The organism is Salimicrobium salexigens, assembly GCF_900156705.1.
Classification (GTDB): Bacteria; Bacillota; Bacilli; order Bacillales; family Halobacillaceae; genus Salimicrobium; species Salimicrobium album.
This window is the reverse complement of the sequence record NZ_FTOK01000010.1, coordinates 1-57,671: the sequence shown is the minus strand read 5'-3', so window position 1 is coordinate 57,671 and position 57,671 is coordinate 1. Positions and strand designations below refer to the sequence as shown.

The 57,671-nt window shown below is 49.3% G+C and carries 57 protein-coding genes, 2 tRNA genes and 1 other annotated feature (1 of these 60 running past the window's edge); of the genes, 29 read left to right on the top strand and 30 right to left on the bottom strand.

Translation table 11 applies throughout. From position 1 onward, the window contains the following. The 7 genes from BW931_RS11430 to BW931_RS11400 form a co-directional block, all read right to left on the bottom strand. Positions 1-58 (bottom strand) — tRNA-Phe (locus tag BW931_RS11430) (it extends 15 nt beyond the left edge of the window). Positions 59-134: 76 nt separating this feature from the next. Next, positions 135-677, bottom strand: coding sequence for an LOG family protein (locus BW931_RS11425; protein WP_076572445.1), 543 nt, complete (start codon positions 675-677; stop codon positions 135-137). Between the two features lie 78 nt (positions 678-755). Continuing rightward, positions 756-2,048, bottom strand: a complete 1,293-nt coding sequence (locus tag BW931_RS11420) for an adenylosuccinate synthase (protein ID WP_076572443.1) — start codon at positions 2,046-2,048, stop codon at positions 756-758. A 138-nt stretch (positions 2,049-2,186) separates the two neighbouring features. Further along, positions 2,187-3,548: a replicative DNA helicase gene (gene dnaB / locus BW931_RS11415; RefSeq protein ID WP_008590355.1), complete on the bottom strand. Its 1,362-nt coding sequence runs from the start codon at positions 3,546-3,548 to the stop codon at positions 2,187-2,189. 28 nt (positions 3,549-3,576) lie between these two features. Beyond that, positions 3,577-4,023, bottom strand: coding sequence for a 50S ribosomal protein L9 (rplI, locus tag BW931_RS11410; protein ID WP_008590353.1), 447 nt, complete (start codon positions 4,021-4,023; stop codon positions 3,577-3,579). Further along, positions 4,020-5,993, bottom strand: a complete 1,974-nt coding sequence (locus BW931_RS11405) for a DHH family phosphoesterase (protein WP_076572441.1) — start codon at positions 5,991-5,993, stop codon at positions 4,020-4,022. Before BW931_RS11405 ends, rplI begins: the two co-directional genes overlap by 4 nt. Before the next feature lie 30 nt (positions 5,994-6,023). Next, the gene (locus BW931_RS11400) at positions 6,024-6,971 is read right to left on the bottom strand and encodes a YybS family protein (protein ID WP_076572438.1); all 948 of its coding nucleotides are present in this window, start codon (positions 6,969-6,971) and stop codon (positions 6,024-6,026) included. A 153-nt stretch (positions 6,972-7,124) separates the two neighbouring features. Here BW931_RS11400 and BW931_RS11395 point away from each other — a divergent pair, with 153 nt between their 5' ends. Next, positions 7,125-7,940 (top strand): histidinol-phosphatase, encoded by an 816-nt coding sequence (locus tag BW931_RS11395; RefSeq protein WP_008590348.1) that lies wholly within the window; start codon positions 7,125-7,127, stop codon positions 7,938-7,940. Positions 7,941-8,188: 248 nt separating this feature from the next. Here BW931_RS11395 and serA read toward each other — a convergent pair whose 3' ends face one another. Further along, on the bottom strand, positions 8,189-9,772 hold the full coding sequence (gene serA / locus BW931_RS11390; protein ID WP_076572435.1) for a phosphoglycerate dehydrogenase: 1,584 nt from the start codon (positions 9,770-9,772) through the stop codon (positions 8,189-8,191). A 213-nt stretch (positions 9,773-9,985) separates the two neighbouring features. Here serA and BW931_RS11385 point away from each other — a divergent pair, with 213 nt between their 5' ends. Together BW931_RS11385 and BW931_RS11380 are read left to right on the top strand one after the other, a co-directional pair. Further along, positions 9,986-11,662, top strand: coding sequence for a peptide ABC transporter substrate-binding protein (locus tag BW931_RS11385; RefSeq protein ID WP_076572433.1), 1,677 nt, complete (start codon positions 9,986-9,988; stop codon positions 11,660-11,662). Between the two features lie 136 nt (positions 11,663-11,798). After that, on the top strand, positions 11,799-12,434 hold the full coding sequence (locus BW931_RS11380) for a YczE/YyaS/YitT family protein (protein WP_076572431.1): 636 nt from the start codon (positions 11,799-11,801) through the stop codon (positions 12,432-12,434). A 54-nt stretch (positions 12,435-12,488) separates the two neighbouring features. Here the strand turns inward: BW931_RS11380 and BW931_RS11375 are convergent, their stop codons facing one another. The 12 genes from BW931_RS11375 to noc form a co-directional block, all read right to left on the bottom strand. After that, positions 12,489-13,016: a YceI family protein gene (locus BW931_RS11375; RefSeq protein ID WP_076572428.1), complete on the bottom strand. Its 528-nt coding sequence runs from the start codon at positions 13,014-13,016 to the stop codon at positions 12,489-12,491. A gap of 112 nt (positions 13,017-13,128) precedes the next feature. Continuing rightward, positions 13,129-13,428 (bottom strand): TIGR04104 family putative zinc finger protein, encoded by a 300-nt coding sequence (locus tag BW931_RS11370; protein ID WP_076572426.1) that lies wholly within the window; start codon positions 13,426-13,428, stop codon positions 13,129-13,131. Between the two features lie 101 nt (positions 13,429-13,529). Continuing rightward, complete coding sequence (gene rpsR / locus BW931_RS11365; protein ID WP_008590340.1) at positions 13,530-13,754, bottom strand: 30S ribosomal protein S18; 225 nt, start codon at positions 13,752-13,754, stop codon at positions 13,530-13,532. Positions 13,755-13,801: 47 nt separating this feature from the next. Further along, on the bottom strand, positions 13,802-14,284 hold the full coding sequence (gene ssb / locus BW931_RS11360; RefSeq protein WP_008590337.1) for a single-stranded DNA-binding protein: 483 nt from the start codon (positions 14,282-14,284) through the stop codon (positions 13,802-13,804). A 12-nt stretch (positions 14,285-14,296) separates the two neighbouring features. After that, positions 14,297-14,587 carry a 30S ribosomal protein S6 gene (gene rpsF / locus BW931_RS11355; RefSeq protein ID WP_008590335.1) on the bottom strand — a complete coding sequence of 97 codons (291 nt, stop codon included), beginning with the start codon at positions 14,585-14,587 and terminating at the stop codon, positions 14,297-14,299. Between the two features lie 120 nt (positions 14,588-14,707). Then, entirely contained in the window at positions 14,708-15,805 is a 1,098-nt protein-coding gene (ychF, locus tag BW931_RS11350) for a redox-regulated ATPase YchF (protein WP_076572424.1), read from the bottom strand. 160 nt (positions 15,806-15,965) lie between these two features. Next, a complete protein-coding gene (locus BW931_RS11345) occupies positions 15,966-16,160 on the bottom strand; it encodes a DUF951 domain-containing protein (protein WP_008590330.1) in 195 nt (64 codons plus the stop codon). Continuing rightward, positions 16,144-17,052 (bottom strand): mechanosensitive ion channel family protein, encoded by a 909-nt coding sequence (locus BW931_RS11340; protein ID WP_076572422.1) that lies wholly within the window; start codon positions 17,050-17,052, stop codon positions 16,144-16,146. The genes BW931_RS11345 and BW931_RS11340 overlap by 17 nt, the downstream gene beginning before the upstream one ends. Positions 17,053-17,150: 98 nt before the next feature. After that, entirely contained in the window at positions 17,151-17,855 is a 705-nt protein-coding gene (locus BW931_RS11335) for a DUF554 domain-containing protein (protein WP_008590327.1), read from the bottom strand. Positions 17,856-17,944: 89 nt separating this feature from the next. Continuing rightward, positions 17,945-18,781: a ParB/RepB/Spo0J family partition protein gene (locus BW931_RS11330; protein WP_076572419.1), complete on the bottom strand. Its 837-nt coding sequence runs from the start codon at positions 18,779-18,781 to the stop codon at positions 17,945-17,947. After that, on the bottom strand, positions 18,762-19,535 hold the full coding sequence (locus tag BW931_RS11325; protein WP_008590323.1) for a ParA family protein: 774 nt from the start codon (positions 19,533-19,535) through the stop codon (positions 18,762-18,764). The genes BW931_RS11330 and BW931_RS11325 overlap by 20 nt, the downstream gene beginning before the upstream one ends. Before the next feature lie 87 nt (positions 19,536-19,622). Continuing rightward, positions 19,623-20,504: a nucleoid occlusion protein gene (gene noc, locus BW931_RS11320; protein WP_076572417.1), complete on the bottom strand. Its 882-nt coding sequence runs from the start codon at positions 20,502-20,504 to the stop codon at positions 19,623-19,625. 190 nt (positions 20,505-20,694) lie between these two features. Here noc and BW931_RS11315 point away from each other — a divergent pair, with 190 nt between their 5' ends. Beyond that, positions 20,695-21,744 (top strand): dipeptidase, encoded by a 1,050-nt coding sequence (locus BW931_RS11315; RefSeq protein ID WP_076572415.1) that lies wholly within the window; start codon positions 20,695-20,697, stop codon positions 21,742-21,744. Between the two features lie 47 nt (positions 21,745-21,791). Here the strand turns inward: BW931_RS11315 and ddlA are convergent, their stop codons facing one another. Continuing rightward, positions 21,792-22,892, bottom strand: a complete 1,101-nt coding sequence (gene ddlA, locus BW931_RS11310) for a D-alanine--D-alanine ligase (RefSeq protein WP_076572413.1) — start codon at positions 22,890-22,892, stop codon at positions 21,792-21,794. A 189-nt stretch (positions 22,893-23,081) separates the two neighbouring features. On the opposite strand from ddlA, the gene aroD reads away from it, so the two are divergent. Then, positions 23,082-23,816 (top strand): type I 3-dehydroquinate dehydratase, encoded by a 735-nt coding sequence (gene aroD, locus BW931_RS11305; RefSeq protein WP_076572412.1) that lies wholly within the window; start codon positions 23,082-23,084, stop codon positions 23,814-23,816. Between the two features lie 17 nt (positions 23,817-23,833). Then, positions 23,834-24,343 carry a shikimate kinase gene (locus BW931_RS11300; protein ID WP_076572410.1) on the top strand — a complete coding sequence of 170 codons (510 nt, stop codon included), beginning with the start codon at positions 23,834-23,836 and terminating at the stop codon, positions 24,341-24,343. A 41-nt stretch (positions 24,344-24,384) separates the two neighbouring features. Here the strand turns inward: BW931_RS11300 and BW931_RS11295 are convergent, their stop codons facing one another. Beyond that, positions 24,385-24,918, bottom strand: coding sequence for a GNAT family N-acetyltransferase (locus BW931_RS11295; RefSeq protein WP_076572408.1), 534 nt, complete (start codon positions 24,916-24,918; stop codon positions 24,385-24,387). A 163-nt stretch (positions 24,919-25,081) separates the two neighbouring features. On the opposite strand from BW931_RS11295, the gene BW931_RS11290 reads away from it, so the two are divergent. From BW931_RS11290 to BW931_RS11280, 3 genes are all read left to right on the top strand, one after another. After that, entirely contained in the window at positions 25,082-25,951 is an 870-nt protein-coding gene (locus tag BW931_RS11290; RefSeq protein ID WP_076572406.1) for an SDR family oxidoreductase, read from the top strand. A gap of 229 nt (positions 25,952-26,180) precedes the next feature. Beyond that, positions 26,181-27,002 (top strand): endonuclease VIII, encoded by an 822-nt coding sequence (gene nei, locus BW931_RS11285; protein WP_076572404.1) that lies wholly within the window; start codon positions 26,181-26,183, stop codon positions 27,000-27,002. 87 nt (positions 27,003-27,089) lie between these two features. After that, on the top strand, positions 27,090-28,223 hold the full coding sequence (locus BW931_RS11280) for a zinc-dependent alcohol dehydrogenase (RefSeq protein ID WP_076572402.1): 1,134 nt from the start codon (positions 27,090-27,092) through the stop codon (positions 28,221-28,223). Between the two features lie 47 nt (positions 28,224-28,270). On the opposite strand, the gene rsmG is transcribed toward BW931_RS11280, so the two are convergent. The 7 genes from rsmG to rpmH form a co-directional block, all read right to left on the bottom strand. Further along, positions 28,271-28,987 (bottom strand): 16S rRNA (guanine(527)-N(7))-methyltransferase RsmG, encoded by a 717-nt coding sequence (gene rsmG / locus BW931_RS11275; protein ID WP_008590304.1) that lies wholly within the window; start codon positions 28,985-28,987, stop codon positions 28,271-28,273. Between the two features lie 15 nt (positions 28,988-29,002). Next, positions 29,003-30,889: a tRNA uridine-5-carboxymethylaminomethyl(34) synthesis enzyme MnmG gene (mnmG, locus tag BW931_RS11270; RefSeq protein WP_076572400.1), complete on the bottom strand. Its 1,887-nt coding sequence runs from the start codon at positions 30,887-30,889 to the stop codon at positions 29,003-29,005. 22 nt (positions 30,890-30,911) lie between these two features. Continuing rightward, positions 30,912-32,288 (bottom strand): tRNA uridine-5-carboxymethylaminomethyl(34) synthesis GTPase MnmE, encoded by a 1,377-nt coding sequence (mnmE, locus tag BW931_RS11265; RefSeq protein ID WP_008590300.1) that lies wholly within the window; start codon positions 32,286-32,288, stop codon positions 30,912-30,914. 379 nt (positions 32,289-32,667) lie between these two features. Further along, a complete protein-coding gene (gene jag / locus BW931_RS11260) occupies positions 32,668-33,285 on the bottom strand; it encodes an RNA-binding cell elongation regulator Jag/EloR (RefSeq protein WP_076572398.1) in 618 nt (205 codons plus the stop codon). Beyond that, positions 33,282-34,049 carry a membrane protein insertase YidC gene (gene yidC, locus BW931_RS11255; RefSeq protein ID WP_076572396.1) on the bottom strand — a complete coding sequence of 256 codons (768 nt, stop codon included), beginning with the start codon at positions 34,047-34,049 and terminating at the stop codon, positions 33,282-33,284. Before yidC ends, jag begins: the two co-directional genes overlap by 4 nt. 77 nt (positions 34,050-34,126) lie before the next feature. Continuing rightward, on the bottom strand, positions 34,127-34,474 hold the full coding sequence (rnpA, locus tag BW931_RS11250) for a ribonuclease P protein component (protein ID WP_076572394.1): 348 nt from the start codon (positions 34,472-34,474) through the stop codon (positions 34,127-34,129). A 128-nt stretch (positions 34,475-34,602) separates the two neighbouring features. After that, entirely contained in the window at positions 34,603-34,737 is a 135-nt protein-coding gene (gene rpmH / locus BW931_RS11245) for a 50S ribosomal protein L34 (RefSeq protein WP_008590292.1), read from the bottom strand. 612 nt (positions 34,738-35,349) lie between these two features. Here rpmH and dnaA point away from each other — a divergent pair. The 14 genes from dnaA (at position 35,350) to BW931_RS11175 (ending at position 52,083) form a co-directional block, all read left to right on the top strand. After that, a complete protein-coding gene (gene dnaA, locus BW931_RS11240; protein WP_076572392.1) occupies positions 35,350-36,693 on the top strand; it encodes a chromosomal replication initiator protein DnaA in 1,344 nt (447 codons plus the stop codon). A gap of 175 nt (positions 36,694-36,868) precedes the next feature. Continuing rightward, positions 36,869-38,008, top strand: coding sequence for a DNA polymerase III subunit beta (gene dnaN, locus BW931_RS11235; protein WP_076572390.1), 1,140 nt, complete (start codon positions 36,869-36,871; stop codon positions 38,006-38,008). A 213-nt stretch (positions 38,009-38,221) separates the two neighbouring features. Beyond that, positions 38,222-38,443, top strand: coding sequence for a S4 domain-containing protein YaaA (yaaA, locus tag BW931_RS11230; protein ID WP_008590286.1), 222 nt, complete (start codon positions 38,222-38,224; stop codon positions 38,441-38,443). Positions 38,444-38,459: 16 nt separating this feature from the next. Continuing rightward, positions 38,460-39,572 (top strand): DNA replication/repair protein RecF, encoded by a 1,113-nt coding sequence (gene recF / locus BW931_RS11225; RefSeq protein ID WP_008590283.1) that lies wholly within the window; start codon positions 38,460-38,462, stop codon positions 39,570-39,572. A 9-nt stretch (positions 39,573-39,581) separates the two neighbouring features. Beyond that, positions 39,582-39,878, top strand: a complete 297-nt coding sequence (gene remB / locus BW931_RS11220) for an extracellular matrix regulator RemB (RefSeq protein WP_076572388.1) — start codon at positions 39,582-39,584, stop codon at positions 39,876-39,878. A 30-nt stretch (positions 39,879-39,908) separates the two neighbouring features. Further along, positions 39,909-41,840 carry a DNA topoisomerase (ATP-hydrolyzing) subunit B gene (gene gyrB, locus BW931_RS11215; RefSeq protein WP_076572475.1) on the top strand — a complete coding sequence of 644 codons (1,932 nt, stop codon included), beginning with the start codon at positions 39,909-39,911 and terminating at the stop codon, positions 41,838-41,840. 44 nt (positions 41,841-41,884) lie between these two features. Continuing rightward, entirely contained in the window at positions 41,885-44,380 is a 2,496-nt protein-coding gene (gene gyrA / locus BW931_RS11210; RefSeq protein ID WP_076572386.1) for a DNA gyrase subunit A, read from the top strand. A 135-nt stretch (positions 44,381-44,515) separates the two neighbouring features. Further along, on the top strand, positions 44,516-45,589 hold the full coding sequence (locus tag BW931_RS11205) for an HD-GYP domain-containing protein (RefSeq protein ID WP_076572384.1): 1,074 nt from the start codon (positions 44,516-44,518) through the stop codon (positions 45,587-45,589). 101 nt (positions 45,590-45,690) lie between these two features. After that, positions 45,691-47,160 (top strand): IMP dehydrogenase, encoded by a 1,470-nt coding sequence (gene guaB, locus BW931_RS11200; RefSeq protein ID WP_076572382.1) that lies wholly within the window; start codon positions 45,691-45,693, stop codon positions 47,158-47,160. A 188-nt stretch (positions 47,161-47,348) separates the two neighbouring features. After that, positions 47,349-48,650, top strand: coding sequence for a serine hydrolase (locus BW931_RS11195; RefSeq protein ID WP_076572380.1), 1,302 nt, complete (start codon positions 47,349-47,351; stop codon positions 48,648-48,650). Positions 48,651-48,766: 116 nt separating this feature from the next. Continuing rightward, entirely contained in the window at positions 48,767-49,645 is an 879-nt protein-coding gene (gene pdxS / locus BW931_RS11190; protein WP_076572378.1) for a pyridoxal 5'-phosphate synthase lyase subunit PdxS, read from the top strand. Between the two features lie 18 nt (positions 49,646-49,663). After that, positions 49,664-50,254 (top strand): pyridoxal 5'-phosphate synthase glutaminase subunit PdxT, encoded by a 591-nt coding sequence (gene pdxT / locus BW931_RS11185; protein WP_076572376.1) that lies wholly within the window; start codon positions 49,664-49,666, stop codon positions 50,252-50,254. A gap of 36 nt (positions 50,255-50,290) precedes the next feature. Then, positions 50,291-50,499: a binding site (T-box leader), on the top strand. Between the two features lie 65 nt (positions 50,500-50,564). Next, positions 50,565-51,839, top strand: coding sequence for a serine--tRNA ligase (gene serS, locus BW931_RS11180; RefSeq protein ID WP_008590263.1), 1,275 nt, complete (start codon positions 50,565-50,567; stop codon positions 51,837-51,839). Between the two features lie 151 nt (positions 51,840-51,990). Next, positions 51,991-52,083 (top strand) — tRNA-Ser (locus tag BW931_RS11175). Between the two features lie 171 nt (positions 52,084-52,254). Here BW931_RS11175 and BW931_RS11170 read toward each other — a convergent pair. Beyond that, a complete protein-coding gene (locus BW931_RS11170) occupies positions 52,255-53,067 on the bottom strand; it encodes an alpha/beta fold hydrolase (protein WP_008590258.1) in 813 nt (270 codons plus the stop codon). Between the two features lie 92 nt (positions 53,068-53,159). Between BW931_RS11170 and BW931_RS11165 the strand changes: the two genes are divergently transcribed. From BW931_RS11165 to BW931_RS11140, 6 genes are all read left to right on the top strand, one after another. Next, positions 53,160-53,603 carry a MarR family winged helix-turn-helix transcriptional regulator gene (locus BW931_RS11165; protein ID WP_008590256.1) on the top strand — a complete coding sequence of 148 codons (444 nt, stop codon included), beginning with the start codon at positions 53,160-53,162 and terminating at the stop codon, positions 53,601-53,603. 141 nt (positions 53,604-53,744) lie between these two features. Then, positions 53,745-54,698 (top strand): ABC transporter permease, encoded by a 954-nt coding sequence (locus tag BW931_RS11160; RefSeq protein ID WP_076572375.1) that lies wholly within the window; start codon positions 53,745-53,747, stop codon positions 54,696-54,698. Then, positions 54,688-55,638: an iron chelate uptake ABC transporter family permease subunit gene (locus tag BW931_RS11155; protein WP_076572373.1), complete on the top strand. Its 951-nt coding sequence runs from the start codon at positions 54,688-54,690 to the stop codon at positions 55,636-55,638. The genes BW931_RS11160 and BW931_RS11155 overlap by 11 nt, the downstream gene beginning before the upstream one ends. Next, positions 55,632-56,390: an iron ABC transporter ATP-binding protein gene (locus tag BW931_RS11150; RefSeq protein ID WP_008590249.1), complete on the top strand. Its 759-nt coding sequence runs from the start codon at positions 55,632-55,634 to the stop codon at positions 56,388-56,390. Before BW931_RS11155 ends, BW931_RS11150 begins: the two co-directional genes overlap by 7 nt. Positions 56,391-56,419: 29 nt before the next feature. Continuing rightward, a complete protein-coding gene (locus BW931_RS11145; protein ID WP_076572371.1) occupies positions 56,420-57,367 on the top strand; it encodes a siderophore ABC transporter substrate-binding protein in 948 nt (315 codons plus the stop codon). An 80-nt stretch (positions 57,368-57,447) separates the two neighbouring features. Continuing rightward, positions 57,448-57,671 (top strand): helix-turn-helix domain-containing protein (locus BW931_RS11140; RefSeq protein WP_143541882.1); only part of this gene is annotated, 224 nt, incomplete at its 3' end.

The window sequence follows — 57,671 nt, the reverse complement described above, 5'->3', positions numbered from 1 at the left end:
TCGAACCGCCGACACACGGATTTTCAGTCCGTTGCTCTACCGACTGAGCTACCGAGCCGCGGGAATGACAGGCGCCAATGCCTGACAACGAAACCTATCTTACCATAGCTTGTCGCTGTCGGCAATAGCGGGTATCATTTCTTTACTTCCCCTAAAGCATTGATAAGGTCGGCGGGGTCTTCTTCCAGCTTCAGACGGTTCGCGTGTTCAACGTCCACAAACCCGGATTCTACGGCGTGTTCCACCATCGTCATGAAAGGGGTGTAGTAGCCTGCCGCGTTCAGCAGTCCGACCGGTTTGTGGTGGATACCTATCTGCGCCCACGTAATCGTTTCCGTCAGTTCCTCAAGCGTACCGAAACCTCCGGGAAGGGCGATATAGCCGTCTGCGAGTTCGGCCATTTTCGCTTTCCGCTCGTGCATCGTGTCCACCTGTATGAGCTGCGTCAGTTTCGTGTGGGACACTTCGATACCGTCGAGCTGGCGGGGCATAACGCCGATCACTTCGCCGCCCTCCGACAGCGCGCCGTTGGCGAGAGCTCCCATCAGTCCCGCACTCGACCCTCCGTAGACGACCGTGATTCCCTGTCTGGCGAGCAGCCTGCCGAGTTCACCGGCCTTTTTTTCATACTCGGGGTTCTTTCCTTTACGGGACCCCGCAAAAATACATATTTTCATCTTTATTCCTCCCGAACCGAATTTATTCTGAATAAAGGAAAGACCCTTTGACTATGCAAAAGGTCTTTGGCAAAACGTTTACGATTCCCGGTAGACACTGCGTACCACGTTCGTCTGCGTGCGGTCCGGGCCGACGGAGAAAATGGACAGCGGGATGCCGGTAAGCTGAGCAATACGCTCCAGATAGTGACGCGCATTCGCCGGCAGGTCATCCAGACTTTCCGCTTTCGTAATGTCTTCCTCCCAGCCCGGAAGCTCTTCGTATACAGGCTCACATTCCGCCAGTTTCTTAAGGCTCGCCGGGAATTCTTCGATAATCTCGCCTTTATACTTATAGGACGTACAGATTTTCAGCGTGTCGATACCTGTAAGTACGTCCAGGGAATTCAGCGACAGATCGGTGATACCGCTCACGCGGCGGGCGTGACGGACGACGACACTGTCGAACCAGCCGACGCGGCGAGGACGTCCGGTCGTCGTTCCGTACTCATTTCCGGTTTCACGGATCTGATTTCCGATTTCGTCTGTCAGTTCCGTCGGGAAAGGTCCGTCTCCGACTCTCGTCGTGTAGGCTTTGGAGACGCCGACGACGTTCTTGATCTTCGAAGGACCGACACCGGCACCGATTGTTACTCCGCCTGCAATCGGGTTGGAGGATGTAACGAATGGATACGTACCCTGATCGATATCAAGCATGACCCCCTGCGCTCCTTCAAACAAAACGCGGCGTCCTTCGTCGAGGTTATCGTCCAGAACGACGGAGGTGTCGCATACATACTTTTCGACCTCCTGGCCGTACTGATAGTATTCTTCAAGGATATCGTCGATCTCAAACGGGCGGTCTCCGTATACCTTCTCGAACAGACGGTTTTTCTCGGTCAGGTTCTGTTCCAGTTTCTCCCGGAAGCTTTCCTTATCCAGAAGATCCGCGATCCGTATACCCATACGGGCTGCCTTATCCATATAGGCAGGACCGATTCCTTTTTTCGTAGTACCGATCTTGTTATCACCTTTATCCGCTTCCTGAAGCTCGTCGAGTTTCAGGTGATAGGGAAGGATGACGTGCGCCCGGTTACTGATACGCAAGTTGTCCGTTGAAATACCGCGCTCATGTAAATAGGCCAGTTCTTCCTTCAGTGCTTTCGGATCGATGACCATACCGTTTCCGAGCACGCAAAGTTTATCTTCAAAGAAAATCCCTGAAGGAATCAGGTGCAATTTATATGTAGCATTATCAAATTTGATTGTGTGACCTGCGTTATTCCCACCCTGATAACGGGCTACGACTTCCGCATGCTGGGATAGATAATCCGTAATTTTGCCTTTTCCTTCGTCCCCCCACTGGGTTCCGACTACTACTACTGATGACATGAAGGCACCTCCTACGTTAATTCTTTTTCAGTTTACCAATAATACAGGGCACCGTCAACAAAAACCGAACATTAAACAGTTAATAACTATTAATATTCGTTAAATATTGTTTTATGACCGAAAAAATCCCCCTCTGCGCTAGGCAGGGGGAATATCTGAATCGCTGTAGCGGTGGTCGAGGTCGACGAACTTGTTGTATTCTTTCACGAAGGCAAGTTCGACGTTGCCGACCGGGCCATTCCGCTGTTTCGCTATAATGATTTCGATAATGTTCTGGTTCTCCGATTCCTGATCGTAATAATCATCCCGGTACAGGAAACCGACGATATCGGCATCCTGCTCAATCGACCCGGATTCCCTCAGGTCGGACATCATCGGACGTTTGTCCTGACGTGATTCCACTCCACGGGAGAGCTGGGAAAGGGCGATGAGCGGAACGTTCAGTTCACGCGCCAGCCCTTTCAGGGAACGGGAGATTTCCGATACTTCCTGCTGACGGTTCTCCCGGGAGTTTCCGCTCCCCTGAATGAGCTGCAGGTAATCGATGAGAATCATCCCGATGCCGTGCTCCTGTTTAAGGCGACGGCACTTCGATCGGATTTCGTTGACGCGCACGCCCGGCGTGTCGTCTATATAAATCCCTGCGTTCGAAAGACTTCCCATCGCCATCGTCAGTTTGTTCCAGTCATCGGATTCCATTTTTCCGGTACGCAGACGCTGGGCGTCTATGTTGCCTTCCGCACAGAGCATACGGGAGACGAGCTGATCGGCGCCCATTTCCAGACTGAAGATCGCAACGTTCTCTCCTGTCTGACCGGCTACGTTCTGCGCGATATTCAGGGCGAATGCCGTCTTACCCATCGACGGACGGGCCGCGATGATGATCAGGTCGTTCCGCTGGAAGCCGGAGGTGATCGTATCGAGATCCCTGTAGCCGGTCGGGATTCCGGTGATGTTGCCGTCACTCTGGTGAAGCTGTTCAATATTATCATACACGTCGATCAGGACGTCTTTGATGTTTTTGAAAGCCTGGGAGTTCTTCCGCTGGGACACATCGAGAATTTCTTTTTCCGCCTGGTTCAGTACGTCCTCGATGTCATCTTCTTCCGCATAGCCGTTCGTCACAATTTCCGTCGCTGTCCGGATCAACTGCCGGAGCGTCGATTTCTCGCTGACGATATCCGTGTAGTAGCTGATGTTTGCAGCGGTCGGCACCGAATTGGCGATGTCGCTCAAATAGGAAACCCCGCCGATCTCTTCGAGTGTCCGGTTGTTCGACAGGGCTGTCGTCACCGTCACGAGGTCGATCGGTTCTCCACGATCGGAAAGCCCGAGCATCACTTCAAAAATCCGCTGGTGGCTGGCACGATAAAAATCTTCAGGAAGCAGATGTTCAGCCGCAGTCGTCATCGCCGAAGGCTCCAGGAAGACGGCGCCGAGCACCGCCTGTTCCGCTTCTATATTGTGAGGCGGCGTACGGTCCTGAAAAAATTCATTCACTGGTTTTGCCTCCTCTTAATCATTGCTCCTATTTCTCCGCTACGTGTACCCGGATCGTTCCGGTCACTTCAGGATGAAGCTTCACCGGAACTTCCGTGTATCCGAGCGTACGGATCGGGTCGTCCATCTCGATCTTACGTTTGTCGATGGAGATGTCGTGGTCTTTCTTCAACTGCTCGGAAATCTGTTTGCTCGGAATCGAGCCGAAGAGGCGGCCGCTGCCCCCGGATTTAGCTGCAAGCTTCACTTCGATATTTTTAAGTTCCTCTTTCAGCTGCTTCGCTTCTTCCACTTCCTGCTGAGCTTTTTCTTCTTCTTTTTTGTCCTTGGCTTTCTGTGCGTCCACGTTCGCTTTCGTAGCCTCGACAGCAAGGTTGTGTTTCAGAAGATAGTTGCGGGCGTAGCCGTCGGAGACGTTCTTGATTTCTCCTTTTTTGCCTTTGCCTTTGACGTCTTTGTTGAATATTACTTTCATTCTTCTTCTCCCCCTTCAAAATACTCGTCGATTATATCTTGCAATAATGCTTTCGCATCTTCAATCGTTGTGTCTTCAAGCTGGGTAGCGGCGTTCGTGAGGTGCCCGCCGCCGTTCATCTGTTCCATGATCACCTGTACGTTTACGTCTCCGAGGGACCGGGCGCTTATGCCGACCTGGCCGTCTTTCCGGTCGGATATGACGAAGGAGGCTTCGATACCGCTCATCGTAAGGAGCGTATCGGCAGCCTGGGCGATGACGACCGGACCGAAGATATCCCCTTTTTCCGCAGCCGAAATAGCGACGCCGTCCCTGTAGATTTCCGCCTGCTCAATCAGACGGCTCCGCCGGACGTAGATATCGAGATCCTCTTTCAGGAATTTCTGCACGAGGACAGTGTCCGCCCCTTTACCTCTCAGGTAGGAAGCGGCGTCGAACGTCCGCGATCCTGTACGGAGGGTGAAACTCTTCGTATCGACGATGATACCTGCGAGGAGCGAGGTGGCTTCAAGCATCGACAGTTTCAGTTTCTTCGGCTGGTACTCCAGAAGCTCGGTGACCAGTTCCGCCGTCGACGAAGCGTATGGTTCCATGTAGACGAGCGTCGGATCCGCAATGAAGTCTTCCGCTCTTCTGTGGTGGTCGATGACGACGACGTGTTCTGTTTTGTTCAGAAGTTTCTCCTCGGCTACCATTTTCGGTTTATGCGTATCCACGACGACAATCAGCGTCTCGTTCGTAACGGTTTCCAGGGCCTCATCCGGAGATATGAAATAATCCCACAGTTCTTCGTCTTTTTTGATTTCATCCATCATCCGCTGCACACCCGTATCAACATCTTCCGGATCCACGACGATCGATGCCTCTTTCTGGTTGGCCTGTGCGATTTTCAGAATACCGATTGCCGCGCCGACCGAATCCATGTCCGGTGACTTGTGGCCCATGACAAGCACTTTCTCACTGCTCTGGACGAGATCCTTCATAGCGTGGGAAATAACGCGGGCCCGTACGCGGGTCCGTTTTTCCATCGGATTCGTCTTCCCGCCGTAAAAGCGTACTTTTCCAGTCTCATCTTTAATGGCCACCTGATCACCGCCGCGACCGAGAGCAAGGTCGAGACTGGACTGGGCAAGGTCGCCCATCTCAGGGAGCGTAATCGGGCCGACGCCGATACCGAAGCTTAACGTAAGCGGCATATTCTGATCCGTAATCAGCTCACGGACCTCGTCGAGAATTTCGAATTTCGTCTTCTCGAGTCCGGCCAGAATCTCTTTCGTCATCACGGCGACAAACCGTTCCTGGGACGTGCGCTTCAAGTAAATGCCGTGCTCGTCCGCCCATTTGTTCAGAATCGATGTCACTTGGGAGTTGATGCGGCTTTTCGACGTATCGTCCATCCCCTGGGTGAGCTCTTCATAGTTATCAAGGAAGATAACCGCCAGCACGCTCTGCTCATTCCGGTAGCGCGATTCCACCTCGGTCTGTTTCGTCCGGTCGAACAGATACAGCAGCCGGTCTTCCTGCTTCATGATAGTCTGCATCTGGTTACCGCCGAGATTAATCCACGCTTCGTCTTTATTCTCTTTAATGTTCGGAATCAGTTTCTCCGACAGTTCGTTCAGCGAGGAGCCTACTACGGTATCTCCATCCACAAACTTATTCATGTAGGGGTTCGCCCATTCCACTTTATAGTTGTCACTATACAGAATGATGCCGATCGGCATTTCGAGAAGGGCTTCTTCCCCCACTTTTTTCACCCGATAGGAAAGAGTCGATATATATTCCTCTGTGTCATTGATCACCTGCTGTTCGGTACGGATACTGTAAAAAATCGAACCGATAAGCAGCAGCGTCATCACGAGTCCAAACATCCACTGATAATACCAGATGAAAGCCAGCAGAATCACGGACAGGAAGTAAATCACCCATAGATGTCCGCTCATCGCCGATGTTTTCTTTACATTTGCCATTCGCTTCAGCTCCTATTAAGAATCTCCGAGCTATTTCTTTTTTTCCACTTTATCCCTCAACGGGAATCCTATATCAATTATACCCAAGATGCGAACGAGATAAAGAAAGAGTTGCGGCAGCAGAACCGACAGTATGATTGCCATGATCGGCACCGCTTTGGGCCACTGTTTCTCCCGGCTGTAGAAAAAGATAAACGAAAAACCCTGGAGAATAAGCAGCATGCCCGTCAGCAGCAATACGTTGACGGCTGCCATGTACCATATTCCTTCCCCGTCCATAAATATCAGATTGAGAATCATGGCGATGAAGTAATACCACAAAATAGCGACAGGCAGCCTCATCTCCCGCACCGGCGGGAAGAAGAGACCGGCTTTTTCAAGACGGTTGAGCAGTTTGTAACTCAGCCACTGACTGATAAGCGCCATCGCTATTCCGGTAACGGCGAGAATACCCGGTAAGTAGTCCGGCAGACTCTCCATCTGTTCCCGGAGCATCTGCACGGTCGCTTCGGTTTCTTCTCCACCAATGGAAGTGAGTACGTCCTGTGTCATACTGATGGACTGATCGATGGCCCGCTGAATTTCCTCCATCCAGTTTAATCCAAACAGCAGCTGTGTCAAAACATAAACAGCTACGAGGCCGCCGATAAAACCGAGCGACCCCGATATCCACGTTTCGTAAGCGTTTCTTTTGTTATACATCGCCCCGCCAAGGCTCACTCCGCCAAGTCCCGAAAGCAGCGTAACCGGAAACGAGAACACGGTGGCCACGATCGATGCAAGCACGGTAGCTCCGACAAGCATCACCAGCCCCGGTTTGAACCCGAAATGGTAACTGTAAATGACAAACGGTACAGGGAGCGCAAACATTAAGAAAGTCCCGATAATCGGGATCGGTAAAAACAGAAGAATGAGGAGCATTACCAGGTAAATACCTGTCAACAGCGCTCCTTCCGTAATTTGTTTCGTATTTTTCATTTCGTAACCCCGCTTTTTTTCACCATAAATAGCTCTCCCTATTCTAACATAGACAGGAGGTTCCGGGTCGAATGAAAAGTAATGATTTTGCCTCTGCCTGCCAATACTGTTATGATGATTTTTAATTACAGGGAAGAGTGGAGGAGGAAAAATATGCGTACTGATTACCACGTACATATGGCGGAAACGGGAAAACTGAGCGTCGATTATCTGAAAGACTACGTCCGAAAGGCGAAAGAAGAGGGAATAGAAGAGCTCGGCATCTCGGAACACGCCTATTTTTTTCAGGAAACACGCCCAATCCTTTCCAATCCGTGGGTGGAAAACCGCAGAACCCTCGATTTCAGCGACTATCAGGCGCTTTTCGATGAAGCGGAAAAAGAGAACCTCGGTGTGAAGATGGGAATCGAAATGGACTACATGCCGGGAAAAGAAAAAGAGATGGAAACGTTCATCAAGGAACATCCTTTCGACTACGTCATCGGCTCCGTCCACTGGATCGACGAGTGGGGAATCGACCTTGCCATTTACCGGGAAGAGTACGAAAACCGTAACGTATACGACGTGTACGAACAGTATTTTGACCGCGTCGTCACACTCGCCGAGTCCGGACTTTTCGATTTCGTCGGGCACATCGACGTCATCAAAGTGTTCGGCTATGAACCGGACGACCAGGAGTTTCTACAGCGTCAGTACGACCGGGCTGCGAGCGCACTCGCGAAAACCGGGACGCTGATCGAAATCAGCACGGCTGGGCTCCGCAAACCGGTAGGGAAAATGTATCCGGAACCCGATTTTCTTAAGACATGCAAAGAGTACGGCGTCGGCATTACGCTCTGCTCCGATGCTCATAAGCCGGATCATCTCGGCTACCGTTACGATGAAGCGGTGGAGTTTGCGAAATCCATCGGGTACGACGAAGTCCATACGTTCACCCGCCGGGAAAAGTCCGCTCACCCGCTTACCTGAACAGAGAAACCGCCTCCCGGGGCGGTTTTTTTATGCAGTGCGATACGATTTCGTTCCCTTCAGAACGGAAAAACGGCGCCAAAGGTAACGATTTCCTTCGAATCGTGCCGGTCGTCTCCCCATTCCTCTTTTCAACGGCACGATTCCGTCGTTTTCCTTCCCTTCAGGCACGTAAATGGCTTCCGAAGGTCACGATAACAGCCTCCCATAAAAAAACCTCCGGGCAGCCGGAGGTTTCCTTCATTCTTTTACAGTTTCAAATACTGAAAGCGGTTGATATCTTCGACGTGGGCCAGATGTTCCTGACATTCCGGTCCCACTTCCTTATCGATCGTCAAAATCATGATAGCGGCACCGCCGATGTCGGTACGACCCACCTGCATCGTCGCAATGTTGACGTCGTGCTCGGCAAGCAGGCTTCCCACGCGGCCGATCGCCCCGGGCTGGTCTTTGTGATGGATACTGATCAGGTGTCCCTCCGGTATGACGTCCACAGAGTAGCCGTCGAGACGGACGACCCGGGCTCCGAGTCCGTTCAGCAGCGTTCCTGCAATGCTTCGCGTCTCTTCATCCGTTTCAAGTTCCACTGTCAGAAGGTTCGTAAAGCCTTTTGTCGATGTCGTTTTCTGCTCGTTGATTTCGATTCCTTTGTCTTTGGCTATCTTGTAGGAATTGACGTCATTCACACGATTACCGACAAAAAGCTGAAGCACGCTTTTCACTACTTTTCTCGTGAGCGGTGTCGGATCGACGTCCGTAAGCTCACCCGAATAATAAACGTTGATGTTGTTCAGCCCGCCGCGGACGATGCTGCCGAGAAAAGCACCCAGTTTTTCCGAGAGGGTAATGTAAGGTGTGAGTTTGTCCTGCATTTCTTCCGGTATAGACGGAATGTTCACCGGCTGTTTCGCATTTCCTCCGCGCAGCACTTCCATTACGTCGTTGCTCACGTCGACCGCCACGTTCTCCTGGGCTTCGACCGTGCTCGCTCCAAGGTGCGGAACACTTACGACCTGCGGAAGTTCAAGCAGTTTGTTGTTGACGGCAGGCTCTTCCTCGAACACATCGAGAGCCGCTCCGGCGATTTTACCGGACTGCAGTGCTTCGTAAAGGGCTTCCTCCTCGATGATACCGCCACGGGCACAGTTGAGGATTCTCGCTCCCTCTTTCATTTTCGCAAACGCATCCTTATTGATAAGGTGATGCGTTGCAGCGATAAGCGGCGTATGTACGGTGATAAAATCCGCCTGGGCGAGCACTTCGTCGAGCGTGCCGTGCTCCACACCCGCCTTCTCCGCTTTCTCCCGCGTCAGAAAAGGGTCATAGGCGATTACGTTCATCCGGTGCCCTTTAGCCCGGCGCGTAACTACCCGGCCGATACGACCGAAACCGACGACTCCGAGTGTCTTATTTTTCAGCTCCACACCGACGTATTTCTTACGATCCCAGTTCCCCTGCTGGAGAGAATGGTAGGCCTGCGGAATATTACGCGCCATCGACATAAGCATAGCCATCGTATGTTCCGCTGTCGAGACGGTATTACCGTCCGGAGCGTTTACGACAACGACCCCGTTGTCTGTCGCCGCATCGAGATCGATATTATCCACTCCGACTCCCGCACGACCGACAATCTTCAGATTTACGCCATGCTCCAGCACTTCCTTCGTCACCTGCGTCTGGCTTCTTACGATAAGTGCATCCGCTTTAGCTACTTCTTCCAGAAGCTCCTCCTTTTCCATGGAAGGTTTCTGGATAACTTCGGTATCCGCCGCTTCCAGAAGCGGTTTGATGCCGTCTTCGCTCAATGGGTCACTGATAAGTACTCGATGCATAATACAATTCCTCCTTTATAGTCGCTGATTATATTAGAAACAGGAAAACCTCCCGTGAATCTAAAAAATATATAATTCATTATCCTATCAGAGACCGGCGTAATGTCAATCTTTTGAGATATTTCGCCACTTGAAATTATTAAAGGAAAACTGTATACTCAAAAAAGTGATATTATTCTGAAAAATCCTACATATTTACGAGGGGAAAAGAGAGTGAGCAGAAAACTGTTTTTAGGCCTTATTTTATCAATTTCTTTATTATTCGTTCTGGCCGCCTGCGGCGGTAACGGAGGAAACGAATCTTCCGGCGAAGGTTCGGAGGGTGATTCTTCGGAAGGTTCGGATTCCGGAAGTGATCAGTCCATTTCCTTCACCGCTAAAAGTGAACTGCCGAGTATGGACCCAAGCCTTATTACCGACTCCGTAGCTTTCCAATGGGCGGGGGAAACGTATGAAGGTCTGTACCGCCTTGACGAAAACGGCGAACTGGCTGAAGGGGTTGCCAAAGATCACGAAGTATCCGAAGACGGTACGACGTGGACGTTCAATCTTCGTGAAGATGCCCAATGGGAAAATGGCGACCCGGTCACCGCTCACGACTTCGTCTACGCCTGGCAGCGTGCCGTCACCCCGGATACCGGTTCTGAGTACGGACCTTATTTCCTCGGTGGCGTAGTGAAGAACGCTTCCGCTATCGCTGAGGGAGAAATGAAACCGGAAGAACTTGGCGTAAAAGCCGTCGACGATTATACGTTTGAAGTGAACCTGGAACAGCCTGTTCCTTATTTCGACAGCATGACAGTCTTCATCACGTTCATGCCTCTCAATAAGAGTTACGTTGAAGAACAGGGTGACAGCTTCTCCACAGAAGCGGACAACACGCTTGCCAACGGTCCTTTCAAGATGACGGAATGGAAGCACGGAGAAGGATGGAAAGTCGTGAAGAACGAGAACTACTGGGATGCCGATACTGTAGAACTGCAAGAGATTGATGTAAAAGTCATTAAAGAAACGTCTACGGCCGTCAACCTGTTCCAATCGGGAGAACTGGACCAGGCCGAACTGAACGCTGAATTCGTGGATGAGTACCGCTCCTCCGAACACTTCGAAGTAGTAGAAAACCCATACCTGTACTTCTTCAAGTTCAACCAGGAAAATGAAGTGCTCAGCAATGCCGATGCCCGTAAAGCCATGTCCATGGCGATCGACCGTAAGTCGCTGACAGATGTTATTTTGAACGACGGCTCCGTACCGGCTAATGGTTATGTACCTTCGAACTTTGTAACCGTACCCGGTTCGGACGGCAAAGATTTCCGTGAAGTTCAGGGACCGCTTGTCGGCCACGATGTGGAAAAAGCGAAAGAACACTGGGACAAAGCTCTTGAAGCACTCGGTAAGGATTCTGTGACTCTCGAACTGATGGGTGACGATACAGATTCTTCCCAGAACGCCATGGCTTACTACAAAGAGCAGCTCGAAACCAATCTTGAAGGTCTCTCCGTCAAGGTCGTGGAAGTACCATTCAAAGAGCGCGTACGTCGTGATCAGGAAGGCGAATTCGAAATTGAAGCCGCAACCTGGGGCCCTGACTATGCTGATGCGAACACGTATCTGAACATGTACCTTACTGATGGACAGAACAACAATATGAACTACTCAAGTGAAGAATATGACAGCCTCATCAACAAAGCGAATACGGAACTTGCACAGAAACCTGAAAAACGTTATGAAACATTCATGGAAGCAGAACGTCTTCTTATCGAAGAAGATGCCGCTGTCGCTCCCCTTTACCAGGATGCGAAATCACAACTGCTCCGCTCGAATATCGAAGGAGTCTTCCCTACAGCTACCGGGCCGAACTTCGAATTCAAGTGGGCAAGCGTTAAATAATTGCATAAACGTATGAAAACCTTGCAGGAATCCCTGCAAGGTTTTTTTACTGTCTCTCCGGTCCTTTTGCCTTTTCATTGAAAAAAAACCTTATTTTATGTATAGTAGCATGATACGTATAAAGGAGGGATGCACGGTGAAACGGATTTATCAGCGGGCCGGCTACTATTTCTCCGGACTGCTCATACTCACTCTCGGCATCTCTCTCACGGTTCTCGGCGGACTCGGAACTTCCCCCTTCGACGCGCTGCTCGTCGGCTTGTACCGCAGCGTCGGCCTGACAATCGGCAGCTGGGAAATCGTCGTCGGTATTTCGATGATTATTTTCAACGCGGTGGCCGAAAAAAGACGCCCCGAAATGCTTGCCATCATCACTTCTCTCATTACCGGGGCCGGAATCGACTTCTGGGTCTTTACGCTGGAGGGGATCGTCACTCCCGAGAGCGTATGGCTGCAGAGTATCGTATTCTTTCTCGGTATGGTCATATCAGCGCTCGGCATCTCTATTAACCTGCAGGCGGATTTCGCTCCCATCCCGTTTGACCGGATGATGCTCGTCATCCATAACCTTACCGGATGGAACGTAACGATATCACGTGCTGCCATCAGCGTCGTACTCGTCCTTTTCGCTCTTTATTTCAACGGGGCTGTAGGAGTCGGTACCATTATCATTATGCTTTTCAGCGGCGTGTTCATCCAGTATTTCATGGGCTGGATCCAGCGTTTCGACCGTACCCTCCTCTCCGAAGAACAGCGAAAAATCCAGTATTAAAAAACCGGACTGCCAGGTCGCCTCTGTCAGTCCGGTTTTCTTTACTTATTTGCTTTATTCCACGATGAATTCGAAGTTTCCTGTGAATTTCACATCGCGGCCGAGCATTACGCCACCGGTGTCGAGCGGTGCGTTGAAACTCACGCCGTATGCTTCACGGTTGATTTTCCCTTCCACGTCGAAGCCGGCTACGGTGCTGCCGTCCATCGGGCTTTTCGAAGTCCCGTTGTATTCGACAGTGAATGTTTCTTCGTTGGTGACACCTTTCATCGTGAAGTCACCTGTGAACTTGTATTCATCATCAGAGATTTTCTCGATTTTTTTGCTTACGAACTCAAGGTTCGGATGGTTTTCCGCTTCAAAGAAATCTCCGTTTTTCAGGTGATCGTCACGGTCTTTTTGTCCGGTGTCGATGGATTCAACCGGAATCACTACTTTAACAGAAGCATTCTCCAAATCTTCAATACTTCCGTCGAAATCGACATCAAAGTTTTGGAAAGTACCCTTCGCTTTGGATACCATCATGTGTTTAATCTGAAAATCAAGACTGCTGTGGACTTTGTCTAGTGCTACGCTTGTCATTGTTATACCTCCAGTATTTCGAATCTGAGATAATTATAAAATATATTTATCTCGAATGCAAGATATTTTATAAAATTTTTAAAATCAAAAAAAAGAAGACGTCTGTCTCCTTTCAATACAGAGCTTCCTGTTCACTGGTAAGCTTGTAGACACGGGGGATTACGAAAATCATCAAAATGAAAAATAAAGCGAACAGCATCGTAATCGACCATGCCAGCGGAAGATCGAACAGTGCCTGAGCGATAAGAATGAGAAACACAAGCAGCATATACATACTGCCCCGCTTCCTTGATGTAGCCGTCACGTACTGCATCGTTCCGCACGAGGGACATGTGCCTCTCGCCTGTACGGAAAGTTTTCTCCATACGTCTCTCCGCCTCCACCTGTAGCCGCAATGATCACAAATCGGCACCTTTTCTCCCCCCTTATTGAATATCTTTCTCTCAAGAATAACAAAATTCCATAAAAAAATCTCCCGACTCTTCGAAAAAAGCCGGGAGATTCCGTCTGCTACTATTCAGTGGAATAAGGAAGCAGAGCCATTTGACGGGAGCGTTTGATAGCTTTCGTCAATTTACGCTGATATTTTGCAGACGTTCCTGTTACCCGGCGAGGAAGGATCTTCCCACGCTCAGAGATGAAACGTTTAAGCAGCTCAGTGTCTTTGTAATCGATATGGGTTATGCCATTTGCTGTGAAATAACAAACCTTCTTACGTCTACGTCCACGACGTGCCATATGCGTTCACTCCTTTTCATTTAGAATTTGTAAAGAGTACCGTACTCTTAGAATGGTAGATCATCATCCGATATGTCAATAGGTTCCCCGTCATCTGCGAACGGGTCATCATTTTTTGACTGTCCGTAATTACCTTGTGATGGTTGGTTCTGATTGCCCTGGTATCCTGAAGACTGATCGCTGCGGGAACTTTGTCCGCCGCCGGAACTGCCTTTTGATTCCAGAAACTGGACGCTGTCGGCTACGACTTCCGTAACAAACACACGACGACCTTCTTTGTTATCGAAGCTCCGGGTCTGCAACCGTCCGTCTACACCGACCTGACTGCCTTTACTCATAAAATTCGCCAGGTTTTCCGCTGCTCTTCTCCATACGACGCAGTTAATGAAATCCGCATCGTTGTTTCCCTGGTTGTTGGAAAACGGACGATTTACAGCGATGGTGAAATTAGCGACAGCTACACCATTCGGTGTATAGCGCAAATCAGGATCCTTCGTTAACCTGCCGACTAAAACGACACGATTCAACATCAGACCACCCCTTTATTGATCGTCTTCGCGTACAGCGATATGACGAATAATATCATCAGAGAACTTAGCCTGGCGATCAAATTCATTGATAGCGTCAGCTGTTCCTTTGAAATTGACTGTTACATAGATACCGTCGCGATAATCTTTGATTTCATGAAAAAGACGACGTTTACCCATTTCTTTTGTCTCATCAATCTCCGCACCGTTCTCAGAAAGGATATTGTTGAAGCGTTCTTTGACAGAAGTCTTCGCATCCTCCTCAATATCCGGGCGGATGATGTACATGATTTCGTAATTTCTCATCCGTGTTCACCTCCTTATGGACTTAGCGGCCTTCTGCTCTGCAAAAGGCAAGGAGTAATCGTATATTATTACTCACAGCTAGTTATAATACCATAATTCCTGATTTTTTGCAACCATCACTTAAACATTGAATCGGAAGTGGATGACGTCTCCGTCTTTTACGATATACTCTTTACCTTCTAAACGTACTTTACCGTTTTCCTTGGCTTTCGCCATGGAACCGCCTTCGATGAGATCCTCATATGACACAGTTTCGGCTTTGATGAACCCTTTTTCGAAATCGGTGTGGATGATTCCTGCCGCCTGCGGAGCAGTCATCCCTTTGCGGAAGGTCCATGCCCGGACTTCTTCCTCGCCGGCTGTAAAATAAGTGGCCAGACCAAGAAGGTTGTACGTAGCTTTAATGAGCTGGTCGAGACCGGCTTCTGCAATTCCCAGGTCTTCGAGGAATTCTGCTCTTTCCTCCCCTTCAAGCTCGGCGATTTCCGATTCGATTTTTGCGCAGATGGTGATGACTTCTGCATCTTCTTTCTCCGCAAATTCACGAATGCGCTTCACGTTTTCATTTTCAGCTTCACCGATTTCATCCTCTGCGACGTTCGCCACATAAAGAATCGGTTTTGCTGTAAGCAGGTGCAGCCCTTTCCGGTATTTCTCCTCTTCTTTCGAGAGTTCCAGGGCGCGGGCCGGCTGTTCGGATTCAAGTGCTTCTTTCAGACGGGTGAGCACGTCTTTCTCGGCGAGCGCTTCTTTATCTTTCTGTCTCGCCATTTTTTCCACACGGTCGAGACGTTTGTTGATTGTTTCGAGATCGGCAAGAATCAGTTCCAGATTAATAGTTTCAATATCTGAGATCGGATCGACCCGACCGGAAACGTGGGTCACTTCATCGTCCTCGAAAGCGCGGACGACGTGACAGATCGCATCCACCTGACGAATGTGGGAGAGGAACTGGTTACCAAGTCCTTCCCCTTTACTGGCACCTTCGACGATGCCGGCGATATCCGTAAATTCAAAAGCAGTGGGGGTCGTTTTTTTCGGATTCACAAGTTCCGTAAGCTTCTGCAGACGGGCGTCCGGAACTTCCACGATGCCGACGTTCGGGTCGATCGTTGCGAACGGATAGTTCGCAGAGACGGCTCCCGCCTGTGTAATTGCGTTAAATAGCGTAGACTTTCCGACGTTCGGTAAGCCTACAATTCCTGCTGTTAGTGCCATTTAGGTTTTCCTCCTTAGAGACTTTGCGCATATGTCATACCAATTATAGATAGTACACTCCAAAATAACAACCGATAGAAAAGGAAAAAAGAGTCCTCACTATCGGCTGAAATAAATGATTTCCACTATGAAAATTCCTGTATTGTTCCACGTGAAACAGTCAGTCTTCGGCTTTCACCAGTACTTTCTTCATCTTTTTGTTGAATTCGCGGCGGGGGACCATTACACTGTGCCCGCATCCTTCACATTTAATACGGATGTCCGCGCCCATTCTGATAATCTTCCACCGGTTCTCCCCGCACGGATGAGCTTTTTTCATTTCCACTATATCATTCAACTTATACTCTTTCTCCATCTTGCACCCCTCCTGTACCTTCTCGTGAATACATAACAATACGAGGGAACGGAATTTCAATCCCTTCCTCATCAAGACGCAGCTTCACTTCCTTCCTGATTGCCCTTCCGACAGGCCAGTGTTCCATCGGCAGCGTCTCGGCGAAGATACGCAACGTGATCTCAGAAGGCGCCAGGTCCACGACCCCCAATACTTCAGGCGTAGAAATCATACTGCTGTAGCGGGAAGGCATTTCTTTAAGCAGCTCATTGATTACCTGCTCCGCTTTCTCGAAATCACTCTCATAGGCCACTTTCACATCGACGATCGCAGCAGCATTATCGATGGAGTAGTTCGTTACCTGGGTAATGTTTCCGTTCGGAATGATGTGGATTTCGCCTCCCCAGCTTTTTACTTTACTGGTCCGGAGTCCAATTTCTATTACGAACCCTTCCACGCCGGCTGTCCCGATGAAATCACCGACAGAGAACTGGTCTTCGAAGATGATGAAGAATCCGCTTATAATATCCCGGACCAGGTTCTGAGCACCGAAACCGATGGCAAGTCCTGCGACCCCGGCCCCGGCGATCAGTGCTCCCACATTTATGGAGAACGTCTCGAGGATCATTACGAGGGCTGTGAAATACACGACGTAGGTCAGCGTATTTTTGGACAGCTTCGTCAGTGTCGTTTCCCTTCGTGCAGAAATGCGAAACGGACCTTTCTTCCTTCTGCCGTAAAACTGATCGATAACCTTCGTACCTACTTTAATGACTACCGTTGCAAGTATTACGATGAAAATGACCTGGAGAACTGCTTCCCCTAATCTGATCCAGAGTTCAGGGTTCATCAGAACCTCTTTCCATATATCCCAGGTTTCTCTCACGGTTTCCCCTTCTCCGTTCAACGACATCACCTCTTTCTCTATTCTGCCTGCTGTTTACTACAAATGTATGAAAATTATGCAGGAAAGTAAAGAAAGGTGCAGCTGCCACCTTTCTCTTACTCCCGTCAGAAAAGCTGCTGGATGTAAATGATGACCCCTACCATGACGAGGGCAGGTAAGAGGTTCGCTACACGTATTTTGGTGACATTAAGGATGTTCAGACCGATCGCTACGATCATAAGGCCCCCGGTGGCAGTCATATCCGTTATAAACAGATCAAGCATCTGCTCCGGCACCCACCGGTTTATCTGCGTAGCCAACAAGGCGATACTTCCTTCATAAAGGACGACCGGGATGACGGAGAAGATCACTCCCACCCCGAACGTAGAGGTCAGCACGACGGCTACGAAACCGTCGATGATTCCTTTCGTGATAAGCACTTCGTGATCGTTCCTCAATCCCCCGTCCAGCGCTCCGATTACAGACAAAGCCCCTATTACGAAGATAAGGGATGCCGTAATGAAAGCTTCGGCAAGTCCTGTCTGGGAACCTGATTTCATGAACTTCCGCTCCAGCCACTTTCCGAAGGCCTCCAGCCGTTCTTCCAGATGAAGGGATTCACCGATAATCGCTCCCGACAGGAGGCTTAAGAGAACTATTACGATGCTGTTCACTTCGAACCCCATCTGCAGTCCGATCAGTATGACAGCAAGACCGACGCCGTTCATGACCGTCTCTTTGAAAGTTGCCGGTATCTTCGTAAAGAAAAGACCGACAAGCGTTCCTCCCACAATACATATTCCGTTGATTATCGTCCCCAGCAGTACCATATTTTCCCCTTCTTCCTGCACGAAACCGTAAAAAGTAATGCCGTCCCCCTCCCCGACTGTCCGGAAAAGGAAACGACAGTTACTGTTCTTTATTGATCAAACCAGTGGAGAAGTCTTTCCAGATCTTCGTCACTTGCGAATTCGATTTCGATTTTTCCTTTTTTCTTTCCTTTTTTGATTTTTACCCCGGTCCCGAGCCGCTGCTTCAGCACGTCTTCCCGTTCCTGAATAAAAATATCTTTCGTTTCTTTCGCTTTACTCTTTACAGCCGGCTGATTCAGGCGGGACACCAGCTGCTCCGTCTGTCTGACGTTCAGTCCTTCGTTCTCGATCCGCACAGCTACAGAAAGCAGTTTACTGTCATCTTCGAGGCTTAAAAGAGCCCGGGCGTGTCCCATCGTCAGCAGTCCTTCATTCACTTTTTGCGTGATTTCGGGCGGAAGTGACAGGAGACGTACGAGGTTGGCGATATGGGAGCGGCTTTTTCCGAGACGTTCCGAAAGTTCCTGCTGGGTAACGCCCAGTTCTTCCATAAGGTTGCGATAGGCCGCTCCTTCTTCGAGAGCGGTCAAATCTTCCCGCTGCAGGTTCTCCAGCAGCGCAAGTTCCATCATCTGCTGGTCGGTCATTTCCCTTACGACCGCCGGGATCTTCTCGAGACCCGCCATTTTTGCAGCGCGGAACCTCCGTTCTCCCACTACTATTTCGTATCCGCGGATACTTTTTCTAACGATGATCGGCTGCAGAATGCCATGTTCTTCAATGGACGTTTTCAGTTCTTCAATCGCTTCTTCTTCGAATTCTTTCCGGGGCTGATAAGGATTGGGACGACACTTGTTCAGTGAAACTTCCTTTATCTGCTCATCTCTGGATGCTTCCTCTTCCGAAAAGAAAGCGTTCAGACCCCTACCTAACCCTTTCGCCATTGGCAACCACTTCCTTTGCGAGTTCTAAATAGACTTCGGCTCCGCGGGAACGGGGGTCATAGGTGATGATCGGCTCCCCGTAGCTCGGAGCTTCTCCGAGACGGACGTTTCGCGGTACTACTGCTTCATACACACGATCCTGAAAATATTTCTTCACTTCCTCCATCACCTGGGAGGCCAGATTCGTCCGGGCGTCGAACATCGTAAGTACCACACCTTCGATCAGCAGCTGTTTGTTCAAATGCTTCTGTACCAGCCTGATGGTGTTAAGCAGCTGACTCAACCCTTCCAGGGCATAGTATTCGCACTGCACAGGAATCATAACCGTATCGGACGCTGTGAGGGAATTGAGGGTAAGCAGCCCGAGTGAAGGGGGGCAGTCAATGATGACGTAGTCATAATTCTCTTTAACTTCATCAAGAGCATTCTTCAGACGGACTTCCCGGGAAATCGCCGGGACCAGTTCGATTTCGGCACCGGCCAGCTGAATAGTGGCGGGAATGACGTCGAGACGTTCCGTGGAGGTCTGTTTAAGTACGCTCGTTATGCTTACTTCTTCGATAAGCACGTTATAGATGCACTTTTCCGTCTCGCCTTTTTCCACACCTACTCCGCTCGTTGCGTTTCCCTGAGGGTCGATGTCGACGAGCAGAACGTTATATCCTAAATGCGCAAGACCTGCACTCAAGTTCACCGAGGTCGTCGTCTTTCCGACTCCCCCTTTTTGATTTGCGATAGAAATGATCTTTCCCATTCCTTCAACACCTGCCATTTTCTAAAGAATACCACCGCTTTTGTGAAAAACTACAGCTTTCGACGGGAAAGCGCAGCTTGCGGAAAGTTATTGCTTATTTTTAGGAATTTTAATCGTCACCTGATAATAATCGTCATAATCCTCTTCATCGGTTTCTACATCGAGACCCGTATCCTTCACCATGTCCAGAGACTGGCGGATCGTATTCATTGCGATTCTCATATCTTTACTTACACCTTTGATTTTCGGTTTCTTTTTCTTCGGTGCAGATTTTTTCTTTTCTTTCGGATCTTTCATTTCCGCAATCCGCTCTTCCGTCTGCTTCACATTCAGTCCTTCATCGATGATTTCCTGAAGCAGCTTTTCCATCTTTTCCGTATCCTTTAAAGCAATGAGAGCCCGGGCGTGGCGCTCCGTAATATTTTTATCCAGTACGGCCTGCTGTACAGCTTCCGGAAGTTTCAGCAGTCGAAGCTTATTGGCGATGGCAGACTGACTCTTCCCGAGACGCTGTGCCAGTGCTTCCTGAGTCAATTCGTGCATTTCGAGGAGCTTCCGGTAAGCCGTCGCCTCTTCGATGACCGAGAGTTCTTCCCTTTGCAGGTTCTCAATCAGAGCTACAGAAGCCGTCTGTGTATTCGTCATTTCGCGAATGATCGCAGGAATCGTTTCCCATCCCAAAGACTGGGAAGCGCGCCATCTCCGTTCCCCGGCAATCAGTTCATATTCTCCGTCTTCGGCCTCGCGTACAACGATGGGCTGAATCATTCCATGCGTATGTAACGTCTGAGCCAGTTCGGCTATTTTCTCCGCACTAAAAACCGTCCGGGGCTGAAAGCGGTTCGGATGGATTTTGGCAATCGGAATTTGAAGAACTTCATCGGGATTATATGATTCTTTCTCCTGCTCCCGGTTTTCGGGCTCCGGCTTATCACCTAAGCCGAACAAGCGGCTGAAAGGATGTAACAAAATCAGACACCACCTTTTTACGATCGCACATACGATGTTTCACGTGAATCATTAGGTACGTGAACATTTTCAAGTATAATGAAACTGCGTATGTTTTAGAGTCTTTATTTATTTTATCATAATTCACCGGTGAAAAGTATGAATTAAACGGATTCTTTAACGGGAATGAATCACAGAAGGAGGAGTTTTTATGAAGAAAAATATACCGATTTTTGACGGACACAACGACACACTGCTGCACCTGCAGGATGGCCTCACCTCTTTTTTCCATCCGCTGGAGCATACACATATCGACTATGAACGCGCCCAAAAATCAGGGTTCGCTGGTGGATTTTTTGCGATGTACACTCCGAGTCCGGAAAGGGAAGAGAACCGGGAAGATTTCATGAATGAGAACGGGTACAAATTCCCGCTCCCCGAAGTGATTACCCAGGCGGAAGCACTTACCTTCACGCATAAGCTCGCTTCCCAGCTCTTTCGGACGGAAAAAGAAAACCCTCATACCTTCCGGGTCGTCCGGAACGTAAAAGAACTGAAAGATTCCATCGATCAGGGAAAAATGGCTGCAATTTTTCACATAGAGGGAGCGGAAGCGATTGATTTATCCTTCGACTCCCTCTATGTCCTGTACAAAACAGGCCTTCGTTCCATCGGACCGGTATGGAGCAGAAATAATGATTTCGGAGAAGGCGTCCCTTTCTGTTATCCGTCTTCCCCTGACACGGGGGACGGTCTCACGGAGAAAGGCTTTGAACTCCTGCATCACTGTAACCACCTCGGTATTATGGTAGATACGAGCCATCTGACGGAAAGAGGTTTCTGGAATGTCGCCCATGCAACGGTCGCGCCTGTCGTAGCCACTCATTCGAACGTCCACTCCCTCTGTCCGAATGCCCGGAACCTGACGGACGAACAGATCAGGACAATCGCTGATTCCGGCGGGGTGATCGGTATCAATTTCGCCGTAAACATGTTGCGGGCGGACGGTAAGTTCGACACGGACGTATCGATGGAGGAGATTATCGCCCATTTCCGTTATATCGCCGATTTCGTCGGCGTGGACCACGTGGCCTTCGGTTCGGACTTCGACGGTACTACAATCCCGGATGTTCTTCAGGATGTAACCGGAAGCAGAAAAGTGCTGGAAGCTTTGGAAGAAGATGGGTTCACTGAAGATGAACTGGAGAAAATCGCCTGGAAAAACTGGGTGCGCGTCCTTGAAGAAACGTGGAAAGACTGAATAAATAATGAAAAGCCCGGGCCATCACAAGCTGCCCGGGCTTTCCGTTATTCCACCGTATTTTTTAACTGATTGTCGCGTTCGTATCTTTGGATTCCGAGCTGCAGAAGCTCATCGATCAGCTTCGGATAAGGGATACCGCTTATATCCCAAAGTTTCGGATACATACTTATTTTCGTGAATCCGGGAATGGTATTTATTTCATTGATGACAAGTTTCCCTTCTCCAGTAAGGAAGAAATCGACACGGGCCATTCCTTCACACTCCAAAATTTCGAAGGCGCGAACGGCAGCGGTACGGATTCTTTCTTTTTCGTTATCCGTCAGCTGCGCTGGCAGCTGCAGGCCGGCCCCGCTTTCATCAATATATTTCGACTCGTAGGAATAAAAGTCTCCGGCCGGGAGGATTTCTCCGATCTGGGAGGCTTTCGGCTGTTCGTTGCCGAGGATGGCACATTCCAGCTCTCTGCCGTCCACATTTTCTTCAATCAAAACTTTTTTATCGTAAAGAAAGGCTTCCGACAGAGCTTCTTCAAACTCCTCTTCTGTTTTCACTTTACTTACTCCGACCGAGGAGCCCTGACTGGCAGGCTTGATGAAGAACGGCGTACCAAGAGTACGGGCTGCCTTGTGGAAAGTGACCTCCCCTCTGGCTCTCTTACGGAGAGTGAGAGATTTCGCGACCTCAAGTCCCCCTTCGCGCAGCAGACGTTTGGCCACATCTTTGTCCATACATACGGCCGAGCCGAGGATGTCCGGGCCGACGTACGGGAGATTGGCGATTCTAAGCATCCCCTGAATGCTTCCGTCTTCCCCGAGTGTCCCGTGTAAAATCGGGAACACGACGTCCAGCTGCTCCAGCGCCTCTGATTTTGACACTTGAAGAACCTGGCTCTCTTCCCGTCCCGGCACAAGCGCCACCGCTTCATCCGAATGGTGAAGGCGGATGTTGGCAGGGTCGTCTTCATTTTCCAGATAATTGCTTACGTCATTCACATGCCAGTTCCCCTGCTTATCGATACCGATCAGCGTTACATCATACTTCTCTTTGTCGATCGCATCCACGACGTTCTTCGCAGACTGCAGGGAGACTTCGTGCTCGGCAGACTTTCCGCCGAATACGATTCCTACTCTTTGTTTATCATTCATACTTTAATCACTCCATCTGTTCGTTCATTCTGTACCAATTATACACATTTCTGCCGCTCTGTGACGAAGTTTTCTTGAATAAATGTGTGCAGCAATCCGCAGAATTTTAAATTTTCCCCCTTTTCCCTGTCGTTCCCTTACCCTTTCAAGTAAAATGAAACACATATTACCAACGGGGAGGGTTTATACATGCTGAAACAGAACGATGTGAATATCTGTACTCCCGTCACAGGACAAACGATGGAAGATGTGACGGAAGAAGTGCGTTCCATAGTACCGAAGAATCCGGACCTTTTTGAATGGAGAGCCGATCACTTCCGGAATCTTGCAGACACGGACCACGTTCTCGAGACTCTTGAAACGATTGGAGAAGTGAAAAAGGACATCCCGCTTCTGTTCACCATCCGCGACCAGAAAGAAGGAGGAGACCAGACCGATATCGACCAGTCCCACAAAGTGGAGCTGATCGAACGTGTAGCTGCCAACTCACACGTCTCTCTTCTCGATTTTGAACTCAGACAGCCCGAGGAGGACGTTGAACGTGTAAAAGAAGCGGCATCTTCGAACAACAAGCAGCTTATTTTATCCTTTCACGATTTCGACTCCACCCCCTCCTCCGAAGAGATGCACGCCATTCTCCGGGAGGCTGAGAAGAAAGGGGCAGATTACGCGAAACTGGCCGTCACTCCGGAGAATAAACAGGATGTCCTCCGCCTTCTTACCGTCACGGAAGGAGCAAAACGTTCCCTCGGCATACCGGTCATTACGATGGCGATGGGCGGACTCGGTACCGTAACCCGGATGTTTGCGTGGTATTTCGGTTCCGTCATTACGTACGCTGTAGGAAAGCACGCCTCAGCGCCGGGCCAGATACCGATTGAAGAACTGGACAAAACGATCGCTCAGCTGCGCAAATATCAATAGGCAGGGAGATTTTCACTATGGAAAAAAGCATTGCCATCATCGGATTTATGGGAGTCGGTAAAACGACGGTCGGTTCCCTTCTCAGTGAGAAACTGAACCGTACGTTCATCGATGTCGACAAAGAAATCGAACGGTATCACGATATGAAAATACGCGACATGTTCAAGGCGTACGGGGAAAAGATGTTCCGCGATGAAGAGAAAAAATTTATCTCTTACTATGCAAAACAGCCCGGCACTATTCTTTCTCTCGGAGGGGGCGCTTTTTTGCAGGAAGAAATCAGAGACGTGTGTATGGAACAATGCCACGTAGTATTTCTCGATATTTCCTGGGAAATATGGAAAAGCAGGATCGACGAACTGATGGAAGACCGCCCTGTCCTCCGTAATAAAACGACAGAAGAGATCCGTCAGCTGTTCGAAGAAAGGAAATCCGTCTATCGCGATCACCACGAACGGTTTCTTACGGACGGTTATACTGAAGAACAGGTCGCCGACGTCATTATCGAGCGGTTATCCCTGACATGAAAAAAAGCCGGCACGAGTTCTGAACTCATGCCGGCTTTTCCCTATTTGTCGGAGCGGTTCGCCCGGATCATTCCGTACATGTAGGTGTCCCTGAACTCTCCGTCATGGAAAACCTCATGACGTAACGCGCCTTCATATCGGAGCCCGACTTTCTTCATCACCTGCTGGGAAGGGATATTATCCGCCATCGCTCTTCCCCACATACGTTCAAGCTCAAGCTCATCGAATCCGAAGTCTGCAATGCAGCGGGCCGCCTCCGAAGCATACCCTTTCCCCCAGAACGGCCGCCCGACCCAATAGGCGAGCTCGCCGTTTTTATGTTTCCGGTTCACTCGCAGCGTCATCGTACCAGTAAGCTCTCCGCTTTCCTTTTCGATTATTGCAAGAGGGTACGCCGTGCCTTCTTCTATCGCTTCTTCGTGCGTGGCGATCCACGTTTCGGCGTGCTCCACCGTATATGGATGCGGCACGAAGGTTCTCCGGGCTATCTCCTTATCATTCGCCAGCTCAGCTGCCCGTTCTGCATCCGTCTCCCGGTATGGACGCAGAGTCAGTCGTGCGGATTCCAGTTTCATATCCTTCCCCCCTCTTATAAAAGTTATCGTTCATCTTATCGCACACGGACAAATTATGGAAGGGGAGTTTGATTTTTTTCACAGGTGGAATGATAGAAGTTAGAAAGCGTAACTACTGACTATCACTATAAATCATTAACTTATATAGAAGGAGGATCTTAACATGGAACGTTTTGATCGACAGACAGAAGGACAGCCGAAGCAGGGACAATCGCATCAGCCCGGCGTGGAAGGAAAAATGGACCCGAAACCGCTTCACGCGGATGAAGATTACCAGAGCGGTAACAAACTGAAAGGGAAAGTCGCTCTGATTACAGGAGCCGACAGCGGCATCGGCCGCTCCGTAGCTATCGGTTATGCCAGGGAAGGTGCCGATGTAGCCATCTCTTATCTGGAAGAACACCAGGACGCCGAAGATACCGCAAAGCTTATCGAAGCGGAAGGTCAAAAAGCGCTCCTTCTCCCGGGAGACGTCGGTGATGAAACGCACTGTAAAAATATCGTCGAAAAAACCCTCAGCGAGTTCGGTAAACTGGATGTACTCGTAAACAATGCGGCGGAGCAGCATCCGACGGACGACCTGCTGAACATTTCGGCAGAACAGCTGGAGCAGACGTTCCGGACGAATATCTTCTCTATGTTCCATCTGACGAAAGCGGCCATCCCTCACCTGGAGAGAGGAAGCTCTATTATCAATACGGCTTCCATCAACCCGTATACAGGGAACCCTCAGCTCGTGGACTATACTTCTTCGAAAGGTGCCGTCGTAGCGTTCACCCGTTCCATGGCCCAGCAGCTTGTAAATAAAGGTATACGTGTGAACGGAGTAGCGCCCGGACCGATATGGACACCATTGATCCCTGCCACGTTTGATGAGGATAAAGTGGAACAGTTCGGTACGAATACACCGATGGGACGTCCGGGTCAGCCGGTGGAGCACGTAGGCAGCTATGTCCTGCTCGCATCCGACGACTCGACATACATGACCGGCCAGTTCATCCACATCAACGGCGGCCTCTACATGTCCAGCTAAAAGTGGAGCTGACCGTTCAGAAACGAAGGCGCAGGCAGACGGACAGTCAAAAAGTGCTCTTTCTTTTTTGCCGGGCCGGACTGCCTGGGTTCCAAGTTTCTGGTCAGCGGAACTGGATAAGCTAAAAGTGGAACCAACCGGGAGAAGCCGGGGCGTAAGCAGGAAGAACCTTTGATCCGACTGCTTACGTCCTTTTTATTAAAGATTTTTTATTGAGAGGAGATCCGCTATGCCGGAAGGACCAGAAATACGGAAAGCCGCTGATGCGGTGGAGAAAGCCCTGAAAGACAGGGAAGTCCTTGATATATCTTTCGCTTTTGAAACACTGGAGGGATATGAGGATATTTTGACCGGGGCGACCGTAACCGGCGTAGATACGAAAGGAAAAGCGATGCTTACCCGCTTTGACAATGGGTACACCATCTATTCCCACAACCAGCTGTATGGGAAATGGATGATCAGGAATGCCTACAACTACCCGAAGACGAACCGGCAGCTCCGACTGGCGATTCATAACGAAAAAAAGTCCGCTCTTTTATACAGTGCTTCGGACATCGAAGTGCTGAGAGACGAGGAAGTACCTGATCATCCTTTCATAAGAAAAGTCGGACCGGATATTTTATCCGAGACTGTGACGAAAGAACAGCTGAGAGAACGGTACACGAGCAAACGTTTCTTCAGACGGAGATGGACCACCCTGCTTCTGGACCAGTCTTTCGTAGCCGGTATCGGAAACTACTTACGGAGCGAAATCCTTTTTCTCGCAGGTATCCACCCTTCCCTGAGACCCATAGACTCCACGCCACAGCAGATCGAGAAAGCGACAGAGGCTACGATTACCCTTATGGAACAATCCTACCGCTACAAAGGAATCACCGTCGATCCAGATATTGCAGAACGGATGAAAGCAGAAGGAAAAACAAGAAACCAGTACCGGCACTGGGTATTTCGTCGCTCGTTTCAGCCGTGTCACATATGCCGGACGAAAATAGAGAAAATGGAAGCCGGCAACCGCCGATTGTACTACTGCCCCACGTGCCAGGCACTTTAATAGTGAAAATCCTTCACCCTACATGTTTATTACTGGAAGTAAAAGGATATATTGTCTCCAATACCAGAAAAGGAGTGAGATACCAACATGAGAGCAGTAACGTTCCAGGATAAAGAAAACATGCAGGTAAAAGATGTAGCAGCTCCTTCCATACAAGAACCGAGCGACATGATCGTGAAAATAACAGCGAGCGGCGTGTGCGGCTCCGACTTACACCTTTATAAAGGCGGACTTAAGCCCGAACAGGACTACGTCGTCGGACACGAGCCGATGGGTATCGTAGAAGAAGTCGGCCCTGAAGTGAAAAACCTGAAAAAAGGCGACAGAGTCGTTATTCCGTTCAACATCGGGTGCGGGGAATGTTTCTTCTGTAAGAACCAGATGGAAAGCCAGTGTGACGAATCCAACCCGCACGGCGAACCGGGCGGTCTTTTCGGATTTACAGAAATGTTCGGGAACTTCCCCGGCGGCCAGGCGGAGTACCTTCGCGTTCCGTATGCTGATTTCACTTCCTTTAAAGTTCCGGAGAACAGCGAACTGGAAGATGAAAGCGTCCTCTTCCTCTCCGATGTAATGCCGACAGCTTACTGGAGTGTGGAAAACAGCGGGGTGAAAAAAGGAGATACCGTCATCATTCTCGGAAGCGGACCGATCGGCCTCATGGCTCAGAAGTTCGCCCGCATGAAAGGGGCAGCACGCGTAATCGCCGTCGATCAGGTCGATCATCGCCTCAGTCATGCCGAGAAGACGAATAACGTGGAAACTTATAACTTCTCCAATAATCCGGACATCGGCTCCCTCCTTCATGAAAACACCAAAGGCGGAGCTGACGTCGTCATCGACTGTGTCGGCATGGACGGAACGGTACCGAAAGGGGAGAAATTCGGTTCCGATGAAGATAACCAGTTCGGAACGATCCATCCGATTATCACAGCTTCCCAGGCTGTACGGAAGTTCGGAGTCGTCCAGCTTACCGGCGTATACGGTACAGACGCCAACGCCTTCCCGCTTGGTGATTTCTTCAGCCGGAACGTTTCCCTGACAATGGGTCAGGCGCCTGTCATCCACCTGATGCCGAAGCTGTATGACATGGTCGAGAACAATGAACTGGATCCGACCGATATCATCACCCACAGCCTTCCTCTTGAGGATGCGGCCAAAGGGTACGATATTTTCGATAAAAAAGAAGACGGCAACATTAAAGTCGTTCTGAAACCATAACGAAAAAAATCCCTCTTCCAACAGGAAGGGGGATTTTTCGTCTGTTTTCAGGAAAGAGGAACTTTATTCGGAGTTCCTGCTTTTCTCGGGTATTTACCAGGGGTTTTCCGGCGCTTTTCAATGCGTATAATACTTCTCTCCGCTCCGTCTTCCGGAAGCGTGAAGCTGTGCACATCCTTCGTCTCTCCGCCTAGGATAGAAATGGCGGATTCTGCTGTGTCCATCTCTTCCTGGGCGTTCGGCCCTTTCATGGCGATGAGGAACCCGCCTTTTTTCACAAGCGGCAGGCACAGTTCACTCAGCACAGACATCCGGGCGACAGCACGTCCGAGGACGAGATCATACTTTTCCCGGAATTTACCGTTCTTGCCGAAATTCTCGGCGCGGTCGTGATAGAAAGCCACATCGTTCAACTCAAGCTCCGTAGCTAAATGGTTCAGGAAACCGATTCTCTTTTTCAAGGAATCGACGATCGTAACCTTCAGTTCCGGAAACACGATTTTCAGCGGAAGACTTGGAAAACCTGCCCCCGCCCCGACATCACAGATGCGGAGCGGGCCGGAGAAGTCATGGTAAAAGGCAGCCGTCAGAGAATCATAGAAATGTTTCTCATACACTTCCCCTTTTTCCGTAATAGCGGTCAGGTTCATTTTTTCATTCCACTCGACAAGCATTTCCCAATATTTTTCGAACTGATCGAGCTGTTTCTCCGTAAGCTCGATTCCCTGTTCTTTCAATTTGTTTTGAAAAGTAGAAATATCCATATCTTACGTCCTTCCTCAGCCGGAAACCCGGGCTACATTTCCCTGTTCGATGTAGACAAGCAGAATCGATATATCAGCCGGATTCACACCGGAAACCCTCGAGGCCTGGCCGACAGAGAGCGGCTGTACGGCTTTCAAACGGTCTGCCGCTTCGGAAGCGAGACCCTGAATAGCATCGTAGTCGATGTCGTCCGGTATTTTTTTGGATTCCATATTTCTCATCTTCTCGATCTGTTCCAGAGATTTTTTAATATAACCGGAATATTTGATCTGAATCTCTACCTGTTCTTTTTCATCCGCTGTCAGAGCAATGTCGGAAGGAGTGAGACGTTCGATATAGCTGTAGTCGATTTCAGGCCGGCGCAGAAGGTCACTCGCCCGTACAGCTTCTTTCAGAGGCGTCGTACCCGATTCTTTCACGATGTCCTGCACGTCTTCCGTAGCCTTGACGATTTCATTTTCGAGACGTTTCTTCTCTTCTTCAATCTTGCGGCGTTTCTCTGTGAAACGATTATAGCGCTCTTCCGGAATGAGGCCGAGCTCGTATCCCTTTTCCGTAAGGCGGAGATCCGCGTTATCGTGACGAAGCATGAGACGGAACTCGGCACGGGAAGTAAGGAGACGGTACGGTTCTCTTGTACCTTTCGTGACCAGATCATCAATCATAACTCCGATATATCCTTCGGAACGATCGAGAATCAACGGTTCCAGATTAAGCGTTTTGGCAGCAGCGTTGATCCCTGCCATCAGTCCCTGACCGGCCGCTTCTTCATACCCGGAAGTCCCGTTGATCTGACCGGCTGTAAACAGCCCGTCAATCTGTTTCGTTTCGAGGCTCGGCCACAGCTGTGTCGGCACGACAGAATCGTACTCGATCGCATAGCCGGCCCGCATAATTTCTGCGTTTTCGAGTCCCGGTACTGTTTCCATCATCTGCTTCTGCACGTATTCCGGAAGAGAAGTGGACAGCCCCTGGACGTACACCTCTTCCGTGTCCCGGCCTTCCGGTTCCAGGAAGATCTGGTGACGTGGCTTGTCGTTGAAGCGCACAACTTTATCTTCAATGGATGGGCAGTAACGAGGCCCTGTACCTTTGATCATTCCCGAATACATCGGGGACAGACCGAGGTTTTCGTTAATGACTTCGTGAGTCGTTTCATTCGTATACGTCAGCCAGCACGGAATCTGGTCGGTAATGAATTCGGTCGTTTCATAGGAGAACGAGCGCGGTTCCGTTTCCCCGGGCTGAATCTCCGTTTTCGAGTAATCGATCGTATGGCTGTTTACACGCATCGGCGTTCCGGTCTTGAACCGTACCATTTCGATACCCAGTTCTTCGAGCTGCTCGGAAAGCGTGACGGTCGGACGCTGGTTGTTCGGTCCGCTTTCATAAGACAGATCACCGATGATGACACGTCCTCTCATAAACGTACCGGTTGTCACGATGACGCTTGGAGCATAGTATGCCGCTTTCGTTTCCGTTACGACTCCTTTGACCTGATCGTCCTCTACAAGAATCTTCTCCACCATTCCCTGGCGAAGGGTGAGGTTTTCCTGATTTTCAAGCAGACGTTTCATCTCTTTCAGGTAAAGAGGTTTATCCGCCTGAGCACGCAAAGCGCGTACGGCCGGACCCTTTCTTGTGTTCAGAAGGCGCATCTGTATATGGGTCTTATCGATGACGCGGCCCATCAGACCCCCGAGAGCATCCACTTCACGTACCACGATTCCTTTGGCGGGACCGCCGATCGAAGGATTACATGGCATGAACGCAATCATATCCAGATTCAGACTGAGCATGAGCGTCTTCGCGCCGCGCCGCGCGGAAGCTGCAGCCGCTTCGACTCCGGCATGACCGGCTCCTATAACAATAACGTCGTAATGACCTGCATCATAAGTCATTCGAGATCTCTCCTTTAAAATTTTATTTCCCTAAGCAGAACTGCGAGAATAATTCATCAATAAGACTTTCTCCGACAGTGTCACCGACAATTTCACCAAGCAGTTCCCACGTTCTCGTCACATCGATCTGAACGACGTCGATCGGCACTCCCATTTCCATACCTTCGCGCGCATCTTCCAGCGCCTGTTTGGACTGCTTCAAAAGCTGAACGTGCCGTACGTTCGATACGTACGTCATATCTCCGCTGTCGATTTCTCCTTCAAAGAATGTGGAAGAGATCGCGTTCTCAAGCTGATCGATTCCCTCTTCCTGAATGAGGGAAGTGGAAATGACCGGGTTGTCCCCGGCTAATTCTTTCACACGTTCTATATCTATATTCTGTTCAAGATCCGTCTTGTTCAGCAATACAATCATGTTCATATCGCGAGCCGCTTCAAAAAGCTTCACGTCTTCTTCCGTAAGCTCGTCTCCATAGTTTAACACAAGTAGAATGAGATCCGCTTCCGTCAGCACCTGACGCGAGCGCTCTACTCCGATCCGTTCGACGATGTCCTCGGTTTCCCGGATGCCGGCTGTATCCACCAGTCTGAGCGGCACTCCTCTCACGTTTACATATTCCTCGATCACGTCCCGCGTCGTCCCCGGAACTTCGGTGACAATCGCTTTGTTTTCATGGACGAGCGTGTTCATCAGTGATGACTTCCCGACGTTCGGACGGCCGATGATAGCCGTAGCCAGGCCTTCGCGCAGAATCTTCCCCTGCTTTGCCGTCTGCAGAAGATTTTCGATCTCATCACGGACTTCCGCCGTTTTCTCCTGCATGATGTCGTTCGTCATTTCCTCGACGTCATCATACTCCGGATAGTCGATATTCACTTCCACCTGGGCAAGTGTTTCCAGAAGTTTCTGTCGCAGATTCTGGATCAGACCGGACAACCGGCCGTCCATCTGCTTCAACGCCACGTTCATCGCTCTGTCCGTTTTGGCACGGATAAGGTCCATGACTGCTTCCGCCTGCGACAAGTCGATTCGTCCGTTCAGAAAAGCACGTTTCGTGAATTCTCCGGGCTCGGCAAGTCTCGCTCCCTGAGCCAGAACGATTTCAAGGACACGGTTCACGGACACGAGCCCGCCGTGACAGTTGATCTCAACGATATCTTCCCGGGTGAAGGTTTTCGGTGCACGCATGACCGACGCCATCACTTCTTCCGCTATTTCACCCGTTTCCGGGTCCAGTAATTTTCCATAGTGCATCGTATGAGAATCGACAGTCGTCAAATCTTTCCCCTGGAACAGTTCATTCGCTCTGGAAACTGCATCATCCCCGCTCAGGCGGACAATCGCAATCGCTCCTTCTCCTGTCGGGGTAGAAATAGCCGCAATCGTATCGGTATCCATACATCGCACCTCCTTCTTTATTGAAATATCCACATGTGGATAAGTTTATCGTTAATAACTAACAGTTAAGATTAGCATGATTTGGGGATAAATATCAAGTTCCTGCTTCACAGCTTAAAAGAATCTCCCGGGGCTTCAGGAGGACCCGGATTATCGTGACCTTCAGGGGGTTTTCCAGTCTTTAAACGTCACGTTTCCCACTTTATCGTTACCTTCCGGCTGTACAATGATGCACAGACGTCACGTTTCCTGCGTAATCGTTACCTTCACCCGAAGTGCCAGGCTCCGAAAGTCACGAAAAAGCCGGAAGGCAAAAAACCTTTTTTCCGCATACAAAAACCCGCCAGGGAAGCCTGGCGGGAAAAGGGTTGCAGCTATTCTATTGCACAGGGCGGATAACGACGGAGCGGTTCGGATCTTTTCCGGCCGAATCCGTCTCTACCCGTCTGTTTCTCTGGAGAGCCGCATGAATGATTTTCCGTTCGTAGGAAGGCATAGGTTCTAGTTTCACCTGCTGCTGTCTCACGAGCGCCTGTTCTGCCTTACGCTCAGCCAGCTGCTTCAGCGTCTCGCGACGACGTTCCCGGTAACCTTCTGCATCGAGGGTGACACTCATGAGCTGTTCAGCCGAATTGTTTACAGCCATCTGAGTCAGGTACTGCAGGGCATTCAGTGTCTGCCCGCGTTTTCCGATCAGTCTGGCTATGTCTTCCCCGGAAATATCGGCATAGATTTCCCGGTTCTTTCTTTTCGTATCGACGCTCACAGTAAGTCCCATCTGAGCTGCTACGTTCTGAATGTAGGCGACTGTTTCTTCTTCCAGATCTTTTTTCTTCGTCACTTTGACAATGGACGGTTTTGCTCCGAATCCAAGAAAACCTTTTCTGCCTTCATCCAGTATCTCCACATCAACCCGGTCCTCTGTTGTCCGAAGTTCGGCCAGGGCAGAGTCGACCGCTTCTTTCACTGATGAGCCTGTAGCAGTCATTTGCTTCACTGATTTGCGCCTCCTGTCGATTTGTTCATCATCGGTTTACGTATAAATATCGTCTGTAAAATCATGAACACGTTACCCACGATCCAGTAGAGAGCAAGGGCGGACGGGAAGAAGAATGCGAATGTACCGATCATCAGCGGCATGATGTAAAGCATCATCTGCATCTGAGGGTTCGCACCTGCTGCTCCCGACATGCCTGCCATCATCAGCTTCTGCTGAAGGAACGTAGTGGCAGCTGTCAATATAGCGAGAAACGGATCCGGAGAACCGAGTTCGAGCCACATGAAGTTATGTGTCTGTATTTCGGGTGTTCTCATAATTGCGTGATAGAAACCGATCAGTATCGGCATCTGAACGATGATAGGCAGACATCCGGCCAGCGGGTTGACACCGTTCTGCTGGAAAAGATTCATCGTTTCCTGCTGCAGCTTCTGCTGCGTCTGAGCATCTTTCGAACTGTATTTCTGTCTTAATTCCTGCAGTTGAGGCTGAATATCCTGCATCGATTTCGAACTTTTCAACTGTTTAACGTTCAACGGCAACAAGACCAGACGAATGATGATCGTCACCGTAATGATTGCCAATCCATAACTTCCGCTTAAGAAATCAGCGAAAAACAACAACGTCTGTGATAACGGCCAGACTACGAATTCATTCCAGAATCCGGTACTATCCGCAGAAACATCCTGATTAATCTGCGTACACCCGGAAAGGAATAGCAGTACTCCCGCCATTGCGAGCAATATGCTCAGCTTTTTACGCAACGTTCCTTCCTCCTTACTGAAACTTCATATTTCCTTTTTCATACTAGCACTTATTAAGGAATCATTCCATGAACATTTTATTTCAATTTCTTTTTCAAAACACCGGAACGCCTGCAGACGTGCTGAAGACTTTGCTTCAGTTCGTGGTACTCCATCGTGTTCACCGGTTTTCTGGCAATCACTACGTAGTCATATTCCTGATGAAGGTCCTCTTCCATCTCCTGAAAAGCCTGACGCAGGTACCTCTTCACTTTATTTCTCATTACAGCATTGCCTATCCGCTTACTCACGGATAGTCCAATCCGGAAATGAGGCTGATCTTTTTTATAATAATAAAGAACCAGCTGCCTGTTGGCAAAAGATTTCCCTTTTTTGAAGACCGTCTGAAATTCTTTGTTTTTTTTGATTCTGTATGCTTTCTGCACAGTTCTCACAACCTCTTATCTGCATTAAAAAAGTTCTGTCCCAAAGGCCGGAGAACACCAAGTGGCGATCATCACTCCGACACGAATGGCAGAACCTAGAAAAAAAACCACTGATTACTTCAGTGGTCTTATGCGGATAACGTTTTTCTTCCTTTACGACGACGACGAGCAAGAACTTTTCTGCCGTTCTTCGTGCTCATACGTGTACGGAATCCGTGTACTTTTTTGCGCTTACGATTATTTGGTTGAAATGTACGTTTCATTATATACACACCTCCTGATGGGATTTACATGTTGTTTCTCATGTCATAGGCAGTCCTAATCATTATAATCATATTTAAAAAATGATGTCAATTACTAATTTAAGGGGAGTTCTTTTTTCAGAGGTGTCTTACAACAGCATCTGTACTACAACAACCAAAAAATAAGCTGTCCACCTCCAGTGTGCACAACATTTTCAGTTCTCGTTTCTATCCACAGCACTAATCTACAGGTTAACCACAAAATATGGTGGTGTGGATATGTTTTTTCCTCAAGCTGTAGAAATTGTGGATAAGTTCCTGTGATTCATTGCAAGACTGCGATTTATTTGATATTATATTTGTGTTTAACAGTGAAATCAATTCCTGCCCGATTTTATATTATCCACAGCTTGTGGGTAATATGTGGATAGTTTTTCACAGGGGTGTAGACATACTTATACACAAAGGTGTGGATAATGGGTAAAAAACGACTGAGTCCTTTATTCATACCCTATCGTACATCCACAACAGTTTAAAAGACATTTTTTATGTTAAAGCGAAAAATTATAGCTTTTTGTTATGTAAAACGAACAAAAAGCTTTTCTTTATTGGAACAGGAAAGGGGTGAAAGGGTTGGAAAATATCCATGAGTTATGGAATGCCACTCTGGAGCAGATGAAAGAGAAAATCAGCAAACCGAGCTTTGAGACCTGGCTGAAAGCGACGAAAGCTCACTCTCTCGACGAAGATACGCTCACCATCATAGCTCCGAATGAATTCGCGAGGGACTGGCTCGAGAACCAGTATCAGAAATTAATAAAAGAAACATTGATCGAAGTGACGGGATCGGAACTGAAAACGAAATTCATCATCCCGGAAACGAAAGAGGAGTCTCTCGAAGACGTAAAACTCTCCTCCAAACCTCCGGATCTTAAAGACGGGGAAGAATCTCCGACGAGCATGCTGAATTCCAAATATACGTTCGACACGTTCGTCATCGGAAGCGGGAACCGGTTCGCTCACGCAGCCTCTCTGGCCGTTGCGGAAGCTCCGGCAAGGGCTTATAACCCCCTGTTCATCTACGGGGGCGTCGGGCTTGGCAAAACCCACCTGATGCACGCGATCGGGCATTACGTACTGGATCACAACCCGAATGCGAAAGTCGTATATATTACATCCGAAAAATTCACGAATGAATTCATCAACTCGATCCGTGATAACAAAGCCGTGAATTTCCGAAACAAATACCGGAGCGTGGACGTTCTTCTTATAGACGACATCCAGTTCCTTGCGGGGAAAGAACAGACCCAGGAAGAGTTCTTCCATACATTCAATACTCTTCATGAAGAAAGCAAACAGATCGTCATTTCAAGTGACCGTCCCCCGAAAGAGATACCGACGCTCGAAGACAGGCTCCGCTCCCGCTTTGAGTGGGGACTGATTACGGATATCACACCGCCGGATCTTGAGACGAGAATTGCGATCCTCAGAAAAAAAGCTAAAGCGGAAGGACTCGAGATCCCGAATGAGGTCATGCTTTATATCGCCAACCAGATCGATACCAACATCCGTGAACTCGAAGGAGCACTGATCAGAGTGGTGGCCTATTCCTCCCTGATCAATCGGGATATCAACGCTTCGCTGGCGGCAGAAGCTCTGAAGGACATTATTCCGAACAAGAAGCCGAAAGTCATTACAATCGGCGATATCCAGGAAGTCGTCGCTGAGAAATTCAACATCCGCATGGAAGATTTTCCTGCGAAAAAACGGACGAAATCCGTAGCGTTCCCCCGCCAGGTTGCCATGTATTTATCGAGGGAGCTCACTGATGCCTCCCTTCCTAAAATCGGGGAAGAATTCGGGGGACGCGATCATACGACAGTCATTCATGCCCATGAAAAGATTACGAATATGCTGAGTAATGATCAGCAGCTTCACAGGGAACTCGATGAGATTACAGAACAGTTGAAAACGTAGAGCCTGGGTATAGTGTGAATAACAGGTACACATTCGCACACAGGTTATACACATGTGGATAATTATATGAGTCATGAGATAATTACAGTTATCCACAAATCCACACGCCCTATTACTATTACTACTATTTTTTTAATAATAATAATTAATATATTCACTTTAGGAGGACTCATGAATGAAATTCGCTATTCAGCGTGATCAACTGATGGAAAGTGTCCAGGATGTAATGAAAGCCATATCTTCCCGTACGGCAATTCCGATTCTTACAGGAATGAAACTGGAAGCTACGACAGAAGGAGTAAAACTTACGGGGAGTGACTCCGACATCTCCATCGAATCTTTCATACCCGCCGAGGAAGACGGAACGGTCCATATCGAAAACATTGAACCGGGAAGCATCGTTCTACAGGCAAAGTACTTTCCTGATATCGTACGTAAAGTTCCGGATAATACCGTGGAAATAGAAAGCGATCATACGAAAAACGTAACGATCCGTTCCGGAAGTGCAGAATTTCACCTGAATGGCCAGGACGCCGAAGAATACCCGTCTCTTCCGCAACTGCGTACGGAAAACAGTTTCGATATGCCTACGGATCTTCTGAAAAGACTGATCAAACAGACCGGATTCGCCGTTTCCACTTCCGAGACCCGACCGATTCTGACAGGAGTGCACGTGAGTACGGAAGAAGAGAATCTTCAGTTCGTAGCAACCGACAGCCACCGTCTCGCTTCAAGAAAAATCAGCCTGGAAACGGAAGAAACGTTGAACCTTCCTTCCGTCGTCATCCCCGGGAAGAGTCTCAGTGAACTGAACAAAATTCTCGATGATACGGGAGACTCGGTACAGATCAGCATTACGGATAACCAGATCCTCTTCCGGACAAAACATTTATATTTCCTGTCACGTCTTCTCGAAGGTAACTATCCGGAGACATCCCGTCTTATTCCGAACGAAAGCAAAACGACGGTACTTATCGATTCCAAAGAACTGCTTCAATCCGTGGATCGTGCTTCTTTGCTGGCTAAAGAAAACAGAAACAACGTCGTACGTCTGCTTACGAAAGAAAACAACCAGATTGAAATTCACGGAAATTCTCCGGAAGTCGGTAACGTAACGGAAGAAGTGACGGCTGACACAATCGACGGGGAAGAACTGAAAATATCGTTCAGCGCCAAATACATGATGGATGCCCTGAGGGCGATCGATGCAACTCAGGTAAAAATATCTTTTACAGGAGCGATGCGGCCGTTCCTGATCACTCCTGTTGACGATGATTCCATACTTCAGCTCATCCTGCCGGTCCGTACGTATTAATTACGTGTAACGTGAGAAAGAGTTATCCACTGTGGATAACTCTTTTTTCAGGTTTTGATCTAAAAGGGACTGTAACCGGTTGTGACGGGTTTCTTGACCGCTCCGGAAACTTTTCCCACCTCCCCGATAAAGTAAGGCCCTTTCCTTTTCATAACCCCTTATCTTTAGTAAAATAGATAAATAGATACTACTTAGAGAATAAAGGTGACGGAGATGAGCGAAAAAATTGAAATAACGACCGAACAGATCCAGCTTGGGCAATTCCTCAAATTGGCGAACGTTGCAGAATCGGGCGGAATGGTGAAAATGCTTCTTTCCGAATTTGAAGTACTGGTAAACGGTGAACCCGAATCCAGACGGGGCCGGAAGCTCCGGATCGGTGACGTCGTTGAAATTGAGGAGTTCGGAGCATACGAAGTCGTCTCCGAACAGTAGATGGAGAAGCGATCTGATGCATATTAAAGATATAGCCCTGACTACTTACAGAAATTACGACAGACTTGCTCTCGAGTTCGACGACACGATCAACGTCATCATCGGAGAAAATGCTCAGGGGAAGACGAATTTGATGGAATCGATTTATTTACTCGCTTTCACGAAATCACATCGTACTCCGAGGGATAAAGAACTCATACAGTGGGACGCGGAGTATGCTAAAATAAAAGGTACGATTATAAAACGGAACAGCCGTTTTCCGATGGAAATCGTCCTCTCCAAAAAAGGGAAGAAAGCGAAACTGAATCATATCGAGCAGAGGCGGCTCAGTGATTACATCGGTGCCCTTAATGTCGTCATGTTCGCACCTGAAGACCTGAACCTCGTAAAGGGGAATCCGCAGGTGCGCCGCCGTTTCATAGACATGGAAATCGGACAGATCCAGCCGAGGTATATTTATCACCTGGGTCAGTATCAGAAAGTTCTGAGACAGCGGAACCATCTTCTGAAAGACCTGCAGCGCCGTCGCAATGAAGATGCGACCATGCTGCACGTACTTACCGAACAGCTTATCGAACATGCAGCGATTATCGTGGAGCGGCGCTTCCAGTTTCTGAATCTTTTGAGAGAATGGGCAGCTCCGATCCACCGGGGCATCAGCCGGGAACTGGAGAAACTTGAGATTTTCTACAGACCGAGTCTTGATGTGTCGGAGGATATGGATCTTGACGCTATCAAAGAAAGTTATATAGCAAAATTCCACGGGATCGAAACGAAAGAGATTGAAAGAGGGACGACCCTCGCCGGACCTCACCGGGACGATCTCGTCTTTTATGTGAACGGCAGAGACGTCCAGACATACGGCTCCCAGGGACAGCAGAGGACGACTGCCCTTTCCCTGAAACTGGCCGAAATAGAACTGATCAATAAAGAAACCGGAGAGTACCCGGTTCTGCTGCTTGATGATGTCCTCAGTGAACTGGATGACTACCGGCAGTCTCATCTGCTCCATACGATTCGTGGAAAAGTCCAGACGTTCGTCTCGACGACGAGTATCGACGGTATCGAACACGAAGCACTGCAGGAAGCGGAACTTTTTTATATCGAAGAAGGAATAAGAAAGAAATGAGGTGTCCTATTGTTCATTCATATAGGTGAAGGCAACATAGTGAAATCCGAAGAGGTCGTAGCCATCATTGACTGCGAACTGCTCAGTTCTTCCACCATTACGGAAGAGATGGTCTTCAACAGAAGAAAAGAAAAGCAGGTGGTGGAGACGGAGGGGTATGAGCCGAAAGCGATGGTTGTTACGGAAGAGGTGCTCTATTTCAGTCCCCTTTCTGTAGCCACCCTGAAAAAGCGTGGAAAAATGCAGAACACCCTGGATAAACTGGATGACTATTCGGAAGAGATGGAAGAAGCGCTTGATAAATAATCAAAAGAAACAAGGACTGTGGGTGAAACTATGAGTGAAGAGATTCAAAGAGGTAAAGAACAGGCGTATGATGAGAATCAGATTCAGGTGCTCGAAGGTCTGGAAGCGGTACGTAAACGTCCGGGTATGTATATAGGCTCGACGAACGAAAAGGGTCTCCATCACCTGGTGTGGGAAATAGTCGATAACAGTATTGATGAAGCGATGGCCGGCCACTGTGACCATATCCAGGTGGTTATCGAAGAAGATAACAGTATTACGGTTATGGATAACGGGCGCGGTATTCCCGTCGGTATCCAGGAAAAGACCGGACGTCCGGCCGTTGAGGTGATCATGACCGTTCTTCACGCCGGCGGTAAGTTCGGCGGCGGCGGTTACAAAGTCTCGGGCGGTCTGCACGGCGTCGGAGCTTCTGTAGTGAACGCTCTTTCCGATTATCTCGAAGTACACGTGCACCGGGACGGTAAACTGTATCATCAGGATTTCCGCCACGGCGTCCCGCAAAAAGACGTCGAAGAAATCGATACGACGGATAAGACCGGAACACAGATTCATTTCAAACCGGACCCTGAGATCTTCAAAGAAGGTCAGGAATATGATTTCGAAACGCTCACGACGCGTCTCAGAGAACTTGCGTTTCTGAACCGCGGTCTGACTATTACGGTGGAAGACAAGCGTGAAGAGCACGGCAACGGGAAGAAGGAGTTTTACTACGAAGGCGGTATCATTTCGTACGTGGAACACTTGAACAGCAGCCGGGAAGTTCTTCATGAACCGATTTATGCCGAAGCGGAGCAGGACGGAATTTCCATCGAACTGGCGCTTCAGTACAACGACGGCTTCGCCAGTAATATTTATTCCTACGCCAACAATATTCACACTTATGAAGGCGGAACGCACGAATCCGGATTCAAAACGGGGCTGACCCGGGTCATCAACGACTACGCCCGGAAAAACAGCATGTTCCGGGAAAACGACCCGAATCTGACCGGGGATGATGTAAGAGAAGGACTGACCGTCATCATCTCGATCAAACATCCCAATCCTCAGTTCGAAGGTCAGACGAAGACGAAGCTTGGAAACAGTGAAGCCCGTACGGTTACGGATGCGCTGTTTTCCGAAAACTTCAGTAAATTCCTGCTGGAAAACCCGAACGTTGCTAAAATCATCGTCGAAAAAGGCCTGATGGCTTCACGGGCAAGAATGGCAGCCAAGAAGGCGAGAGAGCTGACGAGAAGAAAGAGCGCTCTTGAGATCTCCAATCTTCCCGGGAAACTTTCCGACTGTGCTTCGAAAGACCCTTCCGAGTCCGAACTTTATATCGTGGAGGGGGACTCGGCCGGAGGATCGGCCAAACAGGGACGGGACCGTCACTTTCAGGCTATCCTTCCGCTGCGCGGTAAAATTCTGAACGTCGAGAAAGCACGTCTTGATAAAATCCTCTCCAACAACGAAGTGCGTACCATGATTACGGCACTCGGAAGCGGAGTGGGCGAAGAGTTCGACGTATCGAAGGCCCGCTATCACAAAGTCGTCATCATGACGGACGCAGACGTGGATGGTGCACACATCCGGACCCTTCTCCTTACGTTCTTTTACCGATACATGAGACCGCTGCTTGAACACGGGTACGTCTATATCGCCCAGCCGCCGCTCTATCAGATTAAACAGAACAAAAAAGAGTACTACACGTTCTCCGACCAGGAACTGGAGGAGAAGCTTGCCGAAATACCGGCTACTCCGAAACCGGTAATCCAGCGTTACAAAGGTCTCGGTGAGATGAATCCGGAGCAGCTGTGGGAGACGACGATGAACCCTGAAGGCCGTACGATGCTCCAGGTCACTCTTGAGGATGCCATCGGAGCGGATGAGACATTCAGCATGCTGATGGGGGATGCGGTCGAACCGAGAAGGAATTTTATACAGGAAAATGCTCATTACGTTCAGAATCTGGACGTATAAGACGAAGGAAAGATAAGAGTTCGTTTCTCTAGGAGGTTTACAAAATGGTGGATCAGCCAGACAGTTCGCGCGTGCATGAAATAAATATAAGTAACGAGATGCGGACCTCATTTTTGGATTATGCAATGAGTGTCATCGTGGCGCGTGCCCTCCCGGACGTACGGGACGGTATGAAACCGGTACACAGACGTATTCTTTATGCCATGAATGATCTCGGCATTACGGCAGACAAAGCGTATAAGAAATCCGCCCGTATCGTCGGGGATGTTATCGGTAAGTATCACCCGCACGGGGATTCCGCCGTTTATGAAGCGATGGTACGTATGGCTCAGGATTTCAGTTTCCGTTACGAGCTCGTGGACGGGCACGGAAACTTCGGGTCTGTCGACGGGGATTCTGCAGCCGCTATGCGTTACACGGAAGCGCGCATGTCCAAGATTTCCATGGAAATGCTGCGCGATATACAGAAAGATACAATTGATTATCAGGAGAACTACGACGGCACGGAGAAAGAACCGGCCGTGCTGCCCGCCCGTTTTCCGAACTTTCTCGTGAACGGGGGAGCAGGTATTGCCGTAGGTATGGCCACAAACGTTCCTCCTCACCATCTCGGAGAAGTTATCGACGGTGTGCTGGCTCTGAGCCGGGACCGTGACATAACTGTTCAGGAACTGATGGAAAACTATATTTTCGGTCCGGACTTTCCGACATCGGGTCAAATTCTCGGACTGAGCGGAATACGTAAAGCCTACGAAACAGGAAAAGGTTCGATTTTAATACGGTCGAAGGTCGATATTGAAGAAAAACCCAACGGCAAGCATCACATTACCGTGACCGAACTCCCTTATCAGGTGAACAAAGCCCGGCTGGTTGAAAAGATTGCCGAGCTTGCCCGTGATAAGAAAATAGACGGTATTACGGACTTGCGTGATGAATCGGACCGGGACGGCATGCGGATTGTCATTGAACTAAGGAAAGACGTTAATGCCAATGTCCTGCTGAATAACCTTTACAAAATGACAGCTCTCCAGACTTCCTTCGGCATCAATATGCTGGCGCTTGTCGACGGAAGACCTCAGGTTCTGAACCTGAAACAGGCACTGGAACACTATCTGGAACACCAGAAAGTGGTTATCCGCAGACGGACGGCTTATGAACTGAAGAAAGCTGAAGCGAGAGCCCACATTCTCGAAGGTCTTAAAGTGGCGCTCGATCACCTGGATGAAGTCATTACGCTTATAAGACAGTCACAGACGACAGAGGTTGCCCGCGAAGAACTGATGACCCGCTTCGAGCTTTCCGAGAAGCAGGCCCAGGCTATTCTTGATATGCGTCTGCAGCGTCTGACAGGGCTTGAACGCGAGAAGATCGATTCCGAGTACGATGATCTCGTTAAGAAAATCGAGGAATTAAAAGCGATTCTGGCCGACGAAGAACGCGTACTCGAAATCATCAGAGAAGAGCTTCTTGAACTGAAAGAGCGCTTCAGTGATGAACGCCGTACCGAAATTATCATGGGCGGTATGGAAATGATTGAAGATGAAGACCTTATTCCGGAGGAGACGATTGTCGTCACTCTTACTAATCAAGGGTACGTGAAGCGGCTTCCGGCCGACACATACCGGGCTCAGCGTCGCGGTGGCCGTGGCGTGCAGGGGATGGGTACGAATGACGAAGACTTCGTGGAACATCTGCTTTCGACCTCCACCCACAGTACAGTGCTCTTTTTCTCCAATAAAGGAAAAGTGTACAAGCTTAAAGGGTATGAGATTCCCGAATTCAGCAGAACGGCGAAAGGTCTTCCGATCATCAACCTTCTCAATATCGAAAATGATGAGTGGATCAACGACGTCATTGCCGTGGATAAATTCGAGGAGGACTGGTACTTCGTCTTTACTACGAGGCACGGAGTTACGAAACGGACCAGCCTTTCGAAATTCGCCAATATACGAAAAGGCGGCCTGATCGCTCTCAGCCTGCGTGAAAATGATGAACTCATTTCCGTACGCATGACGGACGGAGAAAAAGACATCATGATCGCCACCCAAAACGGGTACCTTATCCGGTTCCCTGAGACACAGATACGTTCCATGGGCCGTACAGCTGCCGGAGTCAAAGGTATTTCCCTCCGAAGCGACGACCGGGTCGTATCGATGGAACTTGTCGAAGATGACCGTGAGATTCTTACCGTTACGGATAAAGGGTTCGGGAAACGGACGCCTGCTTCCGAATACCGGATAACGAACCGGGGCGGAAAAGGGATCCTTACCTGTAACCTCACAGATCGGAATGGAAAAGTCGTTTCCACGAAAGCGGTCACGGGGGAAGAGGACCTCATGATTATGACAGCCAGCGGCGTTCTCATCCGTATGGCAGCCGACAGTGTGTCGCGCACCGGGCGTAATACGCAGGGCGTTCGGCTCATTCGCCTGCAGGAAGGCGAAGAAGTGTCGACCGTAGCCCGTCTTGAAGCGATGAAAGAAGAGAAAGAGGAAGAGACAGAAGGCCTCTCTGAAGATTCGACGGAGAGCCTGGAGTAATAGTTTTATCCCCCCGCCGTTATAAACGGACGGGGGTTTTTCTTTTGTGACTGAAATAGCAGGAGAAGAAGTCGATAGTATAAGTAAAGGACCTTTCTTTAAAGTGGGCCGAATGCTTAGGAAGGCGGGAAAAAGATGCAGGTAAGCGTAAATGAACTGATACCGGGATGTATTTTGATCAAAGAAGTGGAAGGGAAAACTTCGCGTCCGCTCATACCGGAGAATACGGTGCTTCATCCGATACATATCAACGTTCTTCGTGCTTTCCGTATCCGGGAAGTGGAGATTTCCTCCAGGCTTTCGAGCGGGGAGACGTTTGAGGAAGCATCCGAACATTATGAACCGGAAGATATGGAGGCGACGGTGAACGAGGAGTTCAGGGAAGAATACTTGAGCGCGGTCCATCATCACAGACGTATGTTCACGAAATGGGGGAACCGCTCGGGTATCGATCTTCCGGAAATAAGGACGTGGTTCCTACCTTTACTTTTCAAAGCATCCGAAGCCCGTCAGGAAATCCTGAGATTTCACCACTATTCCAGTGAAAATGACTATATGCACCATCACAGTGTAGCGATGGGCCTGATTGCAGGTTACCTCGGGCAGAGACTCGGTCTTGAGAAGGGGGAATGGATCCAGGTTGCTCTCGGCGGTCTGTTGAGTGATGCCGGTATGGCGCTTATTTCCCCGGAAATACTGAAGAAAAAGGGCTCTCTGAGCGCCGGGGAAATGGCTGAAGTCCGCCAGCACCCGGTGCATTCCTACCGGATGGTCGAGGATCTGACCGTTTTGAGCAAGAAAGTGAAATACGCCGTACTTCAGCATCACGAGCGGCTGGACGGGTCGGGGTACCCTCTCGTGGTTTCACAGAAAAAAATCCACTTCTACAGTCAGATCATCGCCGTAAGTGACGTTTACCATGCGATGACATCGGAGCGTCCCTACCGTAAAAAACAGTCTCCTTTCAAAGTGATCGAAGAAATCCAGAAAGAGCAGTTCGGCAAATACGATATGAGAGTGATCAAAATGCTCGTCGAAGATCTGGCCAGTATATCCGTAGGAACGACGGTGAAACTTTCCAACGAAGAACTGGCCACCATAGTGTTCGTCGATCCTTCAACTCCGGCTCATCCCATGGTGCGGCTGCAGCGCAGCCAGATTTTGCTGTCTTTAAAAGATGAAGGACTGCACGTGGAGGAAGTTTATTGACGTCTTTATAACTTTTCAGGTTGAAAAACGACGGCGGATGTCTTATTGTAAATAACAATATATAAGATAGCTTCCTTCGGGAGGGAAAAGGAGAGAGAGACGTGCGCACAGATAAATTTCAAAAAGAATCACTCACATTCGATGATGTATTGCTGATGCCGAGAAAGTCGGAAGTATTGCCGAGGGACGTATCCTTAAGCGTTGACCTGACTTCCAGGCTGAAGCTGAACATTCCTGTAGTAAGTGCCGGCATGGACACGGTGACCGAAGCTTCGATGGCTATCGCGATGGCCCGCCAGGGGGGCCTCGGAGTCGTTCACAAAAATATGTCCATTGAAGAACAGGCGGAACAGGTGGATATGGTCAAACGCTCGGAGCGCGGGGTCATCACCAACCCTTTCTTCCTTACTCCGGAAAATCAGGTGTACGATGCCGAACATCTGATGGGCAAATATAGAATATCGGGCGTCCCTATCGTGGACAACGACACTTCAAGAAAACTGGTCGGCATCATTACGAACCGGGATATGCGTTTTGTGGAAGACTACTCCCTGCGGATTTCCGAAGTGATGACCAGCGAAGATCTGATTACGGCTCCGGTAGGAACTACAATCGAAGAAGCGGGGCATACACTGCAGAAACATAAGATAGAGAAGCTCCCTCTTGTCGACGAGAACAACACGCTTAAAGGTCTGATCACTATTAAAGATATAGAAAAAGTGATTGAATTCCCGAATGCCGCAAAAGACGGACAGGGCCGCCTTCTTGCAGCAGCTGCCGTAGGCGTAACGGCTGATGCGATGACGCGTATCGGAAAACTGGTGGAAGCAGGCGTGGACGCTCTCGTCGTCGACACCGCTCACGGACACTCGGAAGGCGTGATGGAGCAGGTGAAGAGAATCCGTGCAGCTTATCCATCGGTTGATATCATCGCCGGAAACGTGGCTACAAAAGAAGCGACCCGCGATCTGATCGAAGCGGGCGTGGATGTCGTGAAAGTGGGGATCGGTCCCGGCTCTATCTGTACGACACGGGTCGTCTCCGGCGTGGGTGTACCTCAAATAACCGCTATCTACGACTGTGCCGAAGAAGCGGAAAAACACGGGGTGTCCATCATCGCTGACGGAGGAATCAAATATTCCGGGGAAATCGTGAAAGCTCTCGCTGCCGGCGGCTCCGCCGTTATGCTCGGCAGTCTGCTGGCCGGGGTGAAAGAAAGCCCGGGCGATACGGAAATTTTCCAGGGCCGTCAGTTTAAAGTGTATCGCGGCATGGGCTCGGTCGGAGCAATGGAAGCGGGATCGAAAGACCGCTACTTCCAGAGCGGAAGCGAAGCGAAGAAGCTCGTACCCGAAGGCATCGAAGGACGTATTCCTTTTAAAGGCCCGCTTGCCGACACCGTCCATCAGCTTCTCGGCGGTCTTCGTTCCGGTATGGGATACTGCGGCACGAAGACGATCCAGGAACTGCGAAACGATGCGTACTTTACGAGAATTACGGGGGCAGGCCTGCGCGAAAGCCATCCTCACGACGTTCAGATTACGAAAGAAGCACCGAACTACTCGGTATAACCGGCCGGCGCAGGCCATCACAGGAGAGGCTCTTTGATTTTTCAGAGAGTCTCTCCTTATTTTTATGCAATTATATTTAATTTTCATATTTTTACAGTCAGATGAGGCACCCGCATCTATTTTTTTACAGGGGGGTATGGTAAAATTGTAAAGCGTAAATTTATATACAGCGGAGGTCGAAAATAGTAATGCAAAGATGGAAAACAGCACTTATATTAACGTTACTCGTTATAACATCAACTCTTCTAGCTCCCGCGGACATTCTGGCACGGGAAGTGGAGACAGAAGCGGAATCAGCGATTCTTGTGGATGCTGATACGGGAGATATACTTTTTCAGAAAGAAGCGGAGCAGGCTCTGCCGCCGGCAAGTATGACGAAAATGATGACGGAGTATCTTGTGATGGAGGCGATTGAGGACGGAAGTATCAGCTGGGACACCACCACCCAGATCTCCGACTATCCTTACAGTATTTCGGCAGATCCCTCCTTTTCCGGAGTGGGGATGACCCAGAATAAGGACTACACTGTCCGTTCGCTTTATGAAGCGATGGCGATCAACTCCGATAACGCAGCCTCCATTGCTCTCGCAGAACTGATTGCAGGTTCCGAAGGGGAATTCGTCAAGATGATGAACGAAAAGGCGGAGGAACTGGGGATGGAAGACTATAAATTCGTCAACAGCACCGGCCTTGCCAACAGTGACCTGGGTGATCACGTGCCGGAGGGGACGGGTGCCGATGATAATAATCTCATGTCGGCGAAAGCGACCGCTACCCTTGCGTATCATCTGGTGAACGATTATCCGCAGGCACTGGACATCTCCGGCACACGTACGGCCGAGTTCGACGGTCAGACGATTCAGAACTGGAACTGGATGATCCCCGACATGCCGGGGTACCTTTCCAATTTCGGCTATGAAGGGGTCGACGGTCTGAAAACGGGATATACGGAGAAAGCCGGCAACACCTTTACCGGTACAGCTAAACAGGGAGACCAGCGGCTTATTTCCGTCGTTATGAAAACGGACAGCCGGGAAGCCCGTTTCCGGGAAACGGCCAAGTTATTCGATTACGGTTTCGATCAGTTTGAGACGAAGGAACTGTTTGCAGCCGGACACCAGAAAAAAGATGAAAGTTCTGTTCCGGTATCAAAAGGAAAAGAGGACAATGTTTCCGTCGAAACGGGCAAAGCTCTTTCTGCGATGGTCAAACAGGGAGAAGAAGACTCCTATTCTCTTGAATACTCCCTGAAGGAAGAGGAACTTACGGCACCTGTCGAGTCCGGTCAGAAAGTCGGGGAAGCGAAACTGGTGTATGAAGGGGAAGGAAAGAAAGCCAACCTTATCGAAGGAGGCGCCCCCTCCGTGCCGCTTGTGACTACGACCGGAGTGGAGAAGTCGAACTGGTTCATGCTCACTCTCGGAAATGTCGGGAACTTCTTCAGTGACATGTTCACAGGAGCCGTCGATACGGTCAAAAGCTGGTTTTGATTAATTTTCCGATAACGATGGTTGATAATGGTAGGATTGACGGGAAAAATGCGTTAAAATAGTAAAGAAAATTGTAGTAATCGATGGATATAGATACAGAACAGGGAGGAATCAACATGGCTCGAACAGGAACGAATGTTGTAAAAAGAGGTATGGCAGAAATGCAGAAAGGCGGCGTCATCATGGACGTCGTAAATGCGGAACAGGCGAAAATAGCCGAAGAGGCCGGAGCTGTTGCGGTTATGGCACTTGAACGCGTACCGTCCGACATCAGAGCGGCCGGAGGGGTTGCGAGAATGGCGGACCCTACGATCGTTGAGGAAGTGATGAACGCCGTTTCGATTCCTGTAATGGCAAAAGCGAGAATCGGTCACATCGCCGAGGCGCGTGTCCTCGAATCGATGGGCGTCGATTATATCGATGAAAGTGAAGTACTTACTCCTGCGGATGAAGTATTCCACATTAAAAAAGACGGCTATACGGTTCCATTCGTATGCGGCTGCCGTAATATCGGAGAAGCGACCCGCCGTATTGCGGAAGGTGCTTCCATGCTTCGTACGAAAGGGGAGCCGGGTACCGGTAATATTGTGGAAGCGGTCCGTCATATGCGTGAAGTCCAGGGACAGATCCGCCGTCTTCAGTCGATGGACGAAGACGAAGTGATGGTTTATGCAAAAGAGAACGGTGCACCTTACGATCTTCTGCTTGAGATCCGGGAAGAAGGCCGCCTTCCGGTCGTAAACTTCGCAGCGGGCGGTATCGCCACTCCTGCAGACGCAGCGCTTATGATGCAGCTTGGCGCGGACGGCGTATTCGTCGGATCCGGTATTTTCAAATCCGACCGTCCTAAAGAGTTTGCACGGGCCATCGTGGAAGCGACGACTCACTACGACGACTACAAGCTGATTGCTGAGATTTCCAAAGGTCTCGGTACCGCGATGAAAGGCGAAGAGATGAACGAAACGACCGACCGCATGCAGGAGCGCAGTGAATAAGTAAAGGAGAAATGCCTCATGACTACTATCGGTGTACTTGCTCTGCAGGGAGCCTTCCGGGAGCACATCCGCTCCGTGGAGGCTTCCGGAGCGACAGCGGTAATCATAAAACGTAAAGAACAGCTTGAGACGATCGATGGCCTTATCATCCCGGGCGGTGAGAGTACGACGATGCGCCGCCTCATCGATCAATACGGGTTTCTTGAGCCGATCCGCGCTTTTGCAAATGCAGGAAAGCCCGTTTTCGGCACCTGTGCCGGTCTGATTTTACTTGCCGGGGAAATCGACGGCTCTTATGACGCTCATCTCGGACTTATGGATATGAGTGTCCGTCGGAACGCTTTCGGAAGGCAGCGGGACAGTTTTGAAACCGATCTTGACATCAAAGGCGTGGCGGACGGATATAATGCCGTTTTCATACGGGCACCCTACATTGAACGGGTCGGGGAGAATACCGAAGTTCTGGCCACTTACGACGGTCACATCGTCGTAGCGCAGGAAGACCACCTTCTCGCCTGTTCTTTCCATCCGGAACTTACGAAAGACCACCGTCTTACTGCCCATTTCGTGAGTATGGTGGAAAATTCTAAGCGCACGCTTGCATCCTGAGCGGGAATGAGCTAATCTGTATAGTAAGTAAATAGAAAAAACGCGTTGAACGGAACAAGTATCATCAGCTTTTCTTCAAAGAGAGTCAGGGACCGGTGAAAACTGACAGAAAACTGATGAGAATCCATCCCGGAGCGTCTGGTGATGAGCCAGGACGGACCCTCCCCGTTACGGAGGTCGAGCCGGAAGAGCAGCTGCTCTTCAATCGGGGTGGTATCGCGGGAATTCAGACTCTCGTCCCTTTTTTATAAAGGGATGGGAGTCTTTTTTTAATGACTGATGTTATACATTAAACAGAGGAGGATGACATATGCTCGATTTAAAATATGTAAGACAGAATTTCGGGGAAGTGAAAGAGAAACTGCGGGAGCGGGGGGAAGACCTCTCGGAACTCGATTCCTTTGAGGAACTGGATACGAGACGAAGAGAACTGATCAGGGAAAGTGAAGAGTTGAAAGCGAAGCGGAACGAGGTATCCAAAGAAATTTCCCAGCTGAAAAAAGAAAAACAGGATGCCGACGAAAAAATAAAAGAAATGCAGGAAGTCGGGGAACGCATCAAAACGCTCGACGGGGAGCTTAAGGAAACGGAAGAGAGGCTGCAGACGATCCTTCTGTCCATTCCGAACATTCCGCACGAAAGTACGCCGGTCGGAAGTGATGAGGACGATAACGTTCTGACCCGTTCCTGGGGGGACATTACATCTTTCGGTTTCGAACCGAAAGCACACTGGGACCTGGCAGGAAACCTCGGTATTCTGGATTTCGAACGCGCCGCCAAAGTGACGGGGAGCCGCTTCGTTTTCTATAAAGGGGCAGGAGCAAGACTGGAGCGGGCCCTGCTGAACTTCATGATGGATCATCACGCGGATACGCACGGATATGAGGAAATGCTTCCTCCTCAAATCGTAAACCGTGATTCGATGACGGGTACAGGCCAGCTTCCGAAATTCGAAGAAGACGCGTTTAAACTTGAGGGCTGGGACTACTTCCTGATCCCTACCGCCGAAGTTCCGGTTACGAACTATCATCGTGACGAGATTCTGCCGATTGACGAGCTTCCGAAAAAACTGGTCGCCTTCAGTACGAACTTCCGTTCCGAAGCCGGTTCTGCCGGAAGGGACACGCGGGGACTTGTCCGCCAGCATCAGTTCAACAAAGTGGAACTCGTACAGCTGTCGAAACCGGAGGAATCCTATGAGCGGCTGGAGGAACTGACGGGACATGCGGAAAAGATTCTGCAGATGCTTGAACTGCCGTACCGGGTAATGAGCATGTGTACGGGAGATCTCGGGTTCACGGCTGCTAAGAAATACGACATCGAAGTCTGGATTCCGAGCTATGAAACGTATCGGGAAATCAGTTCCTGTTCCAACTTTGAAGCGTTCCAGGCCCGCCGCGCCGGCATACGTTTCCGCCGGGAGAAGAACGGCAAACCTGAATTCGTGCATACATTGAACGGTTCGGGGCTCGCTATCGGCCGTACGGTAGCAGCTATCCTCGAAAATTATCAGCAGGAGGATGGCACGGTCGTCATTCCTGAAGTTCTTCGTCCTTATATGGGCGGCAAAGAAGTCATCAAGTAACGGGTTGTGTGCATACGGCCGCCTTTTTCCTTTCTGAAGCACGGGCTCGTGTTCAGGGGGAGAAGGCGGTTTTTTATTTTCGGCGGCGAATTGCCGAAATTTTATTGACGCCTGCCGGGAGGCGTGGTATATTACTAATTGTCGGTCACACGGAGGAGTACCCAAGTCCGGCTGAAGGGAGCGGTCTTGAAAACCGCCAGGGGCTTTACGGCCCGCGGGGGTTCGAATCCCTCCTCCTCCGCCATATTTTAAAATAAACGCGCATATATATTCGGAGAAGTCCGGAAGTAATCGTTACTGTATACAGTAACGATTTTTTTGACAGGAATTTTCCGGTTTTCCCCGAATACGTATGTATAAACAAAAGACAGACCCTTCTCACAGTACTGGGCCTGCCTTCTCCGTAAATTATTAATCAGCTGCTTTTCCACAGCTTCTGTTCGATGTAGTCCAAGATCAAAGAGGTCACTTCCTGCGGATGACTGAGGTGAGGAGCATGCCCCTTTGCATCCAGCATGACGGATTCACTGTAAGGAAGGTGTTCCCGTAAATATTCACCGGCCGCAGGCGGGACGAGGGAGTCCTTTTTTGACTGAAGGAGCAGGGAAGGTACGGTGTTTTCTTTCAGTTTCTCCCGCATATCCAGCGTAAACGCCACTTCGGCAAAAGAACGGGTGACCTCCGGAGACTGATCGGCCAGCATCTCCTCCAGTTCTTCTTTCATTTTCGGTGCGTCTATCTCCTCAAGAAAAAGCTCGGCCATGTATTTCGACCATTTCCGGTAATCGCTGTCCATCATTTGGAGAAGCTTCTCCAGATCTTCTTCTTCAAGACCCCCCTTATAGCCGTCTTCATTAAGAAAACGGGGAGAAGCACCGAGCATGATGTTCGAGCGCAGAAGTTCGGGGCGTTCAAGCGCGATCTTCAGGCCGACCATGCCGCTGAAAGAGTGTCCGACGAAGATTGCATCCGTGAGAGCCATCTCTTCCATAATGCCGATGACGTCTTCTGCATAGCCGTCGACGGAACTGTAGCGCTCTTCGGAGTAGGAGCCCGCACTGGAGTTGCCGGAACCCGCGTAATCAAAAAGAATAACCTGATACATGTCGAAGAAACCGGGGATGACGTATTCCCATATATGCTGGTCACACCCGAAACCGTGGGCAAAAATGATCGGGGTCGTGCCGTTTCCGTATATCTGAACATTGTTGCGTTTTCTCATTTTCATGTTCCTATCATCCTTTGCTGTAAGAGAAATACTGTCTTTATTATCATTCTATCACAACGGACGACTATTACTTAACGGAGGGAGTGCGGATCATGAATCGGAAATATGTAATGGACGAATCGCCGGGGTATCAGCTTTTTCAGGCCTCCCGGGTAATGAACGCAAGACTGAATGAGAATTTCAAAAAAATCGGGCACACGTTGACGTATGAACAGTGGCAGATAATGAGCCGTCTGTACGGGAAAGAAGGACAGACGCAGCGGATGCTTGCCGTCTCCATTGAAAGAGACGAAGCCGGGACATCGAGACTGCTTGGAAGGATGGAGAAGGCCGGGTACATTTACCGTTACGTAAACCCGGAAGATAAGCGGAGGAATTACATTTACCCGACGGAATGGGCGAGACAGGAAGAAGAGAAGCTGAATCGGACGGCTCTGGATACAATCGACGAAGCCTGTGCGGGAATGACAGAGGAAGAAAAGCGCAGCGGACAGCTTTTTCTTGAAAAAATTCGAAATAATCTCGGAAGCAGTTGACACTCTCATTGAGAATTGATATCATTTACTTGTCATTGAGAATGATTATCATTTTTACAACTGCTTCTTTTTTTGTACTTATATTTGTCTAGACAAGGATTTTTTTGTAAATAGAAGCAGGTTGGTTAGGAAGAATTGGATATGAAATGGTGGATTACGGGTTTTCTTTTAATATTTTTCTCGATTCTTTCCCTTTTTATCGGGGTGTCTGATTTATCGATCACGGATTTTTTTTCCTTAAGCGACGAACAGCAGGAAGTCCTGTTCGTCAGCCGAATTCCGAGGCTTGTCAGCCTTCTTATCGCCGGGATGAGTATGAGTATCGCCGGACTGATTATGCAGCAGCTCAGCCAGAATAAATTCGTCTCCCCGACGACAGCCGGTACGATGGATTCGGCAAGACTGGGGATTCTCGTCGGTATGCTGTTGTTCCCTTCGGCATCGATGATGGAGAAAATGCTGCTGGCTTTTCTTTTCGCTTTGGCCGGTACGTTCGTTTTCATGAAAATCCTCGATAAGATTAGATACAGAGACGCGGTCTTCATCCCTCTGGTCGGACTGATGTTCGGGAATATCATCGGTTCCGTTACGACGTTTCTCGCCTATCGTTTTGATCTCGTCCAAAGCATAGGGACGTGGCTTCACGGGGATTTCTCCATGCTGATCGAGGGCCGTTACGAACTTCTTTACTTAAGCCTTCCGGTAGTGATTCTCGCTTACATATTTGCACATCACTTCACTATCGCCGGGATGGGGGAAGACTTTGCTTCCAACTTAGGGCTCAGCTATCAGAAAGTTCTTTATCTGGGGCTCGGGCTTGTAGCACTGATTACAGCCTCCGTCGTACTTACAGCCGGGATGCTGCCGTTCCTCGGGCTGATTGTTCCGAATATCGTGACGATTTACCAGGGGGATCACTTAAGGAGCAGTATATGGCAGACGGCGGTGCTCGGGGCACTGTTCGTACTCGTATGTGACATCCTCGGGCGGGTTATCATCTACCCTTATGAAATATCCATCGGTCTGACTGTCGGAGTTCTCGGCAGTGGTATTTTCCTTTATTTACTGTTAAGGAGACGGTCGTATGGGCTATAACAAAAAACTGATCATATTACTGTCTCTGTCGGTTGCAAGCATTCTGCTGTTTGTTTTCTGGGATGTCGGAGGGCAGTGGGATTACGTCCTCCCGAGGCGCCTTGAGAAAGTGGCCGCGATTACGATGACCGGAGCGGCCATTGCAGCATCCACGGTCATCTTTCAGACCATTACGAATAACCGGATTCTCACACCGAGCCTGATTGGATTCGATTCTCTTTACGTTCTACTGCAGACGGCAATCGTCTTCCTGCTCGGAGGCGGAACGCTTGTGATGATGAACAATCACTTTCATTTCCTTCTGTCTGTCGGGCTTATGGTCGTGTTTGCCCTTCTTCTGTTTCTGTTCATATTCAAAAGAGAAGGGAAGAATATTTACTTCCTGTTGCTCGTCGGCATTATTCTCGGAACATTTTTCAGCAGTATTTCGGAGTTCCTCCAGGTACTGATCGATCCGAACGAATTCCTCGTCGTGCAGGATAAGATGTTCGCAAGTTTCAACAATGCCAATACGGAGTTATTGCTTGTGGGAGGAATTCTGCTTCTCGCAGCTACACTGTATCTGTTCAGGTATACGAAGTATCTGGATGTAATCTCTCTCGGTGAGGAAGAGGCGGTGAATCTCGGCGTCAATTATGACGCGGTGGTGAAACGCCTGCTCGGTGTAATAGCCGTATACGTTTCCGTCGCAACGGCACTTGTTGGTCCGATTACTTTTCTCGGGCTGATTGTGGCCAATGTCTCCCACGAAGTGTTCCGGACGTATCGTCATAAGTATCTTATCCCGGGAGCGATATTCGTAAGTATCTTCAGTCTGCTGCTCGGGCAGTGGTTTGTGGAACACGTTTTCACTTTTTCCACGACCATCAGTGTCATTGTGAACTTCGTCGGCGGTATTTATTTCATCTATCTGTTAGTAAAGGAGAATGACGTATGGTAGACGTAACGAATGTATCCAAGGCTTATAAAGAAGTGAAAGTGGTCGATGACGTATCCGTCCATATAAAGAAAGGTACGATCACCTCTTTTATCGGGGCGAACGGAGCTGGAAAAAGTACGCTTCTGTCGATGGTGAGCCGGCTCATTCCGAAAGACGAAGGTTCTGTACTCCTCGACGGCGAGGAAATCACTTCCTACGACAACAAAGAATTGGCCAAGCGGCTCTCCGTTCTGAAACAGTCGAATAATATCAAAGTGCGGATCACTGTCCGGGAACTGGTAAGCTTCGGACGTTTCCCCTACTCGCAGGGAAAGCTGAAAAAAGAAGATGAGAAACTGATTAATGAAGCGATTGAATACATGCAGCTCGAAGATTTCGAAGACCGCTTTCTCGATGAACTGAGCGGAGGACAGAAACAGCGGGCTTACATAGCGATGGTCATCGCCCAGGATACCGATTACATCCTTCTTGATGAACCGCTCAATAACCTGGATATGAAACATTCTAAACAGATTATGAAAGCACTCCGGCGCATGGTGGATGATCTCGGGAAGACGGTTGTAATCGTTATTCACGATATCAACTTCGCCTCCTGTTATTCCGATCACATCGTAGCGTTGAAAGATGGAAAGTGTGTGTACGAGGGGCATCCGGAAGAGATGATTACGAATAACGTGCTCCGTGAAGTTTACGATATGGAATTCAATGTATGTAACATAGACGGCAACCGTATTTGTGTGTTTTTTACCTGAATAATAAAAAAGAATAAAGGAGAATGAATATGAAGAAATTGTTGATGACTCTTAGTGTGCTCGTAATGATGGTGCTCGCGGCCTGCGGAAGTTCGGAAGAAGAAGCCGGTGCCTCTTCCGGTGACGGGGAAGACAAGGAGAAGAGTAAAGAAACCGTTATGGTGGAGCACGAACTCGGAACGACGGAAGTGGAGAAGAATCCGGAGAACATAGTCGTATTTGATTTCGGAGCGCTTGATACGCTCGATGCCCTCGGTATAGAAGCAGACGGTGTAGCGAAATCGAGTACCCTTCCCGATTATCTGTCGAAATATGAAGAAGATGATTATGAAAACGTTGGAAGTCTGAAAGAACCTGATTTCGAAAAAATCAATAGTATGGACCCCGGACTGATTGTTATCTCAGGTCGTCAGTCCGAGGCATACGAAGATCTCAGTGATATTGCTCCTACTGTTTATGTAGGTATGGATAACGAAAATTATATGGAATCATTCGAGAAGAATACTCAAACCCTTGCCAGAATTTTCGGTAAAACGGAAGAAGCTGACCAGAAGGTTTCGGCACTGAAAAAAGATATTGAGCAGATTAAAGAAGATATGCCGGAGGATAAGACTGGTCTCGTAACGCTTGCGACCGGTGGAAAAGTCAGTGCCTACGGACCCGGGTCACGTTTTGGGCTCGTCCACGATGTATTCGGAGTACCGGCGGCTGATAAAGAGATCGAAGCCTCCACTCATGGTATGAGTGTAACGTTTGAGTATATTGCGGAACAGGATCCTGACTATCTCTTCATTATCGACCGCGATAAGGTAGTCAGCGGTGAAGGGCAGGCGAAGGAATTGTATGATAACGATCTGGTCAACCAGACAGATGCTAAAAAAGTCTATTTGGATCCGGCAGTCTGGTATCTGTCCGGAGGCGGCTTAAGATCATTTGAAAAAATGGCCGAGGAAGTATCGGCCGGTATCAGCGAATAATGAAAAATCCCCCGTCTGCATTACGGAAGGTAGTGCACCCCGGAAGTTAGAGTAAAAAATCTAACTTCCGGGGTGTTTTTATGTCCAAGTATAGTAAAGCATTTAAGGTAAAGGTGGTAAGGGAATATCTCGAAGGTTCTTTAGGATACGCTTTGTTAGCCAAAAAATACACTCTTCCTGATAAAACACCCATAAGACGGTGGGTCCAAGCGTATCAAGCGTTCGGGGAAGAAGGATTGAAAAGGAAGCGCTCCAAACAAGTCTATCCTGTCCAATTCAAGCTGGATGTATTACACTTTAGGAA

Coding starts and splice junctions, on each gene's coding strand:
- BW931_RS11425 (WP_076572445.1), bottom strand. CDS start 677: ATGAAAATATGTATTTTTGCGGGGTCCCGTAAAGGAAAGAACCCCGAG.
- BW931_RS11420 (WP_076572443.1), bottom strand. CDS start 2,048: ATGTCATCAGTAGTAGTAGTCGGAACCCAGTGGGGGGACGAAGGAAAA.
- rplI (WP_008590353.1), bottom strand. CDS start 4,023: ATGAAAGTAATATTCAACAAAGACGTCAAAGGCAAAGGCAAAAAAGGA.
- BW931_RS11405 (WP_076572441.1), bottom strand. CDS start 5,993: ATGGCAAATGTAAAGAAAACATCGGCGATGAGCGGACATCTATGGGTG.
- BW931_RS11400 (WP_076572438.1), bottom strand. CDS start 6,971: ATGAAAAATACGAAACAAATTACGGAAGGAGCGCTGTTGACAGGTATT.
- BW931_RS11395 (WP_008590348.1), top strand. CDS start 7,125: ATGCGTACTGATTACCACGTACATATGGCGGAAACGGGAAAACTGAGC.
- serA (WP_076572435.1), bottom strand. CDS start 9,772: ATGCATCGAGTACTTATCAGTGACCCATTGAGCGAAGACGGCATCAAA.
- BW931_RS11375 (WP_076572428.1), bottom strand. CDS start 13,016: ATGACAAGCGTAGCACTAGACAAAGTCCACAGCAGTCTTGATTTTCAG.
- rpsR (WP_008590340.1), bottom strand. CDS start 13,754: ATGGCACGTCGTGGACGTAGACGTAAGAAGGTTTGTTATTTCACAGCA.
- ssb (WP_008590337.1), bottom strand. CDS start 14,284: ATGTTGAATCGTGTCGTTTTAGTCGGCAGGTTAACGAAGGATCCTGAT.
- rpsF (WP_008590335.1), bottom strand. CDS start 14,587: ATGAGAAATTACGAAATCATGTACATCATCCGCCCGGATATTGAGGAG.
- ychF (WP_076572424.1), bottom strand. CDS start 15,805: ATGGCACTAACAGCAGGAATTGTAGGCTTACCGAACGTCGGAAAGTCT.
- BW931_RS11345 (WP_008590330.1), bottom strand. CDS start 16,160: ATGGAGAAAGAGTATAAGTTGAATGATATAGTGGAAATGAAAAAAGCT.
- BW931_RS11340 (WP_076572422.1), bottom strand. CDS start 17,052: ATGTCGTTGAACGGAGAAGGGGAAACCGTGAGAGAAACCTGGGATATA.
- BW931_RS11335 (WP_008590327.1), bottom strand. CDS start 17,855: ATGGTACTGCTGGGGACGATAATCAACGGAATATGTATTGTGGGAGGA.
- BW931_RS11330 (WP_076572419.1), bottom strand. CDS start 18,781: ATGGCGAAAGGGTTAGGTAGGGGTCTGAACGCTTTCTTTTCGGAAGAG.
- BW931_RS11325 (WP_008590323.1), bottom strand. CDS start 19,535: ATGGGAAAGATCATTTCTATCGCAAATCAAAAAGGGGGAGTCGGAAAG.
- BW931_RS11315 (WP_076572415.1), top strand. CDS start 20,695: ATGAAGAAAAATATACCGATTTTTGACGGACACAACGACACACTGCTG.
- ddlA (WP_076572413.1), bottom strand. CDS start 22,892: ATGAATGATAAACAAAGAGTAGGAATCGTATTCGGCGGAAAGTCTGCC.
- aroD (WP_076572412.1), top strand. CDS start 23,082: ATGCTGAAACAGAACGATGTGAATATCTGTACTCCCGTCACAGGACAA.
- BW931_RS11300 (WP_076572410.1), top strand. CDS start 23,834: ATGGAAAAAAGCATTGCCATCATCGGATTTATGGGAGTCGGTAAAACG.
- BW931_RS11295 (WP_076572408.1), bottom strand. CDS start 24,918: ATGAAACTGGAATCCGCACGACTGACTCTGCGTCCATACCGGGAGACG.
- BW931_RS11290 (WP_076572406.1), top strand. CDS start 25,082: ATGGAACGTTTTGATCGACAGACAGAAGGACAGCCGAAGCAGGGACAA.
- nei (WP_076572404.1), top strand. CDS start 26,181: ATGCCGGAAGGACCAGAAATACGGAAAGCCGCTGATGCGGTGGAGAAA.
- BW931_RS11280 (WP_076572402.1), top strand. CDS start 27,090: ATGAGAGCAGTAACGTTCCAGGATAAAGAAAACATGCAGGTAAAAGAT.
- rsmG (WP_008590304.1), bottom strand. CDS start 28,987: ATGGATATTTCTACTTTTCAAAACAAATTGAAAGAACAGGGAATCGAG.
- mnmG (WP_076572400.1), bottom strand. CDS start 30,889: ATGACTTATGATGCAGGTCATTACGACGTTATTGTTATAGGAGCCGGT.
- mnmE (WP_008590300.1), bottom strand. CDS start 32,288: ATGGATACCGATACGATTGCGGCTATTTCTACCCCGACAGGAGAAGGA.
- rpmH (WP_008590292.1), bottom strand. CDS start 34,737: ATGAAACGTACATTTCAACCAAATAATCGTAAGCGCAAAAAAGTACAC.
- dnaN (WP_076572390.1), top strand. CDS start 36,869: ATGAAATTCGCTATTCAGCGTGATCAACTGATGGAAAGTGTCCAGGAT.
- yaaA (WP_008590286.1), top strand. CDS start 38,222: ATGAGCGAAAAAATTGAAATAACGACCGAACAGATCCAGCTTGGGCAA.
- recF (WP_008590283.1), top strand. CDS start 38,460: ATGCATATTAAAGATATAGCCCTGACTACTTACAGAAATTACGACAGA.
- gyrB (WP_076572475.1), top strand. CDS start 39,909: ATGAGTGAAGAGATTCAAAGAGGTAAAGAACAGGCGTATGATGAGAAT.
- gyrA (WP_076572386.1), top strand. CDS start 41,885: ATGGTGGATCAGCCAGACAGTTCGCGCGTGCATGAAATAAATATAAGT.
- BW931_RS11205 (WP_076572384.1), top strand. CDS start 44,516: ATGCAGGTAAGCGTAAATGAACTGATACCGGGATGTATTTTGATCAAA.
- BW931_RS11195 (WP_076572380.1), top strand. CDS start 47,349: ATGCAAAGATGGAAAACAGCACTTATATTAACGTTACTCGTTATAACA.
- pdxS (WP_076572378.1), top strand. CDS start 48,767: ATGGCTCGAACAGGAACGAATGTTGTAAAAAGAGGTATGGCAGAAATG.
- pdxT (WP_076572376.1), top strand. CDS start 49,664: ATGACTACTATCGGTGTACTTGCTCTGCAGGGAGCCTTCCGGGAGCAC.
- serS (WP_008590263.1), top strand. CDS start 50,565: ATGCTCGATTTAAAATATGTAAGACAGAATTTCGGGGAAGTGAAAGAG.
- BW931_RS11170 (WP_008590258.1), bottom strand. CDS start 53,067: ATGAAAATGAGAAAACGCAACAATGTTCAGATATACGGAAACGGCACG.
- BW931_RS11165 (WP_008590256.1), top strand. CDS start 53,160: ATGAATCGGAAATATGTAATGGACGAATCGCCGGGGTATCAGCTTTTT.
- BW931_RS11160 (WP_076572375.1), top strand. CDS start 53,745: ATGAAATGGTGGATTACGGGTTTTCTTTTAATATTTTTCTCGATTCTT.
- BW931_RS11155 (WP_076572373.1), top strand. CDS start 54,688: ATGGGCTATAACAAAAAACTGATCATATTACTGTCTCTGTCGGTTGCA.
- BW931_RS11150 (WP_008590249.1), top strand. CDS start 55,632: ATGGTAGACGTAACGAATGTATCCAAGGCTTATAAAGAAGTGAAAGTG.
- BW931_RS11145 (WP_076572371.1), top strand. CDS start 56,420: ATGAAGAAATTGTTGATGACTCTTAGTGTGCTCGTAATGATGGTGCTC.